Origin of the sequence: Tepidimonas thermarum, from assembly GCF_007556705.1 — a bacterium.
Classification (GTDB): Bacteria; Pseudomonadota; Gammaproteobacteria; order Burkholderiales; family Burkholderiaceae_C; genus Tepidimonas; species Tepidimonas thermarum.
Genome location: NZ_VJOL01000019.1, coordinates 1 through 44,241 on the forward strand (window position 1 = coordinate 1; position 44,241 = coordinate 44,241).

General features: G+C 69.2%; 36 protein-coding genes, 2 tRNA genes and 1 pseudogene. 25 read left to right on the forward strand and 14 right to left on the reverse strand.

What is annotated here, in order from left to right; all coding sequences use genetic code 11:
* Positions 1-242: 242 nt before the first annotated feature.
* Positions 243-545 carry a hypothetical protein gene (locus Tther_RS06265; protein WP_143902031.1) on the reverse strand — a complete coding sequence of 101 codons (303 nt, stop codon included), beginning with the start codon at positions 543-545 and terminating at the stop codon, positions 243-245.
* Between the two features lie 1,521 nt (positions 546-2,066).
* Between Tther_RS06265 and Tther_RS06275 the strand changes: the two genes are divergently transcribed.
* The 8 genes from Tther_RS06275 (at position 2,067) to Tther_RS06310 (ending at position 9,970) form a co-directional block, all read left to right on the forward strand.
* Positions 2,067-2,143: transfer RNA gene (locus Tther_RS06275), tRNA-Arg, on the forward strand.
* A 58-nt stretch (positions 2,144-2,201) separates the two neighbouring features.
* On the forward strand, positions 2,202-2,978 hold the full coding sequence (gene aztA / locus Tther_RS06280; RefSeq protein ID WP_143902033.1) for a zinc ABC transporter ATP-binding protein AztA: 777 nt from the start codon (positions 2,202-2,204) through the stop codon (positions 2,976-2,978).
* On the forward strand, positions 2,962-3,852 hold the full coding sequence (locus Tther_RS06285) for a metal ABC transporter permease (RefSeq protein ID WP_143902035.1): 891 nt from the start codon (positions 2,962-2,964) through the stop codon (positions 3,850-3,852). The genes aztA and Tther_RS06285 overlap by 17 nt, the downstream gene beginning before the upstream one ends.
* Positions 3,853-3,900: 48 nt before the next feature.
* Positions 3,901-5,268 carry a guanine deaminase gene (guaD, locus tag Tther_RS06290; RefSeq protein WP_143902037.1) on the forward strand — a complete coding sequence of 456 codons (1,368 nt, stop codon included), beginning with the start codon at positions 3,901-3,903 and terminating at the stop codon, positions 5,266-5,268.
* A gap of 3 nt (positions 5,269-5,271) precedes the next feature.
* On the forward strand, positions 5,272-6,705 hold the full coding sequence (locus Tther_RS06295) for an efflux transporter outer membrane subunit (RefSeq protein WP_185975022.1): 1,434 nt from the start codon (positions 5,272-5,274) through the stop codon (positions 6,703-6,705).
* 10 nt (positions 6,706-6,715) lie between these two features.
* Complete coding sequence (locus tag Tther_RS06300) at positions 6,716-8,020, forward strand: efflux RND transporter periplasmic adaptor subunit (protein WP_143902039.1); 1,305 nt, start codon at positions 6,716-6,718, stop codon at positions 8,018-8,020.
* A complete protein-coding gene (locus tag Tther_RS06305) occupies positions 8,017-8,763 on the forward strand; it encodes an ABC transporter ATP-binding protein (RefSeq protein ID WP_143902041.1) in 747 nt (248 codons plus the stop codon). The genes Tther_RS06300 and Tther_RS06305 overlap by 4 nt, the downstream gene beginning before the upstream one ends.
* Position 8,764: 1 nt before the next feature.
* Complete coding sequence (locus Tther_RS06310) at positions 8,765-9,970, forward strand: ABC transporter permease (RefSeq protein ID WP_143902043.1); 1,206 nt, start codon at positions 8,765-8,767, stop codon at positions 9,968-9,970.
* 21 nt (positions 9,971-9,991) lie between these two features.
* Here Tther_RS06310 and Tther_RS06315 read toward each other — a convergent pair whose 3' ends face one another.
* A complete protein-coding gene (locus tag Tther_RS06315) occupies positions 9,992-11,413 on the reverse strand; it encodes an RCC1 domain-containing protein (RefSeq protein ID WP_185975023.1) in 1,422 nt (473 codons plus the stop codon).
* A 103-nt stretch (positions 11,414-11,516) separates the two neighbouring features.
* Positions 11,517-11,604: transfer RNA gene (locus tag Tther_RS06320), tRNA-Ser, on the reverse strand.
* Positions 11,605-11,795: 191 nt separating this feature from the next.
* On the opposite strand from Tther_RS06320, the gene Tther_RS06325 reads away from it, so the two are divergent.
* Positions 11,796-12,527: an N-acyl amino acid synthase FeeM domain-containing protein gene (locus Tther_RS06325; protein ID WP_143902047.1), complete on the forward strand. Its 732-nt coding sequence runs from the start codon at positions 11,796-11,798 to the stop codon at positions 12,525-12,527.
* On the opposite strand, the gene Tther_RS06330 is transcribed toward Tther_RS06325, so the two are convergent.
* The gene (locus Tther_RS06330; protein ID WP_143902049.1) at positions 12,503-15,508 is read right to left on the reverse strand and encodes a putative bifunctional diguanylate cyclase/phosphodiesterase; all 3,006 of its coding nucleotides are present in this window, start codon (positions 15,506-15,508) and stop codon (positions 12,503-12,505) included. The two genes, Tther_RS06325 and Tther_RS06330, sit on opposite strands and share 25 nt — an antisense overlap.
* A gap of 110 nt (positions 15,509-15,618) precedes the next feature.
* On the opposite strand from Tther_RS06330, the gene dinG reads away from it, so the two are divergent.
* From dinG to dcd, 9 genes are all read left to right on the forward strand, one after another.
* The gene (gene dinG / locus Tther_RS06335; RefSeq protein WP_143902051.1) at positions 15,619-17,799 is read left to right on the forward strand and encodes an ATP-dependent DNA helicase DinG; all 2,181 of its coding nucleotides are present in this window, start codon (positions 15,619-15,621) and stop codon (positions 17,797-17,799) included.
* Entirely contained in the window at positions 17,799-19,118 is a 1,320-nt protein-coding gene (locus tag Tther_RS06340) for a glycerate kinase type-2 family protein (protein WP_143902097.1), read from the forward strand. Before dinG ends, Tther_RS06340 begins: the two co-directional genes overlap by 1 nt.
* Positions 19,115-20,248, forward strand: a complete 1,134-nt coding sequence (locus Tther_RS06345; RefSeq protein ID WP_143902053.1) for a PA0069 family radical SAM protein — start codon at positions 19,115-19,117, stop codon at positions 20,246-20,248. Before Tther_RS06340 ends, Tther_RS06345 begins: the two co-directional genes overlap by 4 nt.
* Before the next feature lie 30 nt (positions 20,249-20,278).
* Entirely contained in the window at positions 20,279-21,817 is a 1,539-nt protein-coding gene (locus Tther_RS06350; RefSeq protein WP_143902055.1) for an ABC transporter ATP-binding protein, read from the forward strand.
* Positions 21,804-22,859, forward strand: coding sequence for an ABC transporter permease (locus tag Tther_RS06355; protein WP_143902057.1), 1,056 nt, complete (start codon positions 21,804-21,806; stop codon positions 22,857-22,859). The genes Tther_RS06350 and Tther_RS06355 overlap by 14 nt, the downstream gene beginning before the upstream one ends.
* Positions 22,859-23,779: an ABC transporter permease gene (locus Tther_RS06360; RefSeq protein WP_143902059.1), complete on the forward strand. Its 921-nt coding sequence runs from the start codon at positions 22,859-22,861 to the stop codon at positions 23,777-23,779. The genes Tther_RS06355 and Tther_RS06360 overlap by 1 nt, the downstream gene beginning before the upstream one ends.
* Before the next feature lie 76 nt (positions 23,780-23,855).
* Positions 23,856-25,007 carry a BMP family ABC transporter substrate-binding protein gene (locus Tther_RS06365; protein WP_143902061.1) on the forward strand — a complete coding sequence of 384 codons (1,152 nt, stop codon included), beginning with the start codon at positions 23,856-23,858 and terminating at the stop codon, positions 25,005-25,007.
* Complete coding sequence (locus Tther_RS06370) at positions 25,007-25,960, forward strand: aromatic ring-hydroxylating oxygenase subunit alpha (RefSeq protein WP_143902063.1); 954 nt, start codon at positions 25,007-25,009, stop codon at positions 25,958-25,960. The genes Tther_RS06365 and Tther_RS06370 overlap by 1 nt, the downstream gene beginning before the upstream one ends.
* 72 nt (positions 25,961-26,032) lie before the next feature.
* Positions 26,033-26,599 carry a dCTP deaminase gene (gene dcd / locus Tther_RS06375; protein WP_143902065.1) on the forward strand — a complete coding sequence of 189 codons (567 nt, stop codon included), beginning with the start codon at positions 26,033-26,035 and terminating at the stop codon, positions 26,597-26,599.
* Between the two features lie 55 nt (positions 26,600-26,654).
* On the opposite strand, the gene Tther_RS06380 is transcribed toward dcd, so the two are convergent.
* From Tther_RS06380 to Tther_RS06395, 5 genes and pseudogenes are all read right to left on the reverse strand, one after another.
* Positions 26,655-27,116 carry a DMT family transporter gene (locus Tther_RS06380; RefSeq protein ID WP_342781761.1) on the reverse strand — a complete coding sequence of 154 codons (462 nt, stop codon included), beginning with the start codon at positions 27,114-27,116 and terminating at the stop codon, positions 26,655-26,657.
* A gap of 30 nt (positions 27,117-27,146) precedes the next feature.
* Positions 27,147-27,548 (reverse strand): annotated as a pseudogene (locus tag Tther_RS13690) (EamA family transporter); the annotation flags it as partial.
* A 12-nt stretch (positions 27,549-27,560) separates the two neighbouring features.
* Complete coding sequence (locus Tther_RS06385) at positions 27,561-28,373, reverse strand: thymidylate synthase (protein ID WP_143902067.1); 813 nt, start codon at positions 28,371-28,373, stop codon at positions 27,561-27,563.
* 24 nt (positions 28,374-28,397) lie between these two features.
* Positions 28,398-29,819: an FAD-binding oxidoreductase gene (locus tag Tther_RS06390; RefSeq protein ID WP_143902069.1), complete on the reverse strand. Its 1,422-nt coding sequence runs from the start codon at positions 29,817-29,819 to the stop codon at positions 28,398-28,400.
* Positions 29,809-30,270, reverse strand: a complete 462-nt coding sequence (locus Tther_RS06395) for a DUF2069 domain-containing protein (RefSeq protein ID WP_143902071.1) — start codon at positions 30,268-30,270, stop codon at positions 29,809-29,811. The genes Tther_RS06390 and Tther_RS06395 overlap by 11 nt, the downstream gene beginning before the upstream one ends.
* A gap of 19 nt (positions 30,271-30,289) precedes the next feature.
* Here Tther_RS06395 and Tther_RS06400 point away from each other — a divergent pair, with 19 nt between their 5' ends.
* On the forward strand, positions 30,290-31,582 hold the full coding sequence (locus Tther_RS06400; RefSeq protein WP_143902073.1) for a YihY family inner membrane protein: 1,293 nt from the start codon (positions 30,290-30,292) through the stop codon (positions 31,580-31,582).
* On the opposite strand, the gene Tther_RS06405 is transcribed toward Tther_RS06400, so the two are convergent.
* The 3 genes from Tther_RS06405 to Tther_RS06415 are packed head-to-tail and all read right to left on the reverse strand — an operon-like array spanning position 31,569 to position 35,092.
* Positions 31,569-32,894 (reverse strand): cytochrome P450, encoded by a 1,326-nt coding sequence (locus Tther_RS06405; protein ID WP_143902075.1) that lies wholly within the window; start codon positions 32,892-32,894, stop codon positions 31,569-31,571. The genes Tther_RS06400 and Tther_RS06405 overlap by 14 nt on opposite strands.
* A 26-nt stretch (positions 32,895-32,920) precedes the next feature.
* Positions 32,921-33,763: an alpha/beta fold hydrolase gene (locus Tther_RS06410; protein ID WP_143902077.1), complete on the reverse strand. Its 843-nt coding sequence runs from the start codon at positions 33,761-33,763 to the stop codon at positions 32,921-32,923.
* An 18-nt stretch (positions 33,764-33,781) separates the two neighbouring features.
* Positions 33,782-35,092 carry an O-acetylhomoserine aminocarboxypropyltransferase gene (locus Tther_RS06415; protein ID WP_143902078.1) on the reverse strand — a complete coding sequence of 437 codons (1,311 nt, stop codon included), beginning with the start codon at positions 35,090-35,092 and terminating at the stop codon, positions 33,782-33,784.
* An 80-nt stretch (positions 35,093-35,172) separates the two neighbouring features.
* On the opposite strand from Tther_RS06415, the gene Tther_RS06420 reads away from it, so the two are divergent.
* The 4 genes from Tther_RS06420 to Tther_RS06435 are packed head-to-tail and all read left to right on the forward strand — an operon-like array spanning position 35,173 to position 39,625.
* A complete protein-coding gene (locus tag Tther_RS06420; protein WP_143902080.1) occupies positions 35,173-35,661 on the forward strand; it encodes a CBS domain-containing protein in 489 nt (162 codons plus the stop codon).
* Between the two features lie 6 nt (positions 35,662-35,667).
* A complete protein-coding gene (locus tag Tther_RS06425) occupies positions 35,668-37,317 on the forward strand; it encodes a Na/Pi cotransporter family protein (protein WP_143902083.1) in 1,650 nt (549 codons plus the stop codon).
* Positions 37,318-37,325: 8 nt separating this feature from the next.
* On the forward strand, positions 37,326-38,441 hold the full coding sequence (gene aroC, locus Tther_RS06430; protein WP_143902085.1) for a chorismate synthase: 1,116 nt from the start codon (positions 37,326-37,328) through the stop codon (positions 38,439-38,441).
* Entirely contained in the window at positions 38,438-39,625 is a 1,188-nt protein-coding gene (locus Tther_RS06435) for an MFS transporter (protein WP_143902087.1), read from the forward strand. The genes aroC and Tther_RS06435 overlap by 4 nt, the downstream gene beginning before the upstream one ends.
* 17 nt (positions 39,626-39,642) lie before the next feature.
* Here the strand turns inward: Tther_RS06435 and Tther_RS06440 are convergent, their stop codons facing one another.
* Entirely contained in the window at positions 39,643-40,242 is a 600-nt protein-coding gene (locus tag Tther_RS06440; RefSeq protein ID WP_143902089.1) for an NnrU family protein, read from the reverse strand.
* A gap of 207 nt (positions 40,243-40,449) precedes the next feature.
* Here Tther_RS06440 and katG point away from each other — a divergent pair, with 207 nt between their 5' ends.
* The gene (gene katG / locus Tther_RS06445; RefSeq protein ID WP_143902091.1) at positions 40,450-42,630 is read left to right on the forward strand and encodes a catalase/peroxidase HPI; all 2,181 of its coding nucleotides are present in this window, start codon (positions 40,450-40,452) and stop codon (positions 42,628-42,630) included.
* 235 nt (positions 42,631-42,865) lie between these two features.
* Positions 42,866-43,081, forward strand: a complete 216-nt coding sequence (locus tag Tther_RS13265) for a hypothetical protein (RefSeq protein WP_185975024.1) — start codon at positions 42,866-42,868, stop codon at positions 43,079-43,081.
* 225 nt (positions 43,082-43,306) lie between these two features.
* Here the strand turns inward: Tther_RS13265 and Tther_RS06455 are convergent, their stop codons facing one another.
* A complete protein-coding gene (locus tag Tther_RS06455; protein ID WP_143902093.1) occupies positions 43,307-44,101 on the reverse strand; it encodes an alpha/beta hydrolase family protein in 795 nt (264 codons plus the stop codon).
* Positions 44,102-44,241 lie beyond the last annotated feature (140 nt).

The window sequence follows — 44,241 nt, forward strand, 5'->3', positions numbered from 1 at the left end:
AGCAAGATCGCATAAGCGGCTTCCAAGGGGTTGGTTTCGACTCGTATTGCCATGAGGGTTACACTCCTTTCTCGAAGTCATGGCGTCAGACCCACCCTCGCGCTGTCTGCTGGGCGGGGAGCGTAGGCGCGTAGCGCCGGAGATCCCCGCCCAGCAGACAACCGGCAAAATGGAATTTACAGAAAGAACGATACACAACTTGAGGGCGCGCTCCGCACCCAGGTGCACATCACCGAGCAGGCTCATGGGGTGACCTCCTCGTCGCAGACGTCCTGGGCTGCGTAGGCCACGGCGAGCCGCAGCGACGACTGTAGCAAGGGCGGCAAGCCGTGCGATGGAATCACTTCGCTGCCGATGGCCTCCTCGTACAGCCGCACCAGAAGCTCTTGAACGCCCACCGGCGCCGCCACCAGAGCCTCCTCGTCGACAAGGGCGCCCACCTGCGGGTCGTCCAGCAGAGCCCGAAGGCCGACGCGAATGCGCCGCTCGGGACTGCCGCCAATCGAGAAATCGCGGACATCGATGGCGCCCGCTGCCAGCAGCACGTTGACTGTCGAGGTCCCGAGGTAGCTGGCGCATGCCGGGCGAACTCCCGGCTGTTGTTGCGCGTATCGCGGGTACCGCTTTGCAGTTGCAGCAAATACCCAAGCGTTACGCCCAGCTCATGGGCCACTTGCGATAGGGTGTGGCCGTTGGTATCCCCCTGCTTGCGAAGCAGCCGGATAAGCCGTGGGGCAGGGCGGGGCGGTTTGCCCGGCTCCTGCGCGGCAGGGTGGCTGCGACGGGGTTCATGGCGGGCCGCAGTGTCGGCGACTGTGGCGGCGACTGTGGTCTAGTCACTTTCAGCTATCTGCATCGATGTGCTCCTTTGAATCAAAAGGTTGTCCTCGATGCGTATAGCGACACGGCTTTAAAACCTCTCCAGGCGCCTTCCCTGGCTGTTGGGCCGAGTGGCGAGCCGCAGTGGCGCCGTCTAAGGCCTGCTCGAAAGGGGCCGCGTTGGGACGCCTGTGAATGCATGTGCCGCGCCAGACGGCCTGCGCTGTGGGAGCACAGGGTTGTGGGGGTGCTCATGGGCAGGTCTCACGAGCGAGAGCCCGCCAGGGCGACCGCACCATGGCGTTGGTCGCATGGGCTCATCGCCTCAGCAGCTCAGCAGCCGTTCGGGAGTGCTGGTGTCGATGCGTGCTCGGTCGCCCTGCCGTGCCGTGAGGTCTCCCGGGGTCATGCTCCGCTGTCAGTCGCTAAAATATTCCTCGGAGTGGGCCGTTAGCTCAGTTGGTCAGAGCAGAGGACTCATAGCAGCAGTTGTGCACCACCGTGGGAAACCCGGTGCGTGAATGGCGTCAAATTCGGCGAACCCTGACGGCCGCCAGGCACAAGGCAACGCCGAGCCAAGCCCGCCGTGCGGGAAGGTGTAGAGACTAGACGGCGCCCACCTGTTGACCCCTCGGGTCATGGTGAAGGCATAGTCCAGGGAGCCCAGAAACGGGCACAAACCGGAATCCTTTGGTCGTTGGTTCAAGTCCAACACGGCCTACCACTCCTCTGCCGTTTCTGCGTGCATCACCCAGCGCACCTGGCCTGTTCTGGCACGCACCCGGTGGCGGGTGCGTATATACCTTCTGGCTGCTGCCGTCGGGTCTGTGGCTGTGTTCGCTGGGCCTGGCTGCGCCAAGCCGACCTCGTGCGGGCGCCAGCACGGTTGGCCCAATCGGGCCGCGGTGCGGCATGTGGGCGCTGCGGCAGTTGACGTGCGGTGCGTTTGAAAAGCCTGGGACGCTGGGTTGCTAGACCTCATGGCGGCTGGCTAGAATCTGGCGCTGAGGTGGAGCGGTTGTTGCGCTGTTGTTGCGCAGCTCGGTTCGCCGGGGGTCGGGCACGTTCGGTCGCGTTCGGTTACGTTCGGCCAAGTGCTTGATTTTGTTGGACTGAGTGGCTTGATTTGGGCCTGTGAGAGCTGGGGACGGGTACTCATAATCCCTTGGTCGCAGGTTCGAGCCCTGCACGGCCTACCAAGCTCGCCGAAGCCGCCAAAAATTCGTGTATACTTTCGGCTTCAGCAAGCGGCTGTAGCTCAGTTGGATAGAGTACTTGGCTACGAACCAAGGGGTCGTGGGTTCGAATCCTGCCAGCCGCGCCACATACCCAAGGCCAGTCCCTGCGACTGGCCTTTTTTACGTCTGCTCCGAGGACCGCGCATGCCCGAGCCGGCCGATATCGAACTGCTGGACTTGACCGCCGGGTACGAGCGCCATCCGGCCGTTCACCACGTCAGCCTGCGCTGGCGCGCGGGCGAGCTGGCGGCGGTCGTGGGCCCCAACGGGGCGGGCAAGTCCACCCTGCTCAAGGCGGTGGCGGGCCGCTTGCGCCCCATGCACGGATCGGTCCGTGGCGTTGCGCCGCGCCAGGTGGCGTATCTGCCGCAGACCAGCGAGGTGGACCGCGCGTTTCCGGTCACGGTTGCGGAGCTGGCTGTCATGGGCTTGTGGCATGAGCTGGGGCCGCTGCGGCGCGCCTCGCCCGAGCAGCGCGCCCGTGTGTCGGCGGCCATCGCGGCGGTCGGGCTGCAGGGGTTCGAGCAGCGCACCCTGGACACGCTCTCGGGTGGGCAGTTTCAGCGCGCGCTGTTTGCCCGGCTCATGCTGCAAGACGCCCCGGTGGTGTTGCTGGACGAGCCGTTTGCCGGCGTGGACACGCGCACGCTGGAGGATCTCATTTGCATTTTGCAGCGCTGGCACGAGGCCGGGCGCACGGTCATCGCGGTGCTGCACGACTTCGAGCTGGTGCGGGCGGTGTTCCCGACCACGACGTTGCTGGCGCGTGAGCTGGTAGCGCACGGGCCCACGGCGCAGGTGCTGACCGACGCGCATCTGCTGCGCGCGCGTCAGCTGCAAGAGGCGTTTGACGAGCGCGCCGAGCTGTGCGAGCTCGACGCGCCGGGTACCCAGGAGCCCGTGCATGACCATCGGCACTGAATCGTGGCTGGCGGCTTGGCTGGCCGCCACCGGGCTGGAGTTCGACTTCATGCGGCGTGCGGTGCTGGGCTGCCTGTTGCTGGCGGTCAGCGCGGCGCCGGTGGGCGTGTTGTTGATGCTGCGCCGCATGAGCCTGATGGGCGATGCGATGTCGCACGCCATCCTGCCGGGGGCGGCGATAGGGTATTGGTTGGCCGGGCTGTCGCTGCCGGCGATGACCCTGGGCGGTGTGCTGGGCGGCATCGTGGTGGCCGGGGCCGCAGGTGTGGTGGCACGCCACACCGTGTTGCGCGAGGACGCGGCGCTGGCGGTGTTCTACCTGATGTCGCTGGCGCTGGGGGTGTTGATTTTGTCGGTGCGCGGCAGCCAGGTGGATCTGCTGCATGTGCTGTTCGGCTCGGTGCTGGCGCTGGAGGACGAGGTGCTGCTCCTGCTGGGTGGCGTCGCGGTTCTGACCGTCGTGGGGTTGGCCGTGCTGTGGCGCCCGCTGGTCATGGAATGCGTCGATCCGGCGTTTTTGCGCGGTGTCAGCCCTTGGGGCGCGATGGCGCACCACGGCTTTCTGGCACTGGTGGTGATCAACCTGGTGGCGGCGTTTCACGCCCTGGGCACGCTGATGGCGGTGGGCATGATGGTCCTGCCCGCGGCGAGCGCGCGCTTTTGGGCGCGCCGGTTGCAGCCGCTGCTGGCGGTGGCCACGGCCAGCGCGGTGGTGCTGGCGTGGGCGGGGCTGGCCCTGTCCTATGTCTGGGACTGGCCCACCAGCCCCACCATCGTGCTGGTGCTAGGCGTCTGGTACTTGGTGTCGCTGCTGTTGGGGCCGCACGGCTGGTGGCGCCAGCAGCGCGTGCCGCACCGGCACCTCAAAGGGTAATGCGCTGCCGTGCGGCTGGCGCGTGCCGAACCGGCTAAGCTTGCGGCCATGCAAGCTTGGCGTGCCTCGCTGTTGTGGTTCGATCCGGACGCGGATCACCCCTGTCACCGGTTCGAGTCCGATGGGTTGCTCGCGACCGCGCGGGATGCGGATGGGGTGCAGCGGGTCGTGGCGATCGGCGACTGGGCCACGCTGCGGCGACAGTTTCCAGACGTGCCTGTCGCGGATCGCCGGGGCCAGCTGATTGCACCGGGCTTCATCGACCTGCACATCCATTACCCGCAAACGGACGTCATCGGCTCGCCGGCCGAGGGCTTGCTGCCGTGGCTGGAGCGCTACACCTTCCCCCACGAAGCGCGGTTTGCCGATGCGGCTTATGCGGGCGAGGTGGCGCGCTTTTTTTGGGATGAGCTGCAGCGCCAAGGCGTGACCACGGCGCTGGTGTTTGCGACATCGCACCCGGTTTCGGTGGACGCGCTGCTGGGCGAGGCCGAGGCGCGCGGGCTGCGCTGCATTGCGGGCAAGGTGCTGCAGGACCGCCACAGCCCGGACGGGGTGCGCGACCACACCGAGCAATCCCTGCAGGACACGGAGGCGCTGCTGACGCGCTGGCATGGCCGCGCCCGCCTGGGGTATGCGATCACCCCCCGCTTCGCGCCGAGCTGCAGCGATGCGCAAATGCAGGGGGCGGGGGCGCTGGCCAAGCGCTACCCGGATGTGTGGCTGCAGTCGCACGTGGCCGAGAATGTGGACGAAGTGCGCTGGGTGCGTACCCTGTATCCGCACGACCGCAGCTACCTGGCCGTCTATGGGCGGTTCGGCCTGCTGCGCGAGCGTGCCGTCTATGCGCACGGCATTTACCTGGATGCTGACGACTGGGCGCTGCTCGCCGACACGCGCGCGGCGGTTGCCGTGTCGCCGACCAGCAACCTGTTTTTGGGCAGTGGATTTTTCGACTACGCAGCAGCCCGTGCGGCCGGTGTGCGCCTGGGGCTGGCCAGTGACGTGGGCGGGGGGATGAGCTTTAGCCCCTTTGCCACCATGCGGGCGGCGTACACCGTCGCGCGCGCCGGCGTGCGCGGTGACGGCGCGGCCAAGACGGCGGTGAGCCTGTCGCCTTTCGACCTGTGGTGGCAGCACACCGCGGGCGCCGCGCAAGCCTTGGGGCTGGCGGGTGTGGTGGGGTCGCTCGCCGTTGGCAGCGAGGCGGATTTCGTCGTCCTCGACCCCGCCGCCACGCCCCTGCTGGCGCGCCGCACCGCGCAGGCCGAGTCATTGGCGCAGTGGCTGTTTGCCTTGGTGATGCTGGCCGACGACCGTGCGGTGCGCGAGGTCCACATCGCGGGCGCTGCACCGACACACAGCGCTGCAAGGCCGCAACATGCGCGCAACATGTCGGCGTCATCCTACCGCTGAACCATGAAACGCTTGCTTTCTCAAAGGGTGTGTGCGGGGCCGCTGGCCCTGGCGGTGCTGGGCCTTGCCGCCTGTGCGACTGCGCCGACCGATCCCGCCGCGCTGCAGGCCCCGGCTGCGCCTGCCCACTGGGCCGCACCCTGGGCGGCCCAGCCCGCGGCCCCTGCGCCGGGCGCGCAGTGGTGGCAGGCGTTTGGCGATGCCGGTTTGACGCAACTGGTCGAGCAGGCGCTGCAGGCCAACCCGGACGTCGCCGCCGCGCTGGCCGCCGTGGCGCAGGCGCGGGCGGTGCGCGATGGTGCCCAGGCGACCACCGGCCCGACGCTGGACGCCAGCGCGGCGGTGCAGCGCAGCCAGACCGGCAACGCGTCACCCGGGACCGTCTGGCGCGCCGGGCTGGATGCCAGTTGGGAAATCGACGCCTTTGGCCGCCGTGCCGCCGGTGTGCAGGCCAGCGAGGCGGATGTGCGCGCCAGCGAGGCGCAGCTGCGCGGCGTGCGTCTGACCCTGGCGGCCGAGGTGGCCACCACCTACTTCGAATGGTGGGGGGCGCGTGAGCGCCTGCGCCTGGCGCAGGAAAGTCTGGCGGCCCAGCGCGCCGCGCTGCAGTTGACCGCATGGCGCGCCCAGGCGGGGTTGGCCTCGGCGCTGGATCTGGAGACCGCGCGTGCCGCGGTCGAACAAACGGCGGCCACCGTGCCGGCGCTGGAGGCAGCAGCACGCCAGGCGATGCATGCTTTGGCCGTGCTGACCGGCCGCCCGCCCGCCGCACCGTTGCCCACCCCGCCCGCGGCAGCGCCGCAGCCCCCAGCGGCATGGGTGCTGCCGCTGCCTGCCGATGCGCTGCGCCAACGCCCGGACGTTGCCGCTGCCGAGGCGCGGCTGCAGGCGGCGTATGCCCGCGTGCGCCAGGCCGAAGCGGCCCAGTGGCCGACCTTGCGGCTGGGCGGTGCGTTGAGCCTGGCAGCGCCGCGGGTGTCGGACCTGTTCGATGTCGCGGCGCTGACGCGCTCGCTGGCTGCCAGCCTGGCGGCGTCACTGTTCGATGGCGGGGCGGCCGAGGCGCAGGTGCGCGCCCAGGCCGCCGCGGCCGAGCAAGCGCGCGCGGCGCTGGCCAGTGCCTTGCTGGCGGCCCTGCGCGACGTGGAAAACGCGCTGGTGGCGCTGGCCGCCGACCGCGCGCGGCTGGACCGCTTGCAGGCTGCGGTGGCGTCGGCCACCCAGGCCGAGCGGCTGGCCAGCCAGCGCTACGCCGCCGGGCTCATCGACTACCGGGCGCTGCTGGACGCCCAGCGCACCCTGCTGGCCGTGCAAAGCGACCTGGCGGCTGTGCGCACCGCCTGGGCCACGGACCATGTGCGCCTGATCAAGGCCCTCGGCGGACGGCCCGACGCCGACGCGGCAACGCCCCCGGCCGTCCCCACCGCCCAACCGTGATGTCTTCGCCATGAATCCGTTTCGTCGCCGTTCTTCCACCACGCCCCAAGCCGTCGATGCCCTGCTGGGTGACGGGCGCCCGCCGCGCTGGTGGCGCCGCCCGCTGTGGTGGGTGATCCTGCTGCTGATCGGAGCCGCCCTCTGGGGCTGGCAGGCCTGGCAGGCGCGCAGCGCGCGCCAAACCCAGCCCGTTTACGTGACCGAGCCGATCAAGCGCGGGGACCTGACCCTGACCGTTTCGGCCAACGGCACCTTGCAGCCGGTGCGCGCGGTCAACATAGGCAGCGAGCTCTCCGGCACCGTGCGCGAGGTGCGCGTGGACGTCAACGACCGGGTCACACGCGGGCAGGTGCTGGTGGTGCTGGATACGGCCAAGCTGCAGGACCAGGTCAACAGCGCGCGCGCCGCCGTGGCGGCGGCGCTGGCGCAGGTGGCGCAGGCCGATGCGAGCGCGCGCGAGGCGCAGGCCAACCTGGCCCGGCTGGAGGAGGTGGCGCGGCTGTCGGGCGGGCAAGTGCCGTCGGCCGCGGAATTGGATGCGGCCCGCGCGGCGCTGGAGCGGGCCCAGGCGGCGCAGGCGACGGCCCGGGCAGCGGTCGAGCAGGCGCGCGCCACGTTGTCCACCAACGAGACCAACCTGGCCAAAGCCCATATCCGCTCGCCCATCGACGGGGTGGTGCTGGCGCGCAACGTGGATCCCGGCAATGCGGTGGCAGCCTCGTTGCAGGCGGTCACACTGCTGACGATTGCGCAGGATCTGCGCCAGCTCAAGCTCGACGTGGCGGTGGACGAAGCCGACGTTGGCGTCGTGCGCGAGGGCCAGCCCGCCAGCTTCACGGTCAGCGCTTACCCGCGGCGGCGCTACCCGGCGACGGTGGGGCGCATTGCCTACGGCGCGACCAAGACCGACAACGTCATCACCTACACCGCCACGCTGGACGTGGACAACCAAGACCTGTCGCTGCGGCCCGGCATGACGGCTACCGCCAGCATACGCGCGGTGGAGCGCCAGGGCGTGCTGTTGGTGCCCAACACGGCCCTGCGCTTCACGCCCAGCGATCCAGCGCCGGCGTCCGCTGGCGGTGGCCTGGCCGGGTTGTTCGTGCCCAAAGCCCCCACGGTGGGCCGCAAAACAGCGCGGCTGGATGCACGGGGTGGCCCGCGCCAGATTTGGGTGTTGCGCGACGGGCGCCCGCAGGCGATTGCGGTGACCGTGGGCATCAGCGACGGCCGCCTGTCCGAGGTCAGCGGCGAAGGGCTCAGCGAAGGGCTGCCAGTCATCATCGAGCAACGCAGCAACGGGCGTGCGCCATGAACCCGCCGGTTCCCTTGATCCAGCTGCGTCGCATCACCAAGACCTACGGCCAGGGGGCGGCCGCGTTTCAGGCCCTGCGGGGCGTGGACCTGGACGTGCAGCCGGGCGACTTCGTGGCCATCATGGGGCCCAGCGGTTCGGGCAAATCGACCGCCATGAACCTGCTTGGCCTGCTCGACACCCCCAGCAGCGGCGAATACCGTTTTCAGGGGGTGCCGGTGCACACGCTGTCGCGCGACGAGCGCGCGCGGCTGCGGCGCCGTTACTTTGGGTTCGTGTTCCAGGGCTTTCACCTGCTGCCGCGCACCACCGCGCTGGAAAACGTCGAGCTGCCCCTGATCTACCGTGGCGAGCGCGCCCGAGAGCGCCACCAGGCCGCGCGCGCGGCACTGGCCGATGTCGGGCTGGCCGGCTGGGAGTCGCACACCCCGGCCGAACTGTCCGGCGGACAGCAGCAGCGGGTGGCCATCGCGCGCGCCATCGTGACCCGGCCGCAGGTCTTGCTGGCCGACGAACCCACCGGCAACCTCGACTCGCAGCGCAGCCACGAAATCATGACCCTGATTCAGCAACTCAACGCGACGCGCGGCATCACGGTGCTCATGGTCACCCACGAGGCCGACATCGCCGCCTACGCGCGCCGGGTCGTGCACTTTCGCGACGGGCGTATCGAGCGCGAGGAGGTGCCAGCACCACGCGCGCAGCCGTCGACGGGCACGGCGGCCGGCGGGGAGGGCGCTTGAGATGTGGCTCAACACACTGGTGCTGGCGCTGCGCTCGATCCGGCGCAACCTGCTGCGATCGTTCCTCACGGTGCTGGGGGTGGTCATCGGCGTGGCGGCGGTGGTCACCATGGTGACCGTGGGCAACGGTGCCACGCGCGCCATCCAGCAGCAAATCGCCAACCTGGGCACCAATTTGCTGCAGGTGCGCCCGGGGCAGCGCTTGGGGCCGGGTGGCTCAGGTGGCGCGCCGTCGTTCAAGCTGGCCGACGCCCAGGCCATTGCCACGCAGGCACCGGGGGTGCTGGCCGTGGCCGCCGAGACGCGCGCGGGCGGCACGGTCGTGGCCAACGGGCGCAACTGGTCGAGCAGCCTGGTGGGGGGATCGCCCGACTGGCTGCTCACCAACAACTGGACCTTGGCCGATGGCCGCGCGTTTACCGAAGACGAGCACCGCGTGGGGGCGGCGGTCTGCATCCTGGGGGAGACGGTGCGCCGCGAGCTCTACGGCCCCAATCCGGCGGTGGGGGATACCGTTCGCGTGCGCCAAATGCCCTGTGAGGTGGTGGGTGTGCTCGCGCCCAAAGGGCAGGGGGCATTTGGTCAGGACCAGGACGACATCGTGCTCATGCCCATCCAAACGCTGCACCGCCGCGTCGTCGGGCACACACGGGTCTTCACCCTGCACGTGTCGATGCTCGATGGCGCCGATCCGCAAGCCGTCAAGGACAGCATCCGCGACATCCTGCGCGAGCGGCGCGCGCTGCCGGAGGGCGAGGAGGACAACTTCAACATCCTCGACACGCAGCAGCTCGCCGATACCCTGTCGGGCACGACGCGCGTGATGACCATGCTGCTGGGGGCGGTGGCCGCTGTCAGCCTGCTGGTGGGCGGCATCGGCATCATGAACATCATGCTGGTGAGCGTGACCGAGCGCACGCGCGAAATCGGCCTGCGCCTGGCCATCGGGGCGCTGGAGCGCGAGGTGATGGGCCAGTTTTTGATCGAGGCGGTGGTGTTGGCCACCCTGGGCGGCTTGGCCGGGTTGCTGTTGGCGCTCGTGGCCAGCGTGGCCATCAGCGCGGCCATGGGCGTGCCGTTTGTGTTCGACCCGGCGATCAACCTGGTGGCGTTTGTCTTTTCCGCGGCCATCGGGGTGTTGTTTGGCTACGTCCCCGCGCGCCGCGCCGCCCAGCTCGACCCCATCGAGGCACTGCGCCACGAGTAGCCGGCCACCGCCCGTTTGCCGTCAGCCGATGCGCTGGGGTTGGCGGCGGGTGGTGAGGTCGCCAAGGCCCAACTGACCCTTGTGGTTGTACCCCCAGGCCCACAAGGTGCCGTCTGTCCGCAGTGCATACGTGGCGGCGCGTCCGGCCCGGATGCGCAACCAGTCTTTGGCGTCACCGATACGCACCGGCGCCAGTCGTTGCAGTGCGAGGGTGCCGTCGCCCAGCTGTCCATCACTGTTGTCGCCCCAGGCCCACAACGAACCATCCTTTTGCAGTGCCAGCGAGTGGCGAGCGCCGGCGGCGACCGCGATCCAGTCGACCGATTCCCCAACGGCTGCGGGGAAGATGCGGCTACCACCCGGTGTACCCAGTTGACCACTGGCGTTGTCGCCCCACGAAAACAGCACGCCGTCGCTGCGGATGGCCAGCGTGTGTTGTTCGCCAGCGGCAACGGCCATCCATGTGGTCGTTTCAAGCTGTGTCGGGGTGCGCACTGGCTCCCCGCCGCTGTCCAGACCCAGTTGGCCGAATTTGTTGGAGCCCCACACGAAGAGCCGGCCCGACGTTTTGCGGGCAATGGTGTGGTATGCGCCTGCGACCACCAGTTGCCAATCTTTGTCCGTCCCGATCTTGGTCGGAACCAACAGATCAGCGTCCTTGCCGTCTCCGAGCTGGCCTTCGAAGTTGCGTCCCCACGCCCAGAGCGTGCCGTCTTTCTGGATACCCAGTGAATGACGGGCCCCCGCCGCCACCGCTACCCAGTTCGTGCTGGTCCCAATCTTGACCGGTACGGCCCGGTCGTTTTGGGTGCCATCCCCCAGTTGCCCATTGAGGTTCGAGCCCCAGGCCCACAGCGTACCATCGCTGCGGATCGCCAGGGTGTGGGATTCGCCGGCGGCGACCTGGGTCCAGTTTTTGGCCGTGCCAATGAGCACCGGCGTGAGCCGATCGATGAGGGAGCCGTCGCCCAACTGTCCGAATCGATTTTCGCCCCAGGCCCACAGGGTGCCATCCGCCTTGAGCGCTACGCCGTGGGCATCTCCGGCAGCAACCTGCAAATAAGGCGCTTTGACCGACAGGCGCGCCTTGCCGGTGACCGTTCCGACCGTGGCAATGATGTCGACGTCGCCGACTGCTGCAGCGGTCGCTACGCCCGTACCCGCAACCACCGTGGCGATGGTGGTGTTGCTGCTGCTCCAAGTCACCCCCTTGTCCAGCGCGGTGGACGATCCGTCCGAGTAACGTCCTACGGCGGAGAAGGTTTGCGTGGTGCCCACGGGGATCGTCGCCGCATCCGGGCTGACGACGATGCCAACCAGCGTGGGGGGAGAAGGCGGTGTGGTGTTGGTGTCGTCGGAGCCACCTCCACAACCACTCAAACCTGCCCCCAGCGGGGCACCCAGTGTAGCGGTCAGGCGAAGTAGGCAGTCACGACGATTCACGACAAAGCGCTCCCCGGTTGGCAAGGTAAGTGCGTAGGGCCTCACTGTACGACGACCGCAAGGCCGTCAAAGAAGCGAACAGCAGCGCAAACGACCCGAAATTTGGCGGAAGGGGTGGGATTCGAACCCACGGATGGTTGCCCATCGCCGGTTTTCAAGACCGGTGCAATCGACCACTCTGCCACCCTTCCGGCTCGGGTGGGATTGTACGCGGCTGTGCAGGCTGCCAGGGCGGGGGAGGGGGACAGGGTGGCTGACGGGCATGTCAGAAGTTGCCTGACGTGGGAAATGGCGGTTTTCGGACTGCAGCGCGGGCGCACGCTGCCTACAGTGGAAGTGCCCAAGCACCGGGTGTTCCGGTTCCGGTTAGAGGAGTTGTCCCATGACTGCCACTGCCCTTGTTGCTTCTGCCCGTGCCCGCCCAGCCGTCGCTGGCTGGTACGCGGTGCCGCAGCCCGTTGAGCATGCGGTGCGCCGCGATGGCGCCATGGAGCGCCGCGTCGAGTGGCTGCCGTTTACCGTGCGTGTCGCCCACGGCCCACAGGACTGGCAAAAGGCCGCGGCGATCCGCCACGCCGCCTACTCACGCCACCTGCCGCCCTCGGTCACCGAGGCCCTGCGCCAGCCCGAGCCGATGGATCAGGCACCGGGGGTGGCGGTGCTGCTGGCCGAGTCCAAGGTGGATGGCTCGTTGCTGGGCACGCTGCGCGTGCAGACCAATGCCCACCAGCCGCTGGCACTGGAGCAGTCGTTTGCGCTGCCCGACTGGATGGCGGGCGCGCGCTGCGCGGAGGTCACGCGCCTGGCCATGGCCCAGATGGAACACAGCCGCGTCGTCAAGACGGTCATGCTCAAAGCGGCGTTTTATTGGTGTCAGCAGCAGGGCGTGCGCTTTGTGCTGGTGACCGCGCGCGCGCCGCTGGACCGGCAGTATGCGCGGCTGATGTTTCGCGACGTGTATCCCGAGCTGGGCTTCGTGCCGCTGCCGCACGTCTTCAACCTGCCGCACCGGGTGATGTACAACGACATCGCCACAGCCCGCGACGACGGCGCCGAGCATCCGCTGTACGACTTCTGGTTCAACACCGATCACCCGGACATCGTCCTGGACTGATCGGCTGGTGCCGCGCCCGCGGGCGCATCCGTGTGGCCCAGCACCCAGTCCACGTGCGCCAGCTCCTCGTCCGATGGCAGGGTGCTGAGGTATTCGCCCAGCCGCGCGTCGGTGATGAAGTCAGCCCCAGAGGTGGCCTCGAGTATGCGCTGTGGGGATACGGGGCGCGAGACCGCGTAGCCTTGGACGAAGTCCACCCCGATTTCGGCCAAGGTCGCGACGGTTTCAAAGTCTTCGGCCCATTCGGCAATCGTTTTCATGCCCAGGCTTTGCGCCAGGCTCACGATCGCCTCGACGATGGCTTCGTTGGCGGGGTGCCGGTTCATGTTGACGATGAAGCTGCCGTCGATTTTGAGGATGTCGGCCGGCAGATCACGCAGGTACGAAAACGAGGTGTAGCCGGCGCCGAAATCGTCCAGCGCTACCTTGGCACCGTAGCTGCGCACCCGATCGATGAAGCGGCGGGTATTGCCCATGTCGTGCAGCGCCACACTCTCGGTGACCTCAAAGCACAACCGGTTTGCGACGTGGCGGTGCTGCTCGAGCAGCTCGTACATGTCGAGGATGAAACGCTCGTCGTTGAGCGAGGCGCCGCTGAGGTTGAGGCAGACGAACTGGTTTTGCGGCAGCCGCGCGTCGTGCTCGGTCAACCATTGCAATACCGAGCGCACCACCCAGCGGTCGATGACACCCATGCGGCCCGCATGCTCGCCGGCGCGGATCAAGCGGTCGGTGGGGACGCGGCTGCCGTGCTCGTCCTGCATGCGCAGCAGCACCTCGAAGTGGAGCGACTGCGCGGGGTGGCGCAGCGAGACGATGGGCTGCATCTCCAGGAACAGGCCCTCGATGTCCTGCCCGGCGGCGAGCCGCTCGACGAGCTGCATTTCGGCCTCGTGGTCGCGCAGGGCGCGCGAGCCGTGCTCGTACACGACCAGTCCCGTGGTTTGGGTCCGTTTGGCTTCACGGCATGCGCGGTCGGCCGTGGCGACCACGTCCTTGGCCGATGTGCCGGGCGTGACCTCGATGAGCCCGATCGAGCCGCGCACCTGGAAGGCGCGCTCGCCAACCACGTAGGGCTCGCGTGTCAGCTGCTGCAGCACGTCGCGGCACACGGTTTCCGCCCGGTGCAGCGGGGTGTCGAGCATGACGATCAAAAATTCGTCGCCGCCGACCCGGCCCAGGTACATGTGGGGTGACAGCGGCCGCTGCACACGCTCGCACACCTGCTGCAGCACGGCGTCGCCGGCCACGTGGCCGTACAGGTCGTTGATCAGCTTGAAGCGGTCCAGGTTCAGATAGGCCACCGCCAGCGGCTTGCCACGCCGCAGTCGCTGCAGCCCGCGGCTGAGGCAGGCTTCCACGCCGCGGCGGTTCATGGCTTTGGTCAGCGGGTCGTGGTCGGCCAGGAACTGCAGGTGCTCGTGTGCCCGCACCTTGTCGGTGATGTCCTGCAGCGTGCCCTCGATTTTGTCGCCCGCGCGGGCCGCGCGCACCAAAAAGCGCCGCGCCACACCGTCTTCGCGAATCAGGCCGGTTTCGAATTCCACCGTGGTCGCGGGCGTGTCCGGCCCGCTGAGTTGCGCCCAATCGTAGGGGGGAAAGAGCTGATCCCAGCGGTCACGTCCAGCTTCGATCGGGTGGCCAAGCAGCGCGTGCAGCGCGGGGTTGGCGCTGATGAAATGGCCCTGGGGGTCGAGCGTGAACAAGCCGATCGGCAAAAAATCGAACGTATGTTGCAACTCGGCTTGCAGCGCGAGCCGTTGCAGGTGCTCCTGGCGAAACTGCTCGGCAATGGCCAGCGAGGCCAGCAGGCTGGAGGCCAGCGCGGCTGTCACGCTGTTGATCGTGCCAATCAGCCCCTTGAGGCCGAGCGCGGCGGCGATCACCTCGTACAAACTGGCCGCCAGCGCGATGGCCATCGAGCCGGCGTACCACATGGCCACGGGCGAGCGCGTGCGCACCAGTATGACCGCCAGGGCGTAGCCCAGGATGCATACCCCCAAAGCGGTTGCGCTCCAGATGACGGGCAAAAAGTGCCGGTAGGGCAAAACGGCGGCCGCGATCAGCACCGGCACGCAGGCCAGCACGACGGCGCGCACCCAGCCCAGCATGCGTGTGCGCTGCAGGTCGGCTTCGAACAAAAAGCGAAACAGCACCACCGTGGCGGTCGAGTACAGCGCCAGCGTGATCTGCCGCAGGGGCGTGAGCCAATCGGCCGGGATGAGCTGCCCCAACCACTGGTAATTCCACCCGCCCGAGAGGGCCGCCATGCGCTGGTTGATGACCAGCCAGGCGGCAAAAATCAGGTAGTTGCGCTCGCGGTTGAGCAGGCCGGCCACCAGCGTGAAGAGCGACAGGATCAACAAGCCGCCGTCGAGCCACCCCGCATCGCGGTGGAAGCGTTGTTCCAGCACCGCCAGCTCTTGCGCCGATCGACCCACGACATTCAGGCGCGCGGGTCCGGTGAAGCGCGCCTCACACAGGATGCGCGCCGGCAGCGCGGCCGGGGCGAGCACGAAGCCGGCGCGCGAGCGTCGCAACGCCTCGCCCGCCGTGGCGGCCGTGCGATCGGCACGCCCGAGCGGCTGCAACGTTGCCGCGTCCCAGCACTGCACCGCGGTGGCGTGGCGGGAGGGGAATTCGATCACGCGACCCGGCGCCCGGTCCTCGGGGCCGAGGGTGACGCTGAACCACAGCGGATGTTCCGACAGCCGTGTATCCCACAGGGTGCGCGGTGGGTGACGGTCCAGCCCCTCGAGGGCCTGCGCGGGGGTGCGCGGTCCATCCGCCACCATGGCCTGGAACGCCAAGGCCCGCTCGTCCCCCTGCGGATACTCGTTTGGCCATGCCCACAGCGCCCACAGCGACAGCAGCGTGATGAGGACGGGGACGGCGTAGGCGGTCAAAACCTGCAGACCACGCTCGACGTGCGCGGTCAGGCGGGGCATGGCGGCGTCAACCGTCGAGGAGCCGGGCGTCATGGATCGAGGAGGGGAGCAGCATGGGTAACGAACTCCCTGTTGCGCGGGCGTGTGCCTCTCGTGCCCCGCATTATGCGGGGGAAATGCCCGGCCTGTGTCACACTCCCTGCATGAGGGATATCGAAGGGTGTGTGGCGCAGTCGATGGCGGCGTTCGACGCCTACATCGCCGGCGGTGACGGGCTGCGCCCGCGCCCCGGACAACGGGCGATGGCGCAGTGCGTGGCGCAGACGCTGGCGGCGGCGACACTGGGCCGCACCGAGCCTGAAGGGCAGGCGCCGCAGCGCCGCATCGCCGTGATCCAGGCGGGCACCGGGGTGGGCAAGTCGCTTGCCTACCTGGTGCCGGCCATCGTCACGGCGCAGGCGCGGCAAACCCGTGTCGTCGTCTCCACGGCCACGGTGGCGCTGCAAGAACAGCTCGTGCATCAGGATCTGCCCGCGCTCGCGCGGTGCTTGCCGGTGCCGCTGCGCTTTGCGCTGGCCAAAGGGCGGGGGCGCTATGTGTGCCGTCTCAAGCTCGAACGCTGGCTGACCGACCCCGAGGCGGAACCCGAGTTGGGGGACGACGACGAGGGGGGCGTGGTGGGCGCCGATGCCGGGGATCGGCTGGCGTGGCTGCGCGCCCGGGCCCAAGACCTGGCCCACGGGCGCTGGAGCGGTGACCGCGACGAGCTGCCCGAGCCGCCGGAGCCGGCATGGTGGCACGCGATCGCGGCGGAAGCGTCGTCGTGTACGGCGCGGCACTGCCCGCTCTACGGGGGCTGCGCGTATTTCGAACAACGCAAGGCGCTCAGCGGCGCCCACGTGATCGTCGTCAACCACGACCTGCTGCTGTCGACGCTGGGCTCACGCCAGCTGCCGGAGCTGGACCAGTGCTTGTTGGTCCTGGACGAAGCGCACCACCTGCCGGCCATTGCCCTGCAGCAGTTTGGCCGCCGCTGCGGGCTGACCCGCCTGGCCTGGATCGACCAGCTGGCCAGCCGCGCGCTCAAGGCCGGCACCGATGTGGAAGTGGAGGCGCTGGCCGAGGTGCCGGCTGCGGCGGCGCGCTTGCGCCATGCCCTGCAAGAGGTGGGGCGGTTGGCGGTGCAGGCCTGGGGTGCGCGCTTGCGGGAGGCAACAGCCGATGGACAGCCGTTGCGTGTGCGTCTGCCGCACGGGCGGCTGCCGGACGGGTTCGATGCACCCCTGCAGACCGCCGTGCAGGCCAGCGCCACGTTTTTGGACGCCTTGCGTGCGCTCAGCGCCGCGTTGCGCACCGCATTGCGGGAGCGTCCGGACGAAGCCCGGCGGCTGTCGCAGCGCTATGCACAGCTGGGCACGCTGGCGCCGCGGCTGGAGGCGGCCCACGACACCGCGCGCTGGCTGCTGCACGAGGCCGCTGCGGGCGAGGCGCCGCTGGCCAAGTGGTTTACGCTGGCGGCTGGGGGCGCCGCGCCGGGGCAGGACACGGTGCGCGTGCAGGCGCACGCCAGCCCGATCCAGCCCGCCGGGCTGCTGCGCGCGCAGTTGTGGGGCGGGGTGCGTGCGGCGGTGCTGACATCGGCCACGCTGACGTCGTGTGGGCGCTTCGACTTCTTTTTGCGCGAGGCCGGGCTGGCCGACGACCCGGACGTGCAGACGTTGGAGGCGCCCAGCCCGTTCGACTACCCGGCGCAGGGGGCGCTCGTGCTCGGTGGCGTCGGGGTGGACCCGCGCGACAGCGCCGCCTACCAGGCGGCGGTGCAGGCGGCGCTGCTGCGCGACCTGCCCAGCGTGCGGCGTGGGGCGTTGGTGCTGTTTACCTCGCGCGCGCACATGCAGCGGGTGGCCGCGGCCCTGCCGGCGGACTGGCGCGAGCGCGTGCTGGTGCAGGGCGCGCTGCCGCGCCCGCGTCTGCTGGCGCGCCACCGCGAGCGCGTGGCCGCCGGCCAGGCGTCGATCCTGTTTGGGCTGCAGTCCTTTGGCGAGGGCCTGGACCTGCCCGGGCCGCTGTGCGAGGACCTGTTCATCACCAAACTGCCCTTTGCGCCACCCGACGATCCGGTGGGCGAGGCGCGCGCCGAGTGGCTGCGCGCCTGTGGCCGCGACCCGTTCCTCGACCTCGTGGTGCCGGCCACGGCGATACGGTTGCTGCAATGGGTGGGGCGCGCCATTCGCAGCGAGGACGACCGCGCGCGCATCGTTTGCTACGATCCGCGGCTGCTGTCCACGGGCTATGGCCGCTTGATTTTGCAGGGCCTGCCGCCCTTCACACGGCAAACGCCGACCTGCGGGAGTGAACCGTGCACCCCACCGATGCGTCCCTGATGGCGTCACCGCGCGCGCTGTTGGCGCACCTGTACCGCACCGCCGTCGAGCGGGCCATGCCGCAGCGCCAGCTCGCCGCGCATCTGCCTGCCCCTCCGCGCGGACGTACCGTGGTGGTGGGGGCGGGCAAGGCGGCTGGTGCCATGGCCCATGCGCTGGAGGCCGCCTGGCCGGCCGATGCGCCACTGTCGGGCTGTGTGGTCACGCGCTACGGCCACACGCCGCCCCGGCCGCCCGGCGTGCCCGCACGGCTGCAGATTGTGGAGGCCGCCCACCCCGTCCCCGACGAGGCGGGCCTGCAGGCGGCGCAGCGGCTGCTGGCGTCGGTGCAGGGCCTGGGGCCGGACGATTTGGTCATCGCGCTCATCTCCGGCGGTGGCTCAGCGCTGCTTGCGCTGCCCGTCGAGGGGCTGGCGCTGACGGCGTTGCAGGCGCTCACGCGTGCGTTGCTGGCCAGTGGCGCCTCGATCGGCGAGATGAACACTGTGCGCAAACACCTCTCGCGCATCCAGGGCGGGCGGCTGGCGCTGGCGGCCGCCCCCGCACCGGTGTGGACGCTGGCCATCAGCGACGTGCCCGGTGACGACCCGGCGGTCATCGCCAGCGGGCCCACCGTGCCCGATGCCAGCACCGCCGCCGACGCCTTGGCGGTGCTGGACCGCTATGGCATTGCGCTGCCAGATGCCGTGCGGGCGGACCTGGCCGCTGGCCGGTGCGAAACACCCAAGCCCGACCATCCGCGCTGGGCGGCGTGCACCACGCGCCTGATCGCCACCCCCCACGACGCGCTGCAGGCCGCCGCGCGCGAGGCCGAGCGGCTGGGCGTGCGCGCCTATGTGCTGGGCGACGCGATCGAGGGCGAGTCGCGTGAGGTCGCCCGCGTGCACGCCGGCCTGGCGCGCTATGCCCGGCAGGGCCGCGGACCGTTTCAGGCGCCGTGTGTGTTGCTCTCCGGCGGTGAGACCACGGTGACCGTGGGTACGCCGCCCCAGGCCGACGGCGCACCGGCGCGCGGGGGGCGGGCGGCCGAATTTGCGCTGGGCCTGGCGCTGGCGCTGGACGGGTTGGCGGATGTCTGGGCGCTGGCGGCGGACACCGATGGCATCGACGGCACCGAGGACAACGCCGGCGCCTTCGTCACGCCAGACACGCTGGCGCGTGCCCGGGCGCTGGGCGTGTCGGCGCGCGCGCACCTGGATCGGCACGACAGCTACGGTTTTTTTGCCGCGCTGGGCGACCTGTTCGTCACCGGGCCGACCCACACCAACGTCAACGATTTTCGGGCCGTGCTGCTGGGGCCCGTTGGCGGCCGACCATGACCGCGCCCCCGGTGCCCCCGGCCGGACTGCCGCGCGGGCGCGGCAGCGGCCAGCGGCTGGCGCACCGCTTTGAGCACGCGGTGCGCGAGCCCTTCGACGACGGTTGGCCGGTGGATCCGGGGCAGCCCCAGCCGCCGCCGACGCAGCTGCGGTGGGAAGAGGCGCGCAGCGCCCTGTCCTGGAACGCATCGCCCGACATCGGGTTCGATCGCTCGCTCAACCCTTACCGCGGGTGCGAGCATGGCTGCGCTTACTGCTACGCACGCCCCACCCACGCCTATCTGGACCTTTCGCCCGGCTTGGATTTCGAGACCGTGATCGTGGCGCGCCGGGGGCTGGATACGCAGCTGCGCGCCGAGCTGGCCAAGCCCGGCTACGTGCCGGCGCCGGTGGCCATTGGCACGGTGACCGACGCCTATCAGCCCGTCGAGCGCGAGCTGCGCCTCACGCGTGCGCTGCTGCAGGTGCTGCACGAGGCGCAACACCCCTGGGTGCTGGTCACCAAGGGCTCGGGCGTGGAGCGCGACCTGGACCTGATCGCGCCCATGGCGCGCGCCGGGCTGTGCGCCGTCTACGTCACCGTCACGACGCTCAACGCCGACCTGGCGCGGCGACTGGAGCCGCGCGCGGCCGCCCCCTGGCGCCGGCTGCGCACCGTGCGCACCCTGGCCGACGCGGGCGTGCCCGTGGGGGTCAGCGTGGCGCCGCAAATACCGTTTCTGAACGACGATATGGAGCAGGTGCTGGCCGCCGCGGCCGAAGCCGGCGCCACCCGGGCGTTCTACACCGTGCTGCGCCTGCCCTGGGAGGTGAAGGCCGTGTTTGCCGACTGGCTGCGGGCCCACTACCCACAGCGGGCGCAGCGCGTGCTGGCGCGCGTTCGTGACCTGCATGGCGGGCGCGACTACGACGCCGCCTTTGGCGCGCGTATGACCGGGCGCGGCGTGTGGGCCGATTTGTGGCGACAGCGTTTTGCGCAGGCGTGTCACCGCCTGGGCCTGGCGCGCGACCCCTTGCCGCTGGATGTCACGCGCTTTCGTCCGCCCGCGCCGGGCGCCTCGACCGGCCGCCCGGTCCGCCGGGGGGCGGACGCCGCGGCAGTGCCCGGGCAGATGTCGTTGTTCGACTGACCCGTGGGCGCCATCTGTCAAAATTGCGCAATGTCACGGCCGACGCCACGATTAGAGCTGCATCACATCACCAAACGCTACCCAGGCGTGGTGGCGAATGACGACGTTTCCTTGCAGGTGCTGCCCGGCAGCATCCACGCGGTGCTGGGCGAAAACGGCGCGGGCAAGTCCACGCTGATGAAGATCATCTACGGTGCGGTCAAGCCCGACGATGGCGTGATGCTCTTCAACGGCCGCCCGGTGCACGTGCGCAGCCCGCAAGAAGCACGCGCCCTGGGCATCAGCATGGTGTTCCAGCACTTCAGCCTGTTCGAGACCCTGACCGTGGCGGAAAACGTCTGGCTCGGCCTCGACGCCACGCTGACCTTGCAGGAGGTGACCGAGGCCATCGAGGTCAAGGCGCGCGAATACGGCCTGGAGGTCGATGCGCGCCGGCCGGTGCACAGCTTGTCGGTGGGCGAGCGTCAGCGCGTCGAGATCGTGCGCGCGCTGCTGACCCAGCCGCAGTTGCTCATCCTCGACGAGCCGACGTCCGTGCTCACGCCCCAGGCGGTCGAGCGGCTGTTCGTCGTGCTGCGCCAGTTGGCCGACGAGGGCTGCAGCATTCTCTACATCAGCCACAAGCTGCACGAAATCCGCGCCCTGTGCGACACCTGCACCGTCATGCGCGGCGGCCGCGTGACGGGGGTGTGCGACCCGCGTGTGACCAGCAACGCGGAGCTGTCGCGCCTGATGATCGGCAGCGAGCCGCCTGCCTTGCCGCCGCACCGCACCCCCAGTGGCGCGGTGGTGCTGGACGTGCGCGGGCTGACGCTGCCCAGCACCGAGCCGTTTGGCACCGATTTGCACGACATCCACCTGCAGGTGCGCGCCGGTGAGATCGTCGGCATCGCCGGGGTGTCGGGCAACGGTCAGCCGGAGCTGCTGCGCGCGCTGTCGGGTGAGACGGTTGCAGCGCCAGCCGGCACCATCTGGCTGGACGGACACGACATCTCGCGCGCGGGGCCGGGCCAGCGGCGGCGGCAAGGGCTGCACTTCGTGCCGGAAGAGCGCCTGGGGCGTGGCGCGGTGCCGACCCTGGGGCTGGCGCACAACCTGCTGCTCACGCGTGGCGATGCGGTGGGTCGCGGCGGCTGGTTGCGCATGGGGGTGCTGCGCGCACAGGCGCGCGACATCATCGCCCGCTACGGGGTCAAGGCCGCCGGGCCGGATGCGGCGGCCAAGTCGCTCTCGGGCGGCAACCTGCAAAAGTTCATCGTCGGGCGCGAAATCGAGGCCCGGCCCACCTTGCTCATCGTCGCGCAGCCCACCTGGGGGGTGGACGTGGGTGCGGCGGCCCAGATCCGGGGTCAGATCGTCGCGCTGCGCGAGGCCGGCTGTGGAGTGCTGGTCGTCAGCGAAGAGCTCGACGAGCTGTTCGAGCTGTGCGATCGGCTGTATGTGATGGCGCGTGGCCGCCTGTCACCCCCTGTGCCAGTGGCCGAGGTGAGCGCCGAGCGCATCGGGGAGTGGATGTCAGGCCTGTGGCCGCAGGCGCCACAAGCGGAGGGCTGCCATGCTGCGGCTTGAAATGCGCGCGCAGCCCTCGCGCGCTTGGAGCGCGGCGTCACCGCTGCTGGCCTTGGTGCTGACCGTGGTGGTCGGCACCGCGCTCTTTGCCCTGTTGGGTAAAGATCCGGTGGCGGGCCTGCGCGTCTTTTTCTGGGAGCCGATGCGCGATCTGCGCGCCTGGAGCGAGCTGCTGCTCAAGGCCACGCCGTTGCTGCTCATCGGCGTGGGGCTGGCGATTGGCTTTCGCTCCAACGTCTGGAACATCGGCGCCGAAGGCCAATTCGTGCTCGGGGCGATCGCGGCCACCGGTGTGGCGCTGGCGCTGCAGGGCCAGACCTGGCCCGTTTGGCCGCTGGTGCTGCTGGCGGGGGCGGTGAGCGGTTTGCTGTGGGCGGCGGTGACAGCCTGGCTGCGCGATCGCTTCAACGCCAACGAGATCCTGGTCAGCCTGATGCTGGTGTACGTGGCGGTGCAGCTGCTCAACTACCTGGTGTATGGGCCGTGGAAAGACCCGCTGGGGTTCAATTTCCCGCAGACGCAGCGGCTGGACGCGGCGGCGCAGGTGCCGCGCCTGTGGCCGGGTTTGCGCCTGCACCTGGGGTTGCCGCTGGCGTTGCTGGCGGCGCTGGCGGTGTGGGTGTTTCTGTTTCGCACCCGCGCGGGCTTTGCGCAGCAAGTGGGGGGGCTGGCGCCACTGGCGGCGCGCTACGCGGGTTTTTCGTCGCGCACCGCGCTGTGGGTGGCGATGGGCGTCACGGGCGCGCTGGCCGGTTTGGCCGGGGCGCTGGAGGTGGCGGGGCCGCTTGGCCAGCTCACCCCGCACGTGCCGGTGGGCTATGGCTTTGCCGCCATCATCGTGGCCTTCGTCGGGCGGCTGCATCCGGTGGGCATCGTCGGTTCGGCCCTGCTCATGAGCATGTTCTACATTGGCGGTGAGCTGGCCCAGTCACGCCTGGGACTGCCCAAGTCCATCACCGGGGTGTTCCAGGGGCTGCTGCTGTTCGCGCTGCTGGCCTGCGACACGCTCATCCACTACCGCTTGCGCTGGGGGAGGGCCTGATGGACGCGCTCGCTTTGCTGATAGCTGCCTCCCTCAACGCCGGGACGGTGCTCGCCATCGCGGCGCTGGGCCTGCTCATCAACGAGAAGGTCGGGGTGGTCAACCTGGGCGCCGAGGGCCTGATGCTGTGTGGCGCGCTGGCCGGTTTTGCCGCCGTGGTGCAGCTGGGCGTGCACCCACTGGGTTTGGTGGCGGGCATGGCGGTGGCGGCCCTGTTGTCGCTGCTGTTTGGGTGGATGGTGATTTATTTGAACACCAACCAATACGCCACCGGGTTGGCGTTGAGCCTTTTTGGCGCCGGCTTGTCGGCGTTTGCCGGGCAGTCCTACACCCAGTTCAAACTGCCAGAGCTGACCGCGGCGCGCGTGCCGTTGTTGGCGGATCTGCCCTTTGTCGGCGTGGCGCTGTTTCGCCAGCACTGGCTGGTCTACGCAGCGGTCGCGCTCGCCTTGGCGCTGATGTGGGTGTACGACCGCACCCGCACCGGCTTGGTGCTGCGCGCGGTCGGCGAAAATCCCGACTCGGCGCATGCGCTGGGCTACCCGGTGCGCCGCATCCGCTTGCTGGCCGTGGTGGTGGGCGGTGCGCTGTGTGGCCTGGCTGGCGCGTACGTGTCCACCGTCTACACCCCGTTGTGGGTGGAGGGCATGATCGCCGGCAAGGGGTGGATTGCGTTGGCGCTGACCACCTTCGCCACCTGGCGGCCGGCACGGGTTTTGCTGGGTGCGTACCTGTTTGGTGGCGTGACCATGCTGCAGTTTCATTTGCAGGGCATGGGGGTGCAGATCCCGAGTCAGTTCCTGACCATGATGCCGTATCTGGCGACCATCGTGGTGTTGGTGCTGATCTCGCGCAGTCCGCTGTGGATCCGCACGCACATGCCGCAGTCGCTGGGCAAGCCGTTCCATCCCGGTGCGTAAGCCCCGGCCACGCGTGTTGCCCAGCCCCAGCGGGCAAAGGGTTACCTTTATCAACGACCGTCACAGGAGTGTTCTCATGACCGATTTCCACAAGCGCACATGGCTCAAGACCGCCGCGGCCAGCGCGGCGCTGGGCCTGGTAGCCGTCACCGCCCTGGTGGGTTGCGGCAAAAAGGAAGAAGCCGCACCGGCGCCGGCCCCAGCCGAGGCGCCGAAGGCCGAGCCGATCAAGGCGGCCTGGGTCTATGTTGGCCCGGTGGGGGATGCGGGCTGGTCCTACGCGCATGACCTCGGCCGCAAGGCCGTCGAGGCGCATTTTGGCGACAAGGTGCAAACCACCTTCGTCGAAAGCGTGCCCGAAGGGGCGGATGCCGAGCGCGTCATCCGTGACCTGGCCGCGCAGGGCAACAAGATCATCTTCGCGACCTCGTTCGGCTATATGGAGCCGATGCTCAAGGTGGCGCAAGAATTCCCGGACGTCCGCTTCGAGCACGCCACCGGCTACAAGACCGCGCCCAACATGCGCATCTACGACGCGAGCTTTTACCAGGACACCTACATGGCCGGCATCATCGCCGCGCACATGACCAAGACCAACACCCTGGGCTTCGTCGGCTCCTTCCCCATCCCCGAGGTGCTGCGCAACATCAACGCTTTCGTGCTCGGGGCGCAGACGGTCAAGCCCGACGTCAAGCTCAAGGTGGTGTGGGTCAACAGCTGGTTTGATCCGCCCAAGGAAACCGAGGCCGCGCAAAGCCTGATCAACCAGGGCGCGGACGTGCTGCTGCAAAACACCGACTCCACCGCCGTGCTGCAAACCGCTGAGAAAAACGGCAAGTACGCCTTTGGCTGGGACAGCGACATGAGCGGCTTTGGCCCCAAGGCGCACCTGGCGTCGGCCATCGTCAACTGGGGGCCCTACTACATCCAGGCGGTGCAGGACGTGCTCGATGGCACCTGGCAGACCAAGCGCACCGTGCTGGGCGTCAAGGAGGGTGTCAACGACCTGATCAAGATCGCTGACGTCGTGCCCGAGGCGGCCAAACAGAAGGTCGAGGAGGTCAAGGCTGGCCTCAAGCGTGGCGAGTTCGAGGTCTTCACCGGCCCGATCGTGGACAACACGGGCAAGGAAGTGCTGGCCGCTGGCGTCAAAGCCGATCAGGACTGGAAGGACAAGGTCAACTTCTTCGTCAAGGGCGTCGAAGGCAAGCTGCCGTCGGGGCATTGATGGTCGAGCGCGGCCACTGGTGGCCCGTCGCGCTGCCCGGCGACGTGGGCACGGCGCCGCTGCCGCTCACGTTGCTGGAGGAGCCGCTGGTCCTGTGGCGGGACGCGACGGGCGCGGTGCAGGCGTTTGCCGACCGCTGTCCGCACCGCGGCGCCCGCCTGTCGCTGGGGCGGGTGGCCGATGGGCAGTTGCAGTGCCCCTACCACGGCTGGCGTTTCGATGGGCAAGGGCAGTGCCGCCAGATCCCGGCGCTGCCCGGGTTTGCACCACCGGCCAGCCATGCCGCGCAGCGCTATGCGGTGATGGAGGCCCACGGTCTGCTCTGGGTCTGCCTGGGGCAGCCACAGGCGGCGCCGCCGGCGCTGCCGGTGTTGCCAGCGCGCCGGCTCGTGCACGGTCCGTTCGACGTCGCCACCAGCGCCCCGCGCGTCGTGGAAAATTTTCTCGACACGGCGCACTTCGCGTTCGTCCATGCGGGGTGGTTGGGCGAGCCGCAGCAGGCCCAAGTGCCGCACCACGCGCTCACCCACACCGACGACGGCCGCCCCGTTGTGCCGGACTACCCGGCCTGGCAGCCGCGCGCCACCGCCGGTGCGCAGCAGGGGGCCTGGGTGCGCTACCACTACGAGGTGCTCAGCCCCTACGCCGCGCTGTTGCACAAGCAGCCGGAGGGCGACGCGCCCAGCGATGCGTACATCCTGTGGGCGTGTCCGCGCACGCCCGAGAGTTGCCGGGTGTGGTTCGTCCAGCACACCACCGACACCGCTACCGCCGATGACGAGCTGCGGCGTTTTCAGGCCACCATCTTCGCGCAAGACCAGCCGGTGCTCGAATCGCAAACACCCAAGCGGCTGCCCCTGCAGGGCGGCGAGGTGATGTGCGCCGCCGATCGGCTGAGCGCCGCCTACCGCCGCTACCTGCGCACGGCAGGCATCACGTTTGGCGTTTGCTAAACGCCGGCGCCGGCCGGCAGCCGACCGGGCGGCGTCCGTACAATGCGCCGATCATCCGCAGCGTCCCGCACCATGACCATCAAAAGCGACAAGTGGATCCGCCGCATGGCGGAGCAGTACGGCATGATCGAGCCGTTCGAGCCGCGTCAGATCCGCGCGGTCGAAGGCCGCAAGGTGATCAGCTACGGCACCAGCAGCTACGGCTACGACATTCGCTGTGCCCCGGAATTCAAGGTCTTTACCAACATCCACAGCACGGTGGTGGACCCCAAGGCCTTCGACGAAAAGAGCTTCGTCGATTTCCATGGCGACCACTGCATCATCCCGCCCAACAGCTTTGCGCTGGCGCGCACGGTGGAGTACTTTCGCATCCCGCGCAATGTGCTGACCATCTGCCTGGGCAAGAGCACCTACGCCCGCTGCGGCATCATCGTCAACGTCACACCCTTCGAGCCCGAGTGGGAAGGTTATGTGACACTGGAGTTTTCCAACACCACGCCGCTGCCGGCCAAGATCTACGCCGGCGAGGGCTGCGCGCAGGTGCTGTTCTTCGAGAGTGACGAGGTGTGCGAGGTGTCGTACCGCGACCGTGGTGGCAAATACCAAGGGCAACGCGGTGTGACCTTGCCGCGCGCCTGACGGGTGGCGGTTTCGGCGCACTCGGGGGCAGGGCTGCCGGACCGGCTGGTCGCGCTCAGCGCTTGAGCAGCCCGCGCCACACCGCTGGCGGCACCAGCACGGCGGCGATGGCCGCCATCACGCACACCACGGCCACGCCGTCGGTCCAGCGCGGCCATTCGCCGGCGATCACCGTGGCGCTGGCGGTGCCGATGAGCGGCACCATCATCACGCTCATCGCGCTGGTGGCGGGCGGCAGGTGCCGCGCCAGCGAAAACCAAATGATCTGCGCAAAGCCGTAATTGAACAACACGCCATAGGCGAGCAGGCCCCACATGCGCGCGCTGAAGCGCCAGTGCGGCCAGGGCTCGAACGCCAGCGCCAACACCCACAGCGTGGCGGCGGTCAGCAGCATCATCCAGACGGTCAACGCCTCCACCGGCAGCGTCAAGTGGGCGCGGCGCATCATCAGCGTGCCGATGGCCCAGCTCAGCGCCGCCCCCAGCATCACCGCCACGCCCACGGGGCGGCCGGCCATGGCGGCCAGCTCGTCGGCCAGCAGCAGCGCCACGGCGCCCGCAACCGCCAGTGCCGCCACGGCGGAGCGGCGTGTCAGCGGTTGGCCAAAAAACAGCGCGCCCAGCAGCACCGTCCACACCGGCATGGTAAAGCCCAGTATCGCCGCGCGCCCCGACGCCAGCGCCGCCACCCCGAAGATGGCCAGCGTGTGCCAGCCGAGCATGTTGGGCACCGCCAGGGTCACGATGCTGCGTCATTCGCGCCCGGTCGGCCGCAGCCGCACGCCGCGCCAGCGGTAAAAGGCCAGCAGCCACAGCGCGCCACCGGTCATCGTCAGGGCGCGAAAGAACAGGGGCGAGAGCTCCTGCAGCGACAGCTTCATCACCGGCCAGTTGACGCCCCACATCAGGGTCAGCGCCACCAGGCCCAGTGTCTGGGCGCGGTTGAGCATGGCGGTGCCCGTTCAGACCGCCACCGGCGCCTTGATGGCCGGGTGGTGCTGGTAGTCGACGAAGGCAAAGTCGTCGAATGCGTACTCGAACAGCGAAGGGGGGCGGCGCTGGATGCGCAGCTCCGGATAGGGGTAGGGCGTGCGGCTGAGCTGCAGCTGCACCTGCTCCAGGTGGTTGAGGTAGATGTGGCAGTCGCCGCCGGTCCAGATGAAATCGCCCACCCCCAGGTCGCATTGCTGCGCGATCATGTGCGTCAGCAGTGCGTAGCTGGCGATGTTGAACGGCACGCCCAAAAAAACGTCGGCGCTGCGCTGGTAGAGCTGGCACGAGAGCTTGCCATCGGCGACGTAGAACTGGAACAGGGCGTGGCAGGGCGCCAGGGCCATGTGGGGCAGGTCGGCCACGTTCCAGGCGCTGACGATGATGCGGCGCGAGTCCGGGTTGGTGCGCAGCGTGTGCAGCACCTCACGGATCTGGTCGATGTGGCCGCCATCGGGGGTGGGCCAGCTGCGCCACTGCACGCCGTAGATCGGCCCCAGGTCGCCGTCCTCCCGCGCCCATTCGTCCCAGATGGTCACGCCGCGCTCTTGCAGCCAGCGGACGTTGCGCTCGCCGCGCAAAAACCACAGCAACTCGTAGACGATGGATTTGATGTGCAGCTTCTTGGTCGTGACGAGCGGAAACCCTTCCGACAGGTCGAAACGCATTTGGTAGCCGAACACGCTGCGCGTGCCCACGCCGGTGCGGTCGTGTTTGAGCGTGCCGTGCTCGAACACGTGGCGCATGAAGTCCTCGTACTGGTGGCGGATCGGGCGCGCATTCATAGCGCCGATTATCGCCGGCTGCGCTCACGCCAGCAGCCGTCCGGGGTTGAAGCGTCCGTGCGGGTCCAGCGCCTGTTTGATCGAGCGCATCAGCGCCAGCGCCACCGGATCTTTGTAGCGCGGCAGGAGGGCGGCTTTGAGGCCGCCGATGCCGTGCTCGGCGCTGATCGAGCCGCCGTGCCGCTGCACATGGTCGTACACCAGCGCGTTGATGCGCGCCTCGTGCGCACGCAAAAAGGCGGCCGCGTCGGCGCCATCGGGGCATTGCACGTTGAAATGCAAATTGCCGTCCCCCAGGTGGCCGAAATTGACCAGCCGCGCGCCGGGCACCGTCTGCGCCAAGGCGGCTTCGGCCTGGGCGCAGAAGGCGGGGATGCGCGACACCGGCACGCTGATGTCGTGCTTGACGTTGAGGCCCTCCTCGGCCTGTGCCAGCGGGATGCTCTCGCGGATGTGCCACAACGTGCGCGCCTGCGCCAGGTTGGCGGCCACCACGGCATCCGCTGCGCAGCCGTTTTGCAGCGCGTCGCCCAGCAGCGCTTCCAGCCGTGCGCGTGCGTGCGCTTCGCCTTCGTCGTCGCTGAGTTCGAGCAGCACCGCGTACGGCGCGGCGTCGGCCAGGGGCACGCTCAGCTGCGGAAAATGCCGCTGCACCAGTTGCAGCGCCAGGCGGTTCATGGCTTCGAAGCCGGTCAACCCCGGGCCCAAGCGCCGCTGCGCCAGTCCGAGCAGCGCCACCGCCGCGTCCAGGCTGGGGACCGCAGCCCAGGCCGTCAGTTGCGCAGCAGGCTGCGGCACCAGCTTGAGCACGGCCGCGGTGATGATGCCCAGCGTCCCTTCGCTGCCGATGAACAGGTGGCGCAGGTCGTAGCCGGTGTTGTCCTTGCGCAGCCCACCCAGGCCGTCCCAGACGCGGCCGTCGGCGGTGACCACCTCCAGCCCCAGACACAGGTCGCGCGCGTTGCCAAACCGCAGCACCTGCGTGCCGCCAGCGTTGGTGGCCAGGTTGCCGCCGATGGTGCAACTGCCCTCGGCAGCCAGGCTCAGCGGCAGCCACAGCCCAGCTTCGGCCGCCGCCTGCTGCGCGGTTTGCAGGATGCAGCCGGCTTCCACCGTCAGCGTCAGGTTGGCGGCATCGAGGGCGCGGATGCGCTGCAGCCGCGTGGTGCTCAACACCACCTGCGTGCCGCTGCCATCGGGCACACCGCCCAACACCAGCCCGGTGTTGCCGCCCTGCGGCACGATCGCCACGCCGTGCTGGCCGCACAGGCGTACCACCGCGGCCACCTCGGCGGTGCTGGCGGGGCGCACCACGGCCAGCGCGCGGCCACGGTGGCGCCGGCGCCAGTCCTGCTCCCAGGGGGTGAGGTCGGTATCGCCCGCGGTCAACACGTGCGCCGCACCCACGGCGGCGCGCAGGTCGTTCAACAGGGCGTCATGGGCCATCGTTCCCCTCCGCTTGCGCCGGGCCCTCCGTTGGCAGGGTGCCGGCCCGGCGCGCTGCGCGCAGGCGCAGCCGCACGTGCGCCGCGCTGGCCGCAAACAGCCCCACGCACAGCGCGACCTGGCCCCACGCCAAGGCGACCGACAGGCCCTGTTCGCTGGTGGCGCGCACCATGCCTTCGGTAAAGTAGAGCCACACCAGCAGGCTCAGCCAGCGGTAGGTGTACATGCGGTGGCGCAACAGGCCGGGCAACGGCAGCGTCAGCGGCAGGACCTTGAGCGCCCACCACGAGCCGCCGGGCCGCAGCGGCGCCAGCCACAGCTCCCACGCCAGCCCCAGCACGATCAGCCCCAGCAGGCAGGCCACCGCCACGGCGCGCGTCCAGCGCGCCTGCGCCAGGGCCGCGGGGTCGGCGTGCACCGCGGGCGTGGGGGAGGGAAGAGCGTCGGCCATGGGCTGGCATGATAGCGGGATGCGCACACCCGATACGCCCCCGCGTCCCGTGCCCGACCCGGCCCGCGCCGCCGAGCCGCGCCCGTGGTGGCAGCAGGCGTGGCAGGGGGCGCGCGGGTTTCCGTGGCGCACCACCTGGCACGTGCTGCGCGAGCGTTTTGCGCAGGATCGGCTGGCCGTGGCCGCGGGCAGCCTGACGTTTACCACCACGATCTCGCTGGTGCCCTTGCTGACCGTGGCGCTGGCGGTGTTTTCGGCATTTCCGGCGTTTGCGCGGCTGGAGCAGCGCCTGCAGCGCTGGATGGTGGAGGCGCTGGTGCCCGACCACATCGCCCGCCAGGTGTCGAACTACCTGTGGCAGTTTTCCGCCAAAGCGGCGCAGATTGGCTGGAGCGGGGCCGTGTTGCTGCTGGTGACGGCGCTGGCGCTGGTGCTGACCATCGACCGCCAGCTCAACGACATATGGCGCGTGCGGCGTTTGCGCCCGCTGGCGCAGCGCGTGCTGGTGTATTGGGCGCTGCTGACGCTGGGGCCGGTGGTCATCGCGGCGGCGCTGGGCGCCAGTTCCTACGCGCTGTCGGCGTCGCGCGGGTGGTTGCCGGCGGTGCACGAGGGGGTGCGTCTGGTGTTGGACGTGGTGGGGCTGGCTGCCGTGGTGGGTGGCATGACGGCGCTCTACCGCTTCGTGCCCAACGCCGAGGTGCAGACCCGCCACGCCCTGTTGGGGGCCGTGTTTGCCACCGCGGCGCTGGAGCTGGCGCAGGCCGCGCTGGGCTGGTACTTGCGCACGGTGCCGACCTACTCCGCCGTCTACGGGGCGTTCGCGACGCTGCCCATCCTGCTCATTTGGCTGTACCTGGTGTGGCTGATCGTGCTGCTGGGTGCCGTGATCGTCGCCTATTTGCCGGTGCTGCTCGCGGGCGTGGCGCGGCGTGGCGACACCCCGGGGTGGGGGTTCCAGCTGGCGCTGGAGCTGTTGGCCGAATTGCAGACCAGCCGGCAGCCACCCGCGCCGGGGCTGTCTGCGCACGCGCTGGCGCAGCGGCTGCGCGTGGATCCGCTGCAGGTGGAGCAGACGCTGAGTGCGCTGCAGGCGTTGGGTTGGGTGGGGCGGCTCAGCGATGGCGAGGGCCGCTGGGTGCTGCTGGTCGATCTGCACCAGCGCCGGCTCGCGGAGCTGGCGCGCGTGCTGTGGCTGGCCCAGGACGAGGCCACCGCTGGCGTCTGGCGCGCGCTGCCGCTGGAGGCCACCTCGGTGGCGGCGGTGCTGCCGCGGCCGCACGCGCATCTGCCCTCGGTCACGCCGCCGTGACGAACGGCGCGCGCAAAAAGCCCCGAAAGCGCGCCCGCCCGCCGCGCACGGGCGGCTCGCTCAGCGCATAGCGCGGAAAGCGCGCCAGGAAGCGCCCGATGGCGATGCGGCCCTCCAGCCTCGCCAGGCTCAGCCCCGCGCACTGGTGCACGCCAAACCCAAAGGCCAGGTGGCGGTTGTCGGTGCGGCTCAGGTCCAGCCGCTCGGGGTCGGCAAACACGGCTGGATCGCGGTTGGCCGCACCGATGCACAGTGTCACCAGGGCACCGGCCGGCAGCCGCACGCCGCCGATCTCGGCCTCGCGCAGCGCGCGCCGGTTGCCCAGTTGGTTGGAGGACTCGAAGCGCAAAAACTCGTCCACCGCCGCGCTCAGGATGGCCTCCTGCCGCTCGCGGTCGTCGCGCGCCTCGTGCAGGCGCTGCAGCAGCCGGGCCTTCTCCTGCGGCCACTCGTGCAGGCACACCAGCGCGTTGCCGATCAGGTTGGTGGTCGTCTCGTGCCCGGCGTTGAGCAAGAAGATGCAGTTGTGCAACAGCTCGGTCTCGGTCAGGCGCTCGCCGTCGCCTTCGCCCTGAATCAGCCGCGTGAGCACGTCGCGCTGCGGGTCCAGCGGGTGGCGGCGCCGCTCGGCCACCAGCCCACGCAGGTAGTCCAGCATTTCGCGCACGGCGCGCTCGCCCGCTTGCTGCTGCGCCGGGGTCAGCACCGGCTCCAGCGCGCCCAGGATGGCCAGCGACCAGCCGCGCAGCGGGCCGCGCTCATCGTGCGGCACGCCCAGCAGGTTGCCGATGATCTCCACCGGGATGGCAGCGGCAAAGTCTTCGATCAGGTCGCCCGACCCGCGCGCCTCGATGGCATCGAGCAGGCCATCGACCAGTGCGATCAACCCGGGCTCCAGGTCGGCGATGGCGCGCCGCGTCAGCGCACCCATGATCAGCTTGCGCACGCGCGTGTGCAGCGGCGGGTCGTTGAACACCAGGCTGGTGGTGTGGTGCTCGTACAGCGGCGAGTCGGTGCCGTATTTGGGGGCAAATTCGACGTGCTTGTCCGAGCTGAAGGTGGCCGCGTCGCGGTAGACCGCCACCAGATCGGCGTGGCGGGTGAGGAACCACGTGCCGTCGGGCATGGCGCGCACGGGGTCGCGCTCGCGCAGCACGGCATAGACCGGGTAGGGGTTGGCCAAAAACGCGGGTGGCAGGCGCCGCAGGTCGAAGTCCGCCGCGATCGCCGCCGCGCGCTCGGGCGGCAGGGGCGGGGTGATGTCCGCCGCCGTCACCGTGGCCCGCTGGGTGGGGTGGTTCGCTTGCGTCATCGTCGCGTTGCGGTACCGTACGGGGATCAAACCGCGCCGGCGGTGGCCGTGAGCGGGCGCAAAAAGGCGTGCAGGGCGTCGAGCACGCCGTCGGGGGCTTCGGTCATGAGCGCATGGCCCGCGGCGAGCCGCACCACCTCGACCGGCACGCCAGCGGCGCGCGCGCCGTCGATGAGCGGCTGCGCCGCCTTGGGCGGCGTCATTTGGTCGCGTGTGCCCAGGATGAACTGCACCGGGCAGCGCAACGCGCGCGCCGCCGTTTCGCCGCCCTGGTAGCGGTCGCAGGCGACGAAACCGCGATGAAACACATTGACATGCGGGTTGCTTGCCAGCACCCGCTGCATCAAGGCGCGCGATCCCCCGTAGAGCCAGGTGCCGGGCCCCAGGGCCGATGGCGGTGGGGCCAGCGTGGAATGGCTAAAGACGTTGACCATCTCGATGGCCTTCTCGGGCGTGTTCAGCGAAGAGTCCAGCAGGGCGGGCGAGACGCGCATCGGGTAGGCGGTGCCGACCAGCGACAAGCGGGCCACGCGCTCGGGCGCGTCGGCGGCGGCCTGCAAGGCGATCAGCGAGCCAAAGCTGTGGCCCACGAGCGCGGCGCGCTCGATGCCCAGCGCCTGGAGCAGGCCGAGCACCGCGCGCGCGCCGTCCTGGACACTGGCGGGGGCGTCGCCCCCGCTTCTGCCGTGCCCCGGCAGGTCGATGGCCAGCACGTTGAAGCCGTGGTGCGCCAGGTAGCGTGTCTGCAAAATCCACACGCTGTGGTCGTTGAGCACCCCGTGGATGAACACCACGCTCGGGCGGGCGGGGTCGAAGGGCCGGCCCCCGGTGTAGGCGTAGAGCGCAGCGCCGTGGACGTCGATGAGCATGGTCAGGGTCCTCCCGGGTCAGGCGGCTTTTTCCGCGGCTTTGAGAGCGCGCTTGAGGTCGTCGATCAGATCGTCCGGGTCCTCCAGCCCGATCGACAGGCGTATCGTCCCGGGCCCGATGCCGGCGGCGGCCAGCGCCTCGTCGCTCATGCGGAAGTGCGTCGTGCTGGCGGGGTGGATGACCAGGCTGCGGCAGTCGCCCACGTTGGCCAGGTGGCTAAACAGCCGCAGCGCCTCGATGAAGGCGCGGCCCTGCGCACGGCTGCCCTTGAGGTCGAAGCTGAAGACGCTGCCCGCCCCGCGCGGCAGCAGCCGCTGGGCCAGCGCGTGGCTGGGATGGTCCGGCAGCAGCGGATGGCCCACGCGCGCCACCATCGGGTGGGCGGCCAGGAATGCCACCACCCGTTCGGTGTTGGCCATGTGGCGCGCCATGCGCAGCGGCAGCGTTTCGATGCCCTGCAGGATCAACCAGGCCGTGTGCGGGCTCATGCAGGCGCCAAAGTCGCGCAGCCCCTCGCGGCGCGCGCGCAGGGTAAAGGCGCCGACGGTGGACTCCTCGCTGAACACCATGCCGTGAAAGCCCTCGTAGGGCTCGGTGAGTTCGGCAAACCGCCCATCGCGCGCGTGCGCGGCCTCCCAGTCGAAGCGGCCACCATCGACCACCACGCCACCGATGACAGTACCGTGCCCGCTGAGGAATTTGGTGGCCGAGTGGTAGACGAGATCCGCCCCCAGGGACAGCGGCTGGATCAGCCAGGGCGTGGTCAGCGTCGAGTCCACCAGCAGCGGCACGCCCGCGGCGTGGGCGATGTCGGCCACGGCAGGGATGTCCAGCACGTCCAGCCCCGGGTTGCCGACCGTCTCGCCGAAGAACAGGCGGGTGTTGGGCCGCACCGCGGCGCGCCAGGCATCCAGGTCGCCCGGCGCCACGAAGGTGGTCTCGATGCCAAAGCGGCGCAGCGTGTGGTGCAGCAGGTTGTGGCTGCCGCCGTAGAGCGCGCTGGAGGCGACGATGTGGCCACCGGCGCCCATGAGCGTGGCGATGGCCAGGTGCAGCGCGGCCTGCCCGCTGGCGGTGGCGATACCGGCGATGCCCCCTTCCAGCGCGGCGACGCGCTGCTCCAGCACCGCGTTGGTGGGGTTGCTGATGCGGCTGTAGACGTGCCCCGCGCGCTCGAGGTTGAACAGCGCGGCGGCTTGGTCGGTCGATTCGAAGACGAACGACGTGCTCAAGTGGATCGGCACGGCGCGCGCGCCGGTGGCGGGGTCCGGGGCGGCGCCGGCGTGCAGCGCCAGGGTGTCGAAGCCAGGATCGGCGTAACCGGGCATGGTGTCTCCTCGTGTTGTGATCTATATTAGCTCGCACGGCGCATCAGACGCCGCGCCTTCGAGACAACAGGAGCCCCACCATGAAAGTCCGTGACATTTTGCGTGTCAAAGGCGGCACGCTCTATACGGTATCGCCCGATGAGCCGTTGGCCCGCGCGGTCGAGACGATGGCGCAATACGACATCGGTTCGCTCGCGGTCATGGAGCACGGCCAGCTCGTTGGCATGCTCACCTTTCGCGAGGTGATCGACTCCATTGCCCGCAACGGCGGCACGGTGGGCAATGTCACGGTGCGCAGCATCATGGACGACCACCCGATGACCTGCACCCCCGAGACCGAGCTCGACCAGGTGCGCCCCATGATGCTCGAGCGTCACACGCGCTACATGCCGGTCATGGACGGGGGCATGCTCATGGGGGTGATCAGCTTCTACGACGTGGCCAGGGCGGTGGTGGAGATGCAAAGCTTCGAGAACCAGATGCTCAAAGCCTACATCCGCGACTGGCCGCAGGAGGATGCGGCCCCGACGGGGTCCGAGACCCCGGGGTCGCAACCCACCGCGCACTGATCCACGGTGGACGCCGAGGCCCTGGGCCTGCTCGCCGGCTTGCTCGGCGGCGTGGGCCTGTTCCTGCTGGGCATGGAGCTCATGACGGACGGCCTGCGCCTGGCGGCGGGGCCGTCGCTGGAGCGCTTGCTGGCCGCGTCCACGGCCACGCGCTGGCGCGGGCTGCTGGCCGGCGTGTTGGTCACGGCCCTGGTGCAATCCTCCAGCGCCGTGACGGTGGCCACGATCGGCTTCGTCAACGCCGGGCTGTTGACGCTCGGCGGCGCGTTGTGGGTGTTGTTTGGCGCCAACGTCGGCACCACCATGACCGGGTGGATCGTGGCGGTGCTGGGCTTTGGCGTCAAGATCGACGCGCTGGCGCTGCCACTCGTAGGGCTGGGCGTGGGGCTGCGTCTGACGGGCGCGGGGTCGCGCCGCGCCGCCTTGGGTACGGCCCTGGCGGGCTTCGGGCTGCTGTTTTTCGGCATCGAGGTGCTCAAAGACGCCTTCGGCGGCGTGGCCCAGCGCATTGAGCTGCCCGCCGGCACCGGGTGGACGGCGGTGTTGGCGCAGCTGCTCATCGGGTTGGTGCTGACCATCCTCATGCAAAGTTCCAGCGCCTCACTGACCGTGACGCTGAGCGCGGCGCAGGCCGGGCTGATCGGCGCGCAGGGGGCGGCGGCGGTGGTCATCGGCGCCAACATCGGCACCACGGTCACGGCCGTCATCGCGGCCTTGGGGGCCACGGCCAACGCGCGCCGCGCCGCCAGCGCCCATGTGCTGTTCAACGTGCTCACCGGTCTGGTGGCGCTGGCGCTGCTGCCGTGGTTGGTGGATGCGCTGTTGCGCCTCAAGCAGGCGCTGGGCATGCCAGCGGCCCCGGCGCTGACGGTGGCGCTGTTTCATACCGTGTTCAACGTGTTGGGGGTGCTGCTGATGTGGCCGCTGGGTGACCGGCTGGCGGCGTGGCTGCAGCAGCAATTTCGCGCCGCCGAAGAGGACGAGGCCCGGCCCCGCTACCTCGACCCCACGGTGTTGAGCGTGCCGGTGCTGGCGCTCGACGCGCTGCGCCGCGAGCTGGTGCGCTTGCGCATGCTGGCGGCGCGCTCCCTGCGCACGGTGGTCGATCTGCCCGCTTGGGGGGTGACCGCGCAGGCGGATGAGGCACAGGCGCGCCAGCGCCTGGCCACGGCGCACGGGGTCGCGCATCGGCTGGCGCAAGCGGTGGGCGATTTCATCGTCCGTCTGCAGCGCGCCGAGATGAGCCGCGACAGCGCCGAGCACCTGCCCGACCTGATGCGCGCGGCGCGCTACGCCGAAGTGGCGGTGGAGCAGGCGCAGGAGGCGGCCGAGGCGCTGGCGCCCTGGTCGGCGCCCGAGCCGGGCTTGCCGCTGCTGGAGCTGGCGGCGCTGCGCCAGCGCGCGTTGGCGTTGTTGGTGCCGCTGGAGCAGGCGCCGGGGCTGGACGCGCAGGCGGTGGAGGCCGCGCTGGCCGAAGCCGAAGATGCCTACGCCGTGCTCAAAGCGGCGCTGCTGCGCTTGGGCGCCCAAGGGGCCGTGCCGCTGGCGACGATGGATGCCTGGCTGCGCGCCTGCAGCGAGCTGCGGCGCGGCCTGCAGCAAATCGCCAAAGCGCAGCGTCTGCTGGCGCCGTTGGCCCCGGCCCCTGCGGGATAATGCGGCGCATGAGCGGCAACACCCTGGGCACCCTGTTTCGCGTCACCAATTTCGGCGAGTCGCACGGACCGGCGATCGGCTGTGTCATCGACGGCTGTCCGCCCGGCTTGCCGCTGTCCGAAGCCGACATCCAACCCGATTTGGACCGGCGCCGCCCCGGCAGCAGCAAATTCGTCACCCAGCGGCAGGAGGCCGATCGGGTGCAAATCCTCAGCGGCGTGTACGAAGGCCGCACCACGGGCGCGCCGATTGCGCTGCTCATCGCCAACACCGACCAGCGCAGCAAGGACTACGGCGACATCGCGCAGACGTTTCGGCCTGGACATGCGGACTACACCTACTGGCACAAATACGGCATCCGCGACCCGCGCGGGGGCGGGCGCTCGTCGGCGCGGCTGACGGCGCCCACGGTGGCCGCCGGCGCCGTGGCGCGCAAGTGGCTGCGCGAACGCCACGGCACCACCGTGCGCGGCTGCTTGCTGCAGATCGGTACCGTAGCCGTCCCATTCGAGTCGTGGTCGCACGTGGCGTCCAACCCCTTCTTCGCCCCCGCGGCGGATGTGACAGCGCTGGAGGCGTACCTGAGCGACATTCGCAAGGCCGGCGACTCGGTGGGCGCCAAGGTGCGCGTCGTGGCGCACGGCGTGCCCGCGGGCTGGGGGGAGCCGATTTACGACCGGCTCGATGCTGACATCGCCCACGCGATGATGGGGCTCAACGCCGTCAAGGGGGTGGAGATTGGCGACGGCTTTGCCTGTGTGACCCAGCGCGGCAGCGAGCACGGTGACGGCATCACGCCGCAGGGCTTTTTGTCCAACCATGCCGGCGGTGTGTTGGGGGGCATCAGCACCGGGCAGGACATCGTGGTGACGCTGGCCATCAAGCCGACCAGCTCCATCCTGGTGCCGCGGCCGTCCATCGACACCGCCGGCGAGCCCACGGAGGTCGTCACCAAAGGCCGCCACGACCCCTGCGTGGGCATTCGCGCGGTGCCGATCGTGGAGGCGCTGCTGGCCATCGTGCTGATGGACCATGCGCTGCGCCACCGCGCCCAGTGCGCGGACGTGCAGGTCGTGCCCGGCCCCGTGGCAGGCGCAGCCCCCGGCGCGGTTTCCGGTTCATGACCGGTAGCGCGTCGGCCGACGCGCGGCGGGTGCGCGGGTTGTGGCCCTTTGCGGCCCTGTCGGCCGGGTATTTTGCGCACATCGGCTTCTTCAACCCCTACCTGCCGCTGTGGCTGCAAGCGCTGGGCTACAGCCTGTGGGCCATCGGGTTGTTGACGGCGCTGCAGTCGGCGACGCGGCTGTTTGCGCCCTACCTGTGGGGGTGGCTGAGCGACCGCAGCGGCGAGCCGGTGCGCTGGCTGCGCGTGTGTGCCGTGATGTCGCTGGTGCTGTCCCTGGGCCTGTGGTGGCAGCCCGTGCCGGTGTGGCTGCCGCTGGTGTTGCTGCTGTTGTTCACCCACACCAGCGCCATGATGCCGCTGTCCGAAACCGTGCTGGCCCACGCCGTGAGCGCGACCGGTGGGTTCGATGCGCGCCGTTACGGCCGCGTGCGCCTGTGGGGCTCGCTGGGTTTTTTGGTGACGGTGCTGGCAGCGGGGGCCTGGTTCGAGCGCCATGGGCTGGGGAGCTTTCCGTTCTGGGCCAATGCCACGCTGGTGCTGGTGGTGGCGGCCGTTTGGGCCATGCCGCGCTGGCGCGAGGCCCCACACCCCCACGGGGCGAGCGGGGTGCGGGTCTGGCCGGTGCTGCGGCAGCCCGTGGTGGCGTGGTTTTTCGTCGCGCTGTTCTGGCACGTGCTGGCGCACGTGTTCATCTACATTTTTTTCTCGCTCTACCTGGACCATCTGGGCTATGGCAAAGGCGTCATCGGCGCCTTGTGGGCCACGGCCGTGGTGGTGGAAATCGGGTGGTTTTTTACCCAAGGGCGGTGGCTGCCGCGGCTGGCGCTGGGGCAGTGGCTGGTGCTGGCGTCGGCATTGACGGTGGCGCGCATGGCGGCCACCGCTTGGGGCGCGGCCTGGCTGCCGGTGCTGGTGCTGGCGCAATGTGTCCATGCCATCGGTTTTGCTGCCCATCACTCGGTGTGCATCGCGCTGATCAACCGGCACTTCCCCGGCCGGCTGCGCGCGCGCGGGCAGGCGCTGTACTCGCTCGTGGGATACGGTTGCTCGGGGGTGGTGGCAGGCGCGCTGGGCGGTTGGATCAGCAGCCGCTGGGGGCTGCACGCCGTGTTCGTGGCGGCCATGCTGGCCGCAACCGGCGCCACGGCAGCCGCGGCCGTGGTGCGCCGGCTGGGCGATTGAATGCGGGCGCCGCCGGATCACCCAAACGGCCGCACGCCAATCAGCGCGGTATGGGCCCAGAATGCGAAGACGGCCCACGCCACCACCCCAACGACGACCGTGGCCACCGTGGCCGCGGTCGAGGGGGTGGTACGGTCTTCGGCATCCTCGTCATCGGTGCTTGATGTGGCGGCGGAGCGTTGCCGGGCAGCGCGGAAATCCAGCACCGCCCAGGCCAAAAAGCCGCCGAACAGCAGCACATCGGCCAGCGTGCCGTTGGCCAGCAGGTGCGCCAACGCCCACAGCTTGACGCCGAGCACCATCGGGTGCTGCCAGCGTTGTTTCAACGCATTGCCCGGGACGTATGCCGCCACCAGCAGCACGAAGGCCAGCAATGTCAACAGCGAGGCCGCGTGCCGCATGCCCAGTGGCGGGTTCCACAGCACCACCGGCGTTTGCCGCGCCAGCCCATAGCCCCAGACGATCAGCACGAGCCCCACGGCCGACAGCAGCGAGTAGAGCGCCTTCCAGGCACCCAGCCCGATGCGGTCGATGGTTTGTTGGCGCCAGTCGTCGGCGACGATGCGCACCGAGTGCACGCCCAGAAACAGGATCAACCCCAGCACCAGCCATTGCATCGTTGGCTCCTCAGGCGCGGTGCGCGCCCATGGCGCATGATAGCGGACGGGTCGGCACGGCGCTGGCCTGCGCTATGGGCGGCATAGGCAAATTTCACCCCCCTGGGGCGGCAATGGGTGCAGAATAGATGCGATCGGAAAAACGCAATCGATTTACGGAATCTATTGCTTGCCGATCGTCATCCCATACCGCGAAAGGAGTTCGCCATGCACACCCCAGACCGCACCGCCACCAGCGGTTGCCCGTTCCACCCCGGTTCTGCCGTGACCCAGCAGCCGCACCAGCAACCCACCGCCTGGTGGCCCAACGCGCTCAATCTCGACATCCTGCACCAGCACGACACCAAGACCAACCCGCTGCCGGGGTTGCGCTACCGCGAGGCGGTGCGCCAGCTCGACGTGGAGGGGCTCAAGGCCGACCTGCGCCGGCTCATGACCGACAGCCAGCCCTGGTGGCCGGCCGATTACGGCCACTACGGCGGCCTGTTCATCCGCATGGCCTGGCACGCGGCGGGGTCGTACCGGGTGGCCGATGGGCGCGGCGGGGCCAACACCGGCAACCAACGTTTTGCGCCGCTGAACTCCTGGCCCGACAACGCCAACCTGGACAAGGCACGCCGCCTGCTGTGGCCGATCAAGAAGAAGTACGGCAACCGCATCAGCTGGGCCGATCTGATGATCCTGGCCGGCAACGTGGCCTACGAATCGATGGGGTTGAAAACCTACGGCTTCGCGTTTGGGCGCGAGGACATCTGGCACCCCGAGAAGGATGTGTACTGGGGCGCCGAGACCGAGTGGCTGGCGCCCAGCGATGCGCGCTACGACGACGTCGAAAAGGCCGACACCCTGGCCAACCCGCTGGCCGCGGTGCAAATGGGGCTGATCTACGTCAACCCCGAAGGGGTCAACGGGCAGCCCGATCCGCTCAAGACCGCGCGCCACGTGCGCGAGACCTTTGCCCGCATGGGCATGGACGATGAAGAAACCGTGGCGTTGACCGCCGGTGGCCACACCGTGGGCAAGGCGCACGGCAACGGCAGCGCCGCCAACCTGGGCCCCGCGCCGGAAGCTGCGCCGATCGAGGAGCAGGGGCTGGGCTGGATGAACCACACGACGCGCGGCATCGGCCGCGACACCGTCACCAGCGGCATCGAGGGCGCCTGGACCCCCCATCCCACGCAGTGGGACAACGGTTATTTTGAGTTGCTGTTTGGCTACGAGTGGGAGCTGACCAAAAGCCCGGCGGGTGCTTGGCAATGGCAGCCGGTGGGCATACGGCCGGAGCACATGCCCCCGGACCCGGAAGATCCGTCGCGCCGCACGATGCCGATCATGACCGACGCCGACATGGCGCTGAAGATGGACCCGATCTACCGGCCCATTGCCGAGCGGTTCTGGAAAGACCATGCGGCGTTCTCGGCGGCGTTTGCGCGCGCTTGGTTCAAGCTCACGCACCGCGACATGGGGCCGCGCACGCGCTACATCGGGCCCGAGGCGCCCACCGAGGACCTGCTGTGGCAGGACCCGGTGCCGCCCGGCCCGACCGAGATCGACGTGGGGGCGATCAAAGCCCGCATCCGCGCCAGCGGCCTGACCGTGGGCGAGCTCGTGGCCACCGCCTGGGACAGCGCGCGCACCTTCCGCGGGTCGGACTTTCGCGGTGGTGCCAACGGCGCGCGCATCCGGCTCGATCCGCAACGCGGCTGGGAGGCCAACGAACCCGAGCGCCTGCAGCGCGTGCTGGCGGTGCTCGAGCCCATCGCCGCGCAGTACCGGGCCAGCGTCGCCGACGTCATCGTGCTAGGCGGCAATGTCGGCATCGAAATGGCGGCCGAGGCCGCGGGCTACCCGGTCGAGGTGCCGTTTGCCGCTGGGCGCGGGGACGCCACCCAGGCGTGGACGGACGTGGCCTCGTTCCGCTGGCTCGAGCCGGTGGCCGACGGTTTTCGCAACTACCTGCGTGCCGGCATCACCGCCGCACCGGAGGAGCTGCTGCTCGACCGCGCCCAGCTGCTGGGCCTGACGGCGGTCGAGATGACCGCCCTGGTCGGTGGCCTGCGCGTGCTTGGCGCCAACCACGGTGGCAGCCGCGACGGCGTGTTCACCCAACGCGTGGGCGTGCTGAGCAACGACTTTTGCGTCACGCTCACCGACATGGCGTACCGCTGGCAGCCTGTGGGGCGCAACCGCTACGAAATCGTCGAGCGCGCCAGCGGCGCTGTGCGCTACACCGCCACGCGGGTGGACCTGGTCTTTGGCTCCAACGCGATCTTGCGCGCCTACGCCGAGGTGTATGCCCAGGACGATGGCCGCGAGAAGTTCGTGCGCGACTTCGTGGCGGCCTGGGTCAAGGTGATGAACGCCGACCGCTACGACCTGCGCCCGTGATGCGTGGGTGATGCTGCTGACAAGCGCCCGCACCTTGGCGACCGGGCGTGCACGCCGTCCCCGGGCCATGTTCCCGCTAGAATGCTCGTCATGCTCCGGGGTGTCCACCGTGTGTGGGCTGAGACGGCCAGTGCCGAACCCGCGAACTTGATCCTGTTCATACCGGCGGAAGGAGAGCTGCCACCCGTGGTGCGGGGTGGTCCAAGCCCACCGGGCGCATCGGCGCCTGGGGGCGGTGGGCTATAACATCCGCTGGCTGCTGCGCATGATCGCCAAGAAGGGCGTGCGCTTTTTGGCAAAGGTTTTTTGCCTCATCGCTGCTGTGCGGCTGATTGCGCGGTGGCTTGCCCAGCAGGGGGGCAGCCAGGGTCAGCGGCGTCAAGCCAACCGTAGTGCGCCTGTGGGCGGCGTGAAAATTTTTCGGGGCGACTATCTGGCGCATGTTGAGTGACGGCACACAGCGGCAAGATTTCGGTGCCGCTCATTTCGAGCGCGCCGATGCTCAGAAAACCGCCCACCGACTCGTCCGCCGACTCCAGCAGCTCGACCTCAAGGTGCAGGTTGCTGCGGCTTGAGAAGGTGTGTTTCATCATAGATAACGTAGTGTCAACCGGCACGCGCTGCTCCTGCGCGCGTCTAGATTGAGCGCCTGGTTAGGACGCTGGCGTCCTGAGTATCAACGGTGCAAAAGTTCCGCGATTGCGTCAAAAACTTCTGCCGATCTTAGCGCACTATTGTGCGTCGCCTCGGCAACGGCCTGAAAGGTGGCGTTGATTCCGCGCGACTTGAGTAGGTCGACATAAGTACTCGCAAGGTTTGGTGACGTGTTGTCATCCTTTGTACCAGTCAAAGCGATGACTCTTGTTGATGCGCTTATTTTGTTAACCCACTGAGTTGGGTTTTCACTTCTAACCCACGGGCGTCGGCCAATACGCCAGCTGACGAGGTCGCAAGGGCAAGATACCAGAACAGCAGCATCAGCTAAGTTCGGTTTCATGCCGAGAATTACTGCCGCAGTTGCCGCCCCACCCGAGTGGCCAACAATTATTACGGACTTCGGTTGGTACTTCAGTCGAAGTTTCTCGATTACAGCAGCGACCTCCGAAATGTTTTCCGGCGTGTAGTGATCAGAACGGCCACCGTGAAGGAAGCTAACTGTGGATGAGGCTCCACTTCCATCCGGGTAGCCCGGCCGAACGAGAGCCACAGACATGACACTGCTGGCGGAGAAATCCTCTGCTGTCTTTTCCGCGAGGCGGAAGTGGTAATTAGCCGGGCCTCCGGAGGATACATCGCCATGAATCCAGACAACCATCGCCGCGGGCTCGGTGGGGCCATACCGCCTTATTAACAGGCACTGCGATACACCGGTAACCTTAGTTTCAAAGTCTTCCGTTTCGCAGGGTTCAGCGTAAGCACTTTGGACAGTTAGGAAAACGAACAATGCCGTAAAAAAATATTTTTTGCCCATAGATAGGTCCTAAGGAAACACTGATTTATTCCCCTCCCGCCCCCTGCGCGGGAAGCCTGAGCGCCGCAGGATGTGGAACAATCCCTGGTACGGCTTGGGGGCAGTAGCAGCGATGATGCAGACCAGCTTTTCCGACTACG

Excerpts from the sequence above, each read along its gene's own strand:
- aztA (WP_143902033.1), top strand. The coding sequence starts at position 2,202 with ATGCCCGAGCCGGCCGATATCGAACTGCTGGACTTGACCGCCGGGTAC.
- Tther_RS06285 (WP_143902035.1), top strand. The coding sequence starts at position 2,962 with ATGACCATCGGCACTGAATCGTGGCTGGCGGCTTGGCTGGCCGCCACC.
- guaD (WP_143902037.1), top strand. The coding sequence starts at position 3,901 with ATGCAAGCTTGGCGTGCCTCGCTGTTGTGGTTCGATCCGGACGCGGAT.
- Tther_RS06295 (WP_185975022.1), top strand. The coding sequence starts at position 5,272 with ATGAAACGCTTGCTTTCTCAAAGGGTGTGTGCGGGGCCGCTGGCCCTG.
- Tther_RS06300 (WP_143902039.1), top strand. The coding sequence starts at position 6,716 with ATGAATCCGTTTCGTCGCCGTTCTTCCACCACGCCCCAAGCCGTCGAT.
- Tther_RS06305 (WP_143902041.1), top strand. The coding sequence starts at position 8,017 with ATGAACCCGCCGGTTCCCTTGATCCAGCTGCGTCGCATCACCAAGACC.
- Tther_RS06310 (WP_143902043.1), top strand. The coding sequence starts at position 8,765 with ATGTGGCTCAACACACTGGTGCTGGCGCTGCGCTCGATCCGGCGCAAC.
- Tther_RS06325 (WP_143902047.1), top strand. The coding sequence starts at position 11,796 with ATGACTGCCACTGCCCTTGTTGCTTCTGCCCGTGCCCGCCCAGCCGTC.
- Tther_RS06330 (WP_143902049.1), bottom strand. The coding sequence starts at position 15,508 with ATGACGCCCGGCTCCTCGACGGTTGACGCCGCCATGCCCCGCCTGACC.
- dinG (WP_143902051.1), top strand. The coding sequence starts at position 15,619 with ATGAGGGATATCGAAGGGTGTGTGGCGCAGTCGATGGCGGCGTTCGAC.
- Tther_RS06340 (WP_143902097.1), top strand. The coding sequence starts at position 17,799 with ATGGCGTCACCGCGCGCGCTGTTGGCGCACCTGTACCGCACCGCCGTC.
- Tther_RS06345 (WP_143902053.1), top strand. The coding sequence starts at position 19,115 with ATGACCGCGCCCCCGGTGCCCCCGGCCGGACTGCCGCGCGGGCGCGGC.
- Tther_RS06350 (WP_143902055.1), top strand. The coding sequence starts at position 20,279 with ATGTCACGGCCGACGCCACGATTAGAGCTGCATCACATCACCAAACGC.
- Tther_RS06355 (WP_143902057.1), top strand. The coding sequence starts at position 21,804 with ATGCTGCGGCTTGAAATGCGCGCGCAGCCCTCGCGCGCTTGGAGCGCG.
- Tther_RS06360 (WP_143902059.1), top strand. The coding sequence starts at position 22,859 with ATGGACGCGCTCGCTTTGCTGATAGCTGCCTCCCTCAACGCCGGGACG.
- Tther_RS06365 (WP_143902061.1), top strand. The coding sequence starts at position 23,856 with ATGACCGATTTCCACAAGCGCACATGGCTCAAGACCGCCGCGGCCAGC.
- Tther_RS06370 (WP_143902063.1), top strand. The coding sequence starts at position 25,007 with ATGGTCGAGCGCGGCCACTGGTGGCCCGTCGCGCTGCCCGGCGACGTG.
- dcd (WP_143902065.1), top strand. The coding sequence starts at position 26,033 with ATGACCATCAAAAGCGACAAGTGGATCCGCCGCATGGCGGAGCAGTAC.
- Tther_RS06380 (WP_342781761.1), bottom strand. The coding sequence starts at position 27,116 with ATGGCCGGCCGCCCCGTGGGCGTGGCGGTGATGCTGGGGGCGGCGCTG.
- Tther_RS06385 (WP_143902067.1), bottom strand. The coding sequence starts at position 28,373 with ATGAATGCGCGCCCGATCCGCCACCAGTACGAGGACTTCATGCGCCAC.
- Tther_RS06390 (WP_143902069.1), bottom strand. The coding sequence starts at position 29,819 with ATGGCCCATGACGCCCTGTTGAACGACCTGCGCGCCGCCGTGGGTGCG.
- Tther_RS06395 (WP_143902071.1), bottom strand. The coding sequence starts at position 30,270 with ATGGCCGACGCTCTTCCCTCCCCCACGCCCGCGGTGCACGCCGACCCC.
- Tther_RS06400 (WP_143902073.1), top strand. The coding sequence starts at position 30,290 with ATGCGCACACCCGATACGCCCCCGCGTCCCGTGCCCGACCCGGCCCGC.
- Tther_RS06405 (WP_143902075.1), bottom strand. The coding sequence starts at position 32,894 with ATGACGCAAGCGAACCACCCCACCCAGCGGGCCACGGTGACGGCGGCG.
- Tther_RS06410 (WP_143902077.1), bottom strand. The coding sequence starts at position 33,763 with ATGCTCATCGACGTCCACGGCGCTGCGCTCTACGCCTACACCGGGGGC.
- Tther_RS06415 (WP_143902078.1), bottom strand. The coding sequence starts at position 35,092 with ATGCCCGGTTACGCCGATCCTGGCTTCGACACCCTGGCGCTGCACGCC.
- Tther_RS06420 (WP_143902080.1), top strand. The coding sequence starts at position 35,173 with ATGAAAGTCCGTGACATTTTGCGTGTCAAAGGCGGCACGCTCTATACG.
- aroC (WP_143902085.1), top strand. The coding sequence starts at position 37,326 with ATGAGCGGCAACACCCTGGGCACCCTGTTTCGCGTCACCAATTTCGGC.
- Tther_RS06435 (WP_143902087.1), top strand. The coding sequence starts at position 38,438 with ATGACCGGTAGCGCGTCGGCCGACGCGCGGCGGGTGCGCGGGTTGTGG.
- Tther_RS06440 (WP_143902089.1), bottom strand. The coding sequence starts at position 40,242 with ATGCAATGGCTGGTGCTGGGGTTGATCCTGTTTCTGGGCGTGCACTCG.
- katG (WP_143902091.1), top strand. The coding sequence starts at position 40,450 with ATGCACACCCCAGACCGCACCGCCACCAGCGGTTGCCCGTTCCACCCC.
- Tther_RS06455 (WP_143902093.1), bottom strand. The coding sequence starts at position 44,101 with ATGGGCAAAAAATATTTTTTTACGGCATTGTTCGTTTTCCTAACTGTC.